This is a genomic window from Spirillospora sp. NPDC052242 (genome assembly GCF_040679555.1).
GTDB lineage: Bacteria > Actinomycetota > Actinomycetes > Streptosporangiales > Streptosporangiaceae > Spirillospora.
Map to the genome: position 1 here is coordinate 1 of NZ_JBFAUZ010000055.1, position 57,229 is coordinate 57,229.

General features: G+C 74.0%; 48 protein-coding genes and 1 tRNA gene (1 of these 49 cut by a window edge). 30 read left to right on the top strand and 19 right to left on the bottom strand.

The annotated features are described in order from the left end of the window. Positions 1 to 81: 81 nt before the first annotated feature. Positions 82 to 717: a TetR/AcrR family transcriptional regulator gene (locus AB0L25_RS33925; RefSeq protein WP_500176849.1), complete on the bottom strand. Its 636-nt coding sequence runs from the start codon at positions 715 to 717 to the stop codon at positions 82 to 84. An 82-nt stretch (positions 718 to 799) separates the two neighbouring features. Between AB0L25_RS33925 and AB0L25_RS33930 the strand changes: the two genes are divergently transcribed. Continuing rightward, a complete protein-coding gene (locus AB0L25_RS33930; RefSeq protein WP_500176850.1) occupies positions 800 to 1,705 on the top strand; it encodes an alpha/beta fold hydrolase in 906 nt (301 codons plus the stop codon). A gap of 1,120 nt (positions 1,706 to 2,825) precedes the next feature. On the opposite strand, the gene AB0L25_RS33935 is transcribed toward AB0L25_RS33930, so the two are convergent. Continuing rightward, entirely contained in the window at positions 2,826 to 3,434 is a 609-nt protein-coding gene (locus AB0L25_RS33935; RefSeq protein WP_500176851.1) for a TetR/AcrR family transcriptional regulator, read from the bottom strand. Between the two features lie 537 nt (positions 3,435 to 3,971). Here AB0L25_RS33935 and AB0L25_RS33940 point away from each other — a divergent pair. From AB0L25_RS33940 to AB0L25_RS33965, 6 genes are all read left to right on the top strand, one after another. Beyond that, a complete protein-coding gene (locus tag AB0L25_RS33940) occupies positions 3,972 to 4,775 on the top strand; it encodes a helix-turn-helix domain-containing protein (protein ID WP_500176852.1) in 804 nt (267 codons plus the stop codon). Between the two features lie 1,395 nt (positions 4,776 to 6,170). Beyond that, a complete protein-coding gene (locus tag AB0L25_RS33945) occupies positions 6,171 to 7,886 on the top strand; it encodes an acyclic terpene utilization AtuA family protein (RefSeq protein WP_500176853.1) in 1,716 nt (571 codons plus the stop codon). After that, positions 7,883 to 9,475 (top strand): acyl-CoA carboxylase subunit beta, encoded by a 1,593-nt coding sequence (locus AB0L25_RS33950; protein WP_500176854.1) that lies wholly within the window; start codon positions 7,883 to 7,885, stop codon positions 9,473 to 9,475. The genes AB0L25_RS33945 and AB0L25_RS33950 overlap by 4 nt, the downstream gene beginning before the upstream one ends. Positions 9,476 to 9,480: 5 nt before the next feature. After that, the gene (locus AB0L25_RS33955) at positions 9,481 to 11,442 is read left to right on the top strand and encodes an acetyl/propionyl/methylcrotonyl-CoA carboxylase subunit alpha (protein WP_500176855.1); all 1,962 of its coding nucleotides are present in this window, start codon (positions 9,481 to 9,483) and stop codon (positions 11,440 to 11,442) included. After that, complete coding sequence (locus AB0L25_RS33960) at positions 11,439 to 12,593, top strand: acyl-CoA dehydrogenase family protein (protein ID WP_500176856.1); 1,155 nt, start codon at positions 11,439 to 11,441, stop codon at positions 12,591 to 12,593. The genes AB0L25_RS33955 and AB0L25_RS33960 overlap by 4 nt, the downstream gene beginning before the upstream one ends. A gap of 177 nt (positions 12,594 to 12,770) precedes the next feature. Then, positions 12,771 to 12,932 (top strand): hypothetical protein, encoded by a 162-nt coding sequence (locus AB0L25_RS33965; protein WP_500176857.1) that lies wholly within the window; start codon positions 12,771 to 12,773, stop codon positions 12,930 to 12,932. Between the two features lie 76 nt (positions 12,933 to 13,008). Here AB0L25_RS33965 and AB0L25_RS33970 read toward each other — a convergent pair whose 3' ends face one another. The 5 genes from AB0L25_RS33970 to AB0L25_RS33990 all read right to left on the bottom strand — a co-directional run bounded on the left by AB0L25_RS33970 (position 13,009) and on the right by AB0L25_RS33990 (position 19,633). Next, complete coding sequence (locus AB0L25_RS33970) at positions 13,009 to 13,629, bottom strand: P-loop nucleotide/nucleoside kinase family protein (protein WP_500176858.1); 621 nt, start codon at positions 13,627 to 13,629, stop codon at positions 13,009 to 13,011. Then, positions 13,626 to 14,729, bottom strand: a complete 1,104-nt coding sequence (locus AB0L25_RS33975; RefSeq protein ID WP_500176859.1) for an enolase C-terminal domain-like protein — start codon at positions 14,727 to 14,729, stop codon at positions 13,626 to 13,628. The genes AB0L25_RS33970 and AB0L25_RS33975 overlap by 4 nt, the downstream gene beginning before the upstream one ends. A gap of 86 nt (positions 14,730 to 14,815) precedes the next feature. Continuing rightward, a complete protein-coding gene (locus tag AB0L25_RS33980; protein ID WP_500176860.1) occupies positions 14,816 to 16,330 on the bottom strand; it encodes an LCP family protein in 1,515 nt (504 codons plus the stop codon). A 231-nt stretch (positions 16,331 to 16,561) separates the two neighbouring features. Next, positions 16,562 to 18,061 carry an LCP family protein gene (locus tag AB0L25_RS33985; protein WP_500176861.1) on the bottom strand — a complete coding sequence of 500 codons (1,500 nt, stop codon included), beginning with the start codon at positions 18,059 to 18,061 and terminating at the stop codon, positions 16,562 to 16,564. Between the two features lie 135 nt (positions 18,062 to 18,196). Beyond that, complete coding sequence (locus tag AB0L25_RS33990) at positions 18,197 to 19,633, bottom strand: GuaB1 family IMP dehydrogenase-related protein (protein WP_500176862.1); 1,437 nt, start codon at positions 19,631 to 19,633, stop codon at positions 18,197 to 18,199. A 766-nt stretch (positions 19,634 to 20,399) separates the two neighbouring features. On the opposite strand from AB0L25_RS33990, the gene AB0L25_RS33995 reads away from it, so the two are divergent. After that, positions 20,400 to 21,314 carry an Lrp/AsnC family transcriptional regulator gene (locus AB0L25_RS33995; RefSeq protein ID WP_500176863.1) on the top strand — a complete coding sequence of 305 codons (915 nt, stop codon included), beginning with the start codon at positions 20,400 to 20,402 and terminating at the stop codon, positions 21,312 to 21,314. A 96-nt stretch (positions 21,315 to 21,410) separates the two neighbouring features. Here the strand turns inward: AB0L25_RS33995 and AB0L25_RS34000 are convergent, their stop codons facing one another. The 3 genes from AB0L25_RS34000 to AB0L25_RS34010 form a co-directional block, all read right to left on the bottom strand. After that, the gene (locus tag AB0L25_RS34000; protein WP_500176864.1) at positions 21,411 to 22,028 is read right to left on the bottom strand and encodes a LysR family transcriptional regulator; all 618 of its coding nucleotides are present in this window, start codon (positions 22,026 to 22,028) and stop codon (positions 21,411 to 21,413) included. A 65-nt stretch (positions 22,029 to 22,093) separates the two neighbouring features. After that, positions 22,094 to 23,719, bottom strand: a complete 1,626-nt coding sequence (locus AB0L25_RS34005) for an MFS transporter (protein ID WP_500176865.1) — start codon at positions 23,717 to 23,719, stop codon at positions 22,094 to 22,096. 107 nt (positions 23,720 to 23,826) lie between these two features. Further along, complete coding sequence (locus tag AB0L25_RS34010; RefSeq protein ID WP_500176900.1) at positions 23,827 to 24,861, bottom strand: GDP-mannose 4,6-dehydratase; 1,035 nt, start codon at positions 24,859 to 24,861, stop codon at positions 23,827 to 23,829. A gap of 257 nt (positions 24,862 to 25,118) precedes the next feature. On the opposite strand from AB0L25_RS34010, the gene folP reads away from it, so the two are divergent. Next, positions 25,119 to 25,976, top strand: coding sequence for a dihydropteroate synthase (gene folP / locus AB0L25_RS34015; protein ID WP_500176866.1), 858 nt, complete (start codon positions 25,119 to 25,121; stop codon positions 25,974 to 25,976). A 31-nt stretch (positions 25,977 to 26,007) separates the two neighbouring features. On the opposite strand, the gene AB0L25_RS34020 is transcribed toward folP, so the two are convergent. Beyond that, a complete protein-coding gene (locus AB0L25_RS34020; protein ID WP_500176867.1) occupies positions 26,008 to 26,565 on the bottom strand; it encodes a CGNR zinc finger domain-containing protein in 558 nt (185 codons plus the stop codon). Between the two features lie 269 nt (positions 26,566 to 26,834). Here AB0L25_RS34020 and AB0L25_RS34025 point away from each other — a divergent pair, with 269 nt between their 5' ends. Further along, positions 26,835 to 28,148, top strand: a complete 1,314-nt coding sequence (locus AB0L25_RS34025; protein WP_500176901.1) for a cation:proton antiporter — start codon at positions 26,835 to 26,837, stop codon at positions 28,146 to 28,148. Between the two features lie 63 nt (positions 28,149 to 28,211). On the opposite strand, the gene AB0L25_RS34030 is transcribed toward AB0L25_RS34025, so the two are convergent. After that, positions 28,212 to 28,784, bottom strand: a complete 573-nt coding sequence (locus AB0L25_RS34030) for a hypothetical protein (RefSeq protein ID WP_500176868.1) — start codon at positions 28,782 to 28,784, stop codon at positions 28,212 to 28,214. A 315-nt stretch (positions 28,785 to 29,099) separates the two neighbouring features. On the opposite strand from AB0L25_RS34030, the gene AB0L25_RS34035 reads away from it, so the two are divergent. Beyond that, positions 29,100 to 29,171 (top strand) — tRNA-Trp (locus tag AB0L25_RS34035). Positions 29,172 to 29,298: 127 nt separating this feature from the next. Here the strand turns inward: AB0L25_RS34035 and AB0L25_RS34040 are convergent. Further along, positions 29,299 to 30,831, bottom strand: coding sequence for a pyridoxal phosphate-dependent aminotransferase (locus AB0L25_RS34040; protein ID WP_500176869.1), 1,533 nt, complete (start codon positions 30,829 to 30,831; stop codon positions 29,299 to 29,301). A gap of 143 nt (positions 30,832 to 30,974) precedes the next feature. Here AB0L25_RS34040 and AB0L25_RS34045 point away from each other — a divergent pair, with 143 nt between their 5' ends. The 5 genes from AB0L25_RS34045 to AB0L25_RS34065 all read left to right on the top strand — a co-directional run bounded on the left by AB0L25_RS34045 (position 30,975) and on the right by AB0L25_RS34065 (position 37,242). Beyond that, positions 30,975 to 31,901, top strand: coding sequence for a LysR family transcriptional regulator (locus AB0L25_RS34045; RefSeq protein ID WP_500176870.1), 927 nt, complete (start codon positions 30,975 to 30,977; stop codon positions 31,899 to 31,901). Positions 31,902 to 32,119: 218 nt separating this feature from the next. Continuing rightward, the gene (locus AB0L25_RS34050) at positions 32,120 to 33,025 is read left to right on the top strand and encodes a VC0807 family protein (protein WP_500176871.1); all 906 of its coding nucleotides are present in this window, start codon (positions 32,120 to 32,122) and stop codon (positions 33,023 to 33,025) included. Positions 33,026 to 33,211: 186 nt separating this feature from the next. Then, complete coding sequence (locus AB0L25_RS34055; RefSeq protein WP_500176872.1) at positions 33,212 to 34,354, top strand: L,D-transpeptidase; 1,143 nt, start codon at positions 33,212 to 33,214, stop codon at positions 34,352 to 34,354. A gap of 266 nt (positions 34,355 to 34,620) precedes the next feature. Next, positions 34,621 to 35,817, top strand: a complete 1,197-nt coding sequence (locus tag AB0L25_RS34060) for a L,D-transpeptidase (RefSeq protein ID WP_500176873.1) — start codon at positions 34,621 to 34,623, stop codon at positions 35,815 to 35,817. Between the two features lie 60 nt (positions 35,818 to 35,877). Beyond that, the gene (locus AB0L25_RS34065; protein ID WP_500176874.1) at positions 35,878 to 37,242 is read left to right on the top strand and encodes a glycosyltransferase family 4 protein; all 1,365 of its coding nucleotides are present in this window, start codon (positions 35,878 to 35,880) and stop codon (positions 37,240 to 37,242) included. Between the two features lie 25 nt (positions 37,243 to 37,267). On the opposite strand, the gene AB0L25_RS34070 is transcribed toward AB0L25_RS34065, so the two are convergent. Continuing rightward, entirely contained in the window at positions 37,268 to 37,777 is a 510-nt protein-coding gene (locus AB0L25_RS34070) for a mycothiol transferase (protein ID WP_500176875.1), read from the bottom strand. 194 nt (positions 37,778 to 37,971) lie between these two features. Here AB0L25_RS34070 and AB0L25_RS34075 point away from each other — a divergent pair, with 194 nt between their 5' ends. Continuing rightward, complete coding sequence (locus tag AB0L25_RS34075) at positions 37,972 to 38,901, top strand: anti-sigma factor RsbA family regulatory protein (RefSeq protein ID WP_500176876.1); 930 nt, start codon at positions 37,972 to 37,974, stop codon at positions 38,899 to 38,901. Between the two features lie 29 nt (positions 38,902 to 38,930). After that, entirely contained in the window at positions 38,931 to 39,953 is a 1,023-nt protein-coding gene (locus tag AB0L25_RS34080) for an ABC-2 transporter permease (protein ID WP_500176877.1), read from the top strand. A 73-nt stretch (positions 39,954 to 40,026) separates the two neighbouring features. Here AB0L25_RS34080 and xylA read toward each other — a convergent pair whose 3' ends face one another. Next, positions 40,027 to 41,187 carry a xylose isomerase gene (gene xylA / locus AB0L25_RS34085; RefSeq protein ID WP_500176878.1) on the bottom strand — a complete coding sequence of 387 codons (1,161 nt, stop codon included), beginning with the start codon at positions 41,185 to 41,187 and terminating at the stop codon, positions 40,027 to 40,029. Positions 41,188 to 41,198: 11 nt separating this feature from the next. Next, positions 41,199 to 42,596, bottom strand: coding sequence for a xylulokinase (xylB, locus tag AB0L25_RS34090; protein WP_500176879.1), 1,398 nt, complete (start codon positions 42,594 to 42,596; stop codon positions 41,199 to 41,201). 92 nt (positions 42,597 to 42,688) lie between these two features. Between xylB and AB0L25_RS34095 the strand changes: the two genes are divergently transcribed. Next, positions 42,689 to 43,870 (top strand): ROK family transcriptional regulator, encoded by a 1,182-nt coding sequence (locus tag AB0L25_RS34095; protein ID WP_500176880.1) that lies wholly within the window; start codon positions 42,689 to 42,691, stop codon positions 43,868 to 43,870. A 24-nt stretch (positions 43,871 to 43,894) separates the two neighbouring features. On the opposite strand, the gene AB0L25_RS34100 is transcribed toward AB0L25_RS34095, so the two are convergent. Continuing rightward, on the bottom strand, positions 43,895 to 44,683 hold the full coding sequence (locus AB0L25_RS34100; protein WP_500176881.1) for an SDR family NAD(P)-dependent oxidoreductase: 789 nt from the start codon (positions 44,681 to 44,683) through the stop codon (positions 43,895 to 43,897). A gap of 88 nt (positions 44,684 to 44,771) precedes the next feature. On the opposite strand from AB0L25_RS34100, the gene AB0L25_RS34105 reads away from it, so the two are divergent. Next, positions 44,772 to 45,386, top strand: a complete 615-nt coding sequence (locus AB0L25_RS34105; RefSeq protein ID WP_500176882.1) for a TetR/AcrR family transcriptional regulator — start codon at positions 44,772 to 44,774, stop codon at positions 45,384 to 45,386. A 127-nt stretch (positions 45,387 to 45,513) separates the two neighbouring features. Next, positions 45,514 to 46,332, top strand: a complete 819-nt coding sequence (locus AB0L25_RS34110) for an SAM-dependent methyltransferase (RefSeq protein WP_500176883.1) — start codon at positions 45,514 to 45,516, stop codon at positions 46,330 to 46,332. Here the strand turns inward: AB0L25_RS34110 and AB0L25_RS34115 are convergent. Beyond that, on the bottom strand, positions 46,298 to 47,227 hold the full coding sequence (locus tag AB0L25_RS34115; RefSeq protein ID WP_500176884.1) for an EamA family transporter: 930 nt from the start codon (positions 47,225 to 47,227) through the stop codon (positions 46,298 to 46,300). The genes AB0L25_RS34110 and AB0L25_RS34115 overlap by 35 nt on opposite strands. Positions 47,228 to 47,300: 73 nt before the next feature. On the opposite strand from AB0L25_RS34115, the gene AB0L25_RS34120 reads away from it, so the two are divergent. Next, positions 47,301 to 48,203 carry a LysR family transcriptional regulator gene (locus tag AB0L25_RS34120; RefSeq protein WP_500176885.1) on the top strand — a complete coding sequence of 301 codons (903 nt, stop codon included), beginning with the start codon at positions 47,301 to 47,303 and terminating at the stop codon, positions 48,201 to 48,203. Here the strand turns inward: AB0L25_RS34120 and AB0L25_RS34125 are convergent. Continuing rightward, positions 48,200 to 49,123 carry a PaaX family transcriptional regulator gene (locus AB0L25_RS34125; RefSeq protein ID WP_500176886.1) on the bottom strand — a complete coding sequence of 308 codons (924 nt, stop codon included), beginning with the start codon at positions 49,121 to 49,123 and terminating at the stop codon, positions 48,200 to 48,202. The genes AB0L25_RS34120 and AB0L25_RS34125 overlap by 4 nt on opposite strands. Positions 49,124 to 49,310: 187 nt before the next feature. Here AB0L25_RS34125 and AB0L25_RS34130 point away from each other — a divergent pair, with 187 nt between their 5' ends. The 8 genes from AB0L25_RS34130 to AB0L25_RS34165 all read left to right on the top strand — a co-directional run. Then, entirely contained in the window at positions 49,311 to 50,486 is a 1,176-nt protein-coding gene (locus tag AB0L25_RS34130; protein ID WP_500176902.1) for an ABC transporter substrate-binding protein, read from the top strand. Next, on the top strand, positions 50,483 to 51,283 hold the full coding sequence (locus tag AB0L25_RS34135; RefSeq protein ID WP_500176887.1) for an ABC transporter ATP-binding protein: 801 nt from the start codon (positions 50,483 to 50,485) through the stop codon (positions 51,281 to 51,283). The genes AB0L25_RS34130 and AB0L25_RS34135 overlap by 4 nt, the downstream gene beginning before the upstream one ends. Next, entirely contained in the window at positions 51,280 to 51,984 is a 705-nt protein-coding gene (locus tag AB0L25_RS34140) for an ABC transporter ATP-binding protein (protein ID WP_500176888.1), read from the top strand. Before AB0L25_RS34135 ends, AB0L25_RS34140 begins: the two co-directional genes overlap by 4 nt. Then, positions 51,981 to 52,844, top strand: a complete 864-nt coding sequence (locus tag AB0L25_RS34145) for a branched-chain amino acid ABC transporter permease (RefSeq protein ID WP_500176889.1) — start codon at positions 51,981 to 51,983, stop codon at positions 52,842 to 52,844. Before AB0L25_RS34140 ends, AB0L25_RS34145 begins: the two co-directional genes overlap by 4 nt. Beyond that, entirely contained in the window at positions 52,841 to 53,899 is a 1,059-nt protein-coding gene (locus tag AB0L25_RS34150; RefSeq protein WP_500176890.1) for a branched-chain amino acid ABC transporter permease, read from the top strand. Before AB0L25_RS34145 ends, AB0L25_RS34150 begins: the two co-directional genes overlap by 4 nt. 33 nt (positions 53,900 to 53,932) lie before the next feature. Next, positions 53,933 to 55,462 carry an acyl-CoA synthetase gene (locus tag AB0L25_RS34155; protein WP_500176891.1) on the top strand — a complete coding sequence of 510 codons (1,530 nt, stop codon included), beginning with the start codon at positions 53,933 to 53,935 and terminating at the stop codon, positions 55,460 to 55,462. After that, complete coding sequence (locus AB0L25_RS34160; RefSeq protein WP_500176892.1) at positions 55,459 to 56,259, top strand: IclR family transcriptional regulator; 801 nt, start codon at positions 55,459 to 55,461, stop codon at positions 56,257 to 56,259. Before AB0L25_RS34155 ends, AB0L25_RS34160 begins: the two co-directional genes overlap by 4 nt. Positions 56,260 to 56,356: 97 nt before the next feature. After that, positions 56,357 to 57,229: the 5' portion of a Rieske 2Fe-2S domain-containing protein gene (locus AB0L25_RS34165; RefSeq protein WP_500176893.1), read on the top strand. The gene runs 147 nt beyond the window's last position; 873 of the gene's 1,020 nt are visible here — the first part of the coding sequence; it begins with the start codon at positions 56,357 to 56,359; its stop codon lies off the right edge, out of view.

The following is a 57,229-nucleotide window of genomic DNA, read 5'->3' on the forward strand; positions in this document are numbered from 1 at the left end:
CATGGGAGACTGTGTGGGAGAGTAGGACGCCGCCGGACCTTTTTTGCAGGGAGGCCCCGCCGATTTTCGGCGGGGCCTTTCTCATTTCTGGGCGGGTACCTGGCGGTGTAGGTATGCCGTGAGCAGGGCGATCAGTTCGTCGCGGAAGACGCTGACGTCGTCCGTGGGGCGGTCGGCGAAGTAGCGGTGGGTCAGGGATTCGGTCGTGCTCACGAGGAACCAGGCGGCGAGGCGGGCGTCTGGCAGATGGTCTTCGACGTCGGCGCGAAGCAGTTCCGCGATCGTCTCGACGAGGGCTTTCTGGAGCGAGTGGAGTTCGGCCAGCAGCGCGGGCGGGCGTGGTGACTCCTCGAACAGCACCTGGTGGAGACGAGGGTCGCCGCGATGGGCTTCGAGCGCCGTGTCCACGAAGAGGGCGACGCGCTCGTCCCAGTCGGCGGGGAGCCCGCGGTCGAGCGCGGCGGCGACGGCGCGCCTGCCCTCGTCGATGTGCCGCCGGGTGAGCTCCAGCAGAATCGCGTCCTTGTTCGGGAAGTACTGGTACAGCGAGCCGATCGACAGGCCCGCCTCGTCGGCGATGCGGTTGGTGGTGCCGGCTGCGTAGCCGTGCTCGATGAAAACGCGAGCAGCCGCCTGGACGATCCGCTCACGCGTCTCGGCAGAGCGCTGCTGACGTGGGGATTTGCGGGGTCGGAGGGGCTTGGGAGTGCCCGGCATCAGGGGCCCTAACGCGAGTAGAAAAGCGAGTTATTCCTCAGTATTTTTGCGGCTGCCGACCGATCGACGCAAGGAGCGGGGCATGGCCGTCGACTATCTCGATTTCTTCCCGGGATGGGTTCGCGAGGCGGAGGGGCCGCCTGCCGAGACGCAGTGGTGGAAGTGGAGGGGCATGCAGGTCCGGCTGGAGCGCACGGTCAATCCGGCCGCGCCTGTGAAGTACGTGGTCCTGCACGGAGCGGGCGGGCACGCACGGATGCTCTGGCCCTACCTCAGGCTGATGGGGCCGGTTGAAGGCGTCGCGCCCGACATGCCGGGATACGGGCTGACCCGATGCGCGGGGCGTCCGGTGACATACGGGTTGTGGGTGGAACTGGCGGCGGAGCTGATTCGGCTCGAGAGAGAACGCGACGACCGTCCGGTGGTGGTCCTGGGTGCCAGCATCGGCGGAATGCTCGCCTACAGTGCTGTCGCGCATGCCGGCGCGGCCGGACTGGTCGTGACGTGCCTGCTGGACGTGCGCGACCCGGAGGCGCGTGCGGCCGCTGCACGCTTCCGCTGGCTGGGACGTTACGCGCGGCCGCTGATGAACGGCCTGCGGGCCCTGGACGGCGTCAGGGTGCCGGTTCGGTGGCCCGCGCGGATGTCGGCGATGTCGAACCGGCCGGAGCTGAACGCCGCGGTGGCGGCCGATCCGCTCGGCGGCGGGGGACGGGTCTCCTTGCGGTTTCTGCGCACCTACATGAGCTCCGTGCCGGAGGTGGAGCCGGAGGAGTTCACCGCCTGTCCGGTGCTGATGGTCCACCCGGGCGCCGACCGGTGGACGCCCGTGGAACTGAGCAGGCCGTTCTTCGATCGGCTTCCGGGGAAGCGACGGCTGGTGATGCTGGACGGCTGTGGCCACATGCCCGTCGAAGATCCCGGACTTCGTCAGATGGCGGACGCCCTGCGCTCGTTCGCCGACGAGGTGACTTCCACCTGCGCCTGACCAATCACGAGCGATCCGCCTCTTGCGTGATCTGGCCTGACGCGCCGGAACGGGGCGAGCCGGGAGTGGGGGGTCTGCGACTGGTGGAGGCCGAAGCCGAACCGGTTCGGCGTGGTTTCCATGTCGACCTTCTGGGGAGCCGCCCAGAGACCCCGAGGCGGGACGACTCCAGTAAACGTGACACGGGCGCTTCAAAGGAGCCGTCCGGGGAGGAGACGAGAAGAACGGGCCGACCGCGTCGGCCTCCGGTGGGCGTCAGAACGAAGTTCCCGGCGGGTATTGCGCCGGCCGCGCGCAGGACGTAGGCGCTCGGTGCGGCCGCGCTGTAGATCATCCAGCGATCCGGCCTTGGCGGGCGAAGCGCCGTGCGAAGACCAAGCATGCGATGCCGAGCGCCCGGCCACTCCTGTCGGGGGCGACGTTGTGCAGCATCGGTGCCAGCTGACCTCTGTGGCCGGGCTATCCCTGCTCCAGTCCAGGCTCGCGCCGTAGACGGCGATGATGCGCGGTGCCGCTGTAGCGCAAGGGGAGGCGGGCGCGAGCATGCGCCGCAGCCCGGCGGTGGCGACAAGCACCAGCACCCTGCCGACAAGGGAGTTGGCCGTCTGGAACCAGCCGTGCTTGCCGAGGCGCGCATGCTGAGCGGGTGGCGCGGGGGGTCGTGGCCGATGGCCTGGGCCGCGATCGTCAGCGAGAACAGAGGCCCGGCGGCGACGCCGTAGGCAAGCAGGGGACGGACGCGGTGATCGACGGGGATCGCGCGTGCGCCGGTGGGGGAGACGACGGAGCCCGGGCCCTCCTCGGTCTCGTAGGTGAGGCGGGTGGCGGGCTCGTCGAAGTACAGGGCGCGGCAGGTCTGGGTGAGCCTGTGCGGCGGCTTAGCCTCGATCACCTCGCCGTCCAGGAGGACGCCTGGGCACCCTGCTCCTTGTCTCGTCGATGGCCAGCCCGCGAAAACGGCCACCGCGACGCAGGTCGTACTTGTGGTCCCGGTCGTCGTGCTCATCTCCAGTTCTCGGTTCAGGTCGGGTGGCGCCGCAGTGGGGCCCTCGGTGTACTTGTCGATCCACCGGTCGTGTACTCGGGAGGGATCACGGGCGCGCGGGGAAGCGGCGGCGGGTCAGCGGCCGAGGGCCGTGTCGAGGGTCGCGGCCCACTGCCGCAGCAGCCGGCCCCGGCGGGCCGAGTCGTCGGTGAGCAGGTCGGCGAGCCCGAGGCCACGGACGAGGTCGAGCGTCGCCTGCACGGTTTCGCGAACGCCCGGCACCGACTCGTCCGCGCCCAGGGCCTCGACCGTCAGCCGGTGCGCCTCCCGGCCGACCCGCGCCTCCAGCGGGACGACCTGCGCGCGCAGCTGTTCGTCGGAGCTGGCGGCGACCCACAGCTGCAACGCGGCCCTGAACAGCGGCGTCGTGTACATCTCGCCGAGCAGCGTCACGACGTCGAGGGTGCTCGGGCGCCGGCCGGCGAGTTCGTCCAGCCGCTCGCGCATCTGTGACATCCGGACCTCCGAGCCGTACTCGACCGCGGCGGTCACCAACTCCTCGCGGGTGCGGAAGTGGTGCTGCGCCGCACCTCGCGAGACCCCGGCGCGCTCGGCGACGACGGCCACGGTCGTCCCGGCCCATCCGGCGGAGGCCAGGCATTCGACGGCGGCCTCCAGGAGGCGTTGGCGCGTCGCGCGGCTGCGGTGCTGCTGGGGTTCGCGGGGAGCTGCCTGCGTGGTCATCTCTTCCTCGGCTCGACGGACCTCCAGTCAATCAAAGGCTCGGAAGGGAAAACAATCAAGCGCGCTTGATTCTTTCCGCCACGCCGCTCGCCGGGGTGCGCGCGGCATGCCCTGACGATTTCGCTCTGGCGTGGCGGGCTCGCGACCATGCGGCGTCCTGGGGGTGTGCCGTCTGGCCGATCGCGGTTGTCGGGCACGCCAGCCCACTGTGCCAGGTGCTTCCAGGTAGGGGAGTGGTGTAGGGGACAGGTGGCGCGATCGCCTTGCAGTAGGGCTGTCCTTGGGGCGTCCCTAACGGTTCGGGCGCGCGCGGGCGATTTGCTGTGGGGCGATGCAGGATAATTCTGTGTTCCCCCATATCTATTTCTCTGTGTGAAGCAGTGAAAGTGGATGTTGTTATTTCATGATCATCCGCTTTCTCGAAAAACTTTGAGTTCGGTGGTTCAATCGAGCGCTGCGGCGACTACTCTCGGCTATGAAGCAACCCCGGTGCGTCATCAGTCGAGGGCGCGACATCGTACAGATTGGAAGGTCGTCATGCCTACCCCGAACCCCACCGAGTCCCTTCGCGCGTTCTTCGCCTTCCACCTCAAGCGGAACCGCGAGCAGAAGGGTTGGTCGCAGCCCGAACTGGGCGCGCGGGTCAACCTCCCGAGCAGCCTGGTCGGTGGCATCGAAGTCTGTACCCGGCGCCCGACGCGCAAGCTCGCCCAGAGCCTGGACGAGGTCTTCGGGCTGGAACAGTTCTTCGAGGCCCTCTACCCTCGCGTCATCGAGGAGATCGGTATTCCGCCGGGCTTCTCCGAGTTCGTGGAGGCGGAGGCCGAGGCCGCGATCGTCAAGGTGTACGAGAACTTCGCGATCCACGGGCTGTTCCACACGGAGGAGTACGCGCGAGCGATACTGCGAAAGGGGAGGCATCCGGACAAGGTCGAGCAATTGCTGGCGGCACGGATGGAAAGAACAGAGATCCTGCAGCGCGAGGATCCGCCCGTCATCGTCGCGCTCATCGACGCTTCGGCGCTCCGCCGGTCGTTCGGCGGCCCCACGGTCATGCGAGGCCAGCTCGAACATCTGCTGAGTCTGGCGGAATCGCCCAACGTTCACGTCCACCTGGTGCCGGAGGACGCCGAAGTGCTCCCCGAGGGGGCGTTCACACTCCTTTCTTCCTCAAGCGAGCCCGACGCCGGCTACATCGAGACGGCGGGCGGACGCGGGCACCTGATCGACGACCACGGGTACATCGCCGAACTCGGCACGCTGTTCGAGAGCATCAGATCCAAGGCGCTGAACGCCGAGGATTCCCAGGTCGCCATCCTCAAAGAACTGGAGGACCTATGAAGGTGCGCGGCTCCTCCTCCGTCCGACGAGAGAGTCGCCACAGCCGAAGCCAGACCGGCCGATGCGTGGAGGTGGCGCGGATGGCCACGCTGATCGGCGACCTGTGACGGTGAACGCCTCGAAGCGGAACTCTGCTCGCCGCCGGCTGGCGCGTTCCCTGGGCCGCTGGCTCAACGAACGCGGGCGCTCTCGCTCATGACGCGCCAAGGGGCGCCGACTCGCTGAATCGCGGCATGCGCCGCGCCGTTCCCCTGGTGCCTGGTGCACCGCGCCAGGGGGAGCGGCGGGGCCTGCACACTCGGCAGCCGCGTCGGTCGCCGCGCCCTCCGTGATGGACGTTGCTTGCTTCGCGAACGCATGGAGGACGGGTGGAGAACACGTGTGCCGACTCCGCCGAGGATCGGCGGAACCAGGCTGCCGTGGTGGTGATGATCAGGAAATGGGCCCGGGAGACGATCGGTCCGGATATGTGGGAGACGTGCCGGTAGTCGAACCCGGCCGAAAGCGAGGTCGCCCGTCTGGTCGAGCGCCGACAGGGTTTCGCCGGGCTTCGGGACGCTCACCGGCTCCAACGTTCACAGGCTCGGCGTGGGCAACGGCGGCGGCGCCGGTTCCCGGCAGGGATGTTCGCCGACATGTGCCCGTCGACCAATGGTTCGCCGGCATGGGCTCCGGCCAACGGATCGTTGGTATGGGCCCCGGCCGACGGTTCGCCGCCATGTGCCCCCCGGCAACGGGTGGCCGCTATGTGCCGAGGCCCACCGGGCCCGAGAACCCGAGCGCGCGCCCAGGCTGGTCTCCGGCGGCTCGGCCGTGCACTTGGCCCACGGCCGGGGGCCCACAGCCGGGGGCCCCGCGGCCGGGGGTGCCGGCCCGGGCGTTGCCACAGGAGCCCTGCCGACCGTCCGGCCCGTGCCGCCGAGCGGGCCTGACCGGCGGGTGAGGCCGCGTCGGCCTCGGCGAGCGGCGGTCCCGTCTGGCCAACGGGTGGACGCCCATGTTGGCCCGGAGTCTGGCTGTGGCAATCCGGCTACGGCACGGAGGAGTGGCCTGTGGGGCGGGTCGGACGCATGTCCTTGGTTGTGAGCCAGGACGTCGAACCGGTTGACGGGGCCTACGGCCGTGACTTGTGGGAGTCGTGGCCGCGTGGTTTGCGGGCGTGGGAGGTCGGCTTCATCGGGGTCGGATGTCCACCGGAGGGTCGGGGCGTTTGGTGCGGCTTGTCAGGCGGGCGGCCGTGGAGGCTCGGGGGCGGTTGGTGCTGTCGGTGGGAGGGAGTGTTGGTGTGCTGGTCCTGTTGGAGGGCGTGTGGTCCTGGGGAGTGCTGGGGGAGCGTGTTGGGGAAACAATCATGCGTGATTGATTTTTTCTTGGTCGGGTGGCAGGGTGCTGGCCATGAGTCGACCGTTGCGGATCGGTAACGCCTCGGGGTTCTACGGGGATCGCTTCTCCGCCGTGCGGGAGATGCTGGAGGGAGGGCCGCTCGACGTCCTCACCGGCGACTATCTCGCCGAGCTGACGATGCTCATCTTGGGGCGCGGGAAGATGAAGGACCCGGACGCCGGATACGCGACGACGTTCCTGCGGCAGATGGAGGAGTGCCTCGGGCTCGCGGCCGAACGCGGGACGAAGATCGTCACCAATGCCGGCGGGCTGAACCCGCGGGGGCTGGCCGCGAAGCTGCGCGAGCTGGCCGACCGGCTCGGCGTGGCGGTCGAGGTCGCGTACGTCGAGGGCGACGATCTCCTCGCCCGCGTGGACGAACTCGGCCTGGCGTCCGTCCGGTATGGGCGGCCGCTCACCGCGAACGCCTACCTCGGGGCGTGGGGGATCGCCGAGTGCCTGCGGGGCGGCGCGGACGTGGTCGTGACCGGGCGGGTGACGGACGCGTCGCTCGTCGTCGGGCCCGCGGCGGCGCACTTCGGGTGGGCACGTGATGACTGGGACGCTCTTGCCGGTGCGACCGTCGCCGGGCATGTGCTCGAATGCGGAGCGCAGGCTACGGGCGGGAACTACGCCTTCTTTCAAGAAATCTACAACGTAAAGGCGCCGGGTTTTCCGCTGGCCGAGATTCACGCGGACGGCTCCAGCGTGATCACCAAGCACGACGGGACGGGCGGCGCCGTCACGGTCGAGACCGTCACCGCCCAACTGCTGTACGAGATCGGCGGCCCGCACTACGCCGGTCCGGACGTGACCACGCGGTTCGACACGATCGAACTGCACGGCGACGGTCGCGACCGGGTCTCGATCGGTGGGGTGCGGGGAGCGCCGCCGCCTCCGTCGACCAAGGTCTGCCTCAACCACCTCGGGGGGCACCGTAACGAGATGACGTTCGTGCTCACCGGGCTGGACATCGAGGCCAAGGCCGAACTCGTGAAGGCGCAGATGGACGCGGCCTTCGGTGAGGACCGTCCGGCGAAGGTCGAGTGGACGCTGCTCGGGAGTCCCTCGTCCGCCCCGGCCACGCAGGGCGAGGCGACGGTGCTGTTGCGCTGCGCGGTCCTCGACCCGGATCCGGAGAAGGTCGGGCGAGGGTTCAGCGGCGCGGCCGTGGAGATGGCGCTGGCCGGGTATCCCGGGTTCACGATGACGTCCCCGCCGGGGAAGGGGAGCCCGTACGGGGTGTACTCGCCCGCGTTCGTCCCCAACGACGAGATCGAACACGTGGCGGTGCTGCCGGACGGGACCCGTGTCGCCATCGAAGGGCCTTCCGTCACCCGGGCGTTGCCGGCCGACGGGACGTCGCGGCGTCTCGTCGAAGACCCTCCTGCGGGTGCGACCGTGCGGGTGCCGCTGGGGCGGATCGCCGGGGCGCGCAGCGGCGACAAGGGCGGTGACGCCAACATCGGGGTCTGGGCCCGCACGGACCTCCAATGGCGGTGGCTGGAGCCCTTCCTCACCGTCGAACGGCTTCACGAGCTCATGCCCGAGACGCGGGCGCACGCCGTCACGCGTCACGTCCTGCCGAACCTCCGCGCGGTCAACTTCGTCGTCGAAGGGCTGCTGCAGGAGGGCGTGTCCGCCTCGACCCGGTTCGACCCGCAGGGCAAGGCCCTCGGGGAGTGGCTGCGGTCCTGTCTCGTCGACGTCCCGGAGGCCGTCCTGTGAGATTGAAGAGTTCGCTCGATACCCGGGGTCCCGAATACCGGGAGCGGCGGGCGGCGATGCTGGAGAAGCTGGCCGCGCTGGACGCCGAGCACGCGAAGGCGCTCACGGGCGGTGGCGAGAAGTACGTCGAGCGGCATCGCAGGCGAGGGAAGCTGCTCGCGCGGGAACGGATCGAGCTGCTGCTCGACCGCGACTCGCCGTTCCTGGAGCTGAGCCCGCTCGCCGCGTGGGGGAGTGACTTCCCGGTCGGTGCCAGCGTGGTGACCGGCATCGGCGTGGTCGAGGGCGTCGAGTGCATGATCGTCGCGAACGACCCCACGGTGCGGGGCGGCGCCAGCAACCCGTGGACGGTGAAGAAGAGCTTCCGGGCGTCCGACATCGCGCTGGAGAACCGGCTGCCGGTGATCAACCTGGTGGAGTCGGGCGGCGCGGACCTGCCTTCGCAGAAGGAGATCTTCATCCCCGGCGGCAGGATGTTCCGGGACCTGACGCGGCTGTCCGCGGCCGGGATCCCGACGATCGCGCTGGTGTTCGGCAATTCCACCGCGGGCGGGGCGTACATCCCGGGGATGTGCGACCACGTCGTCATGGTGAAGGAACGCGCGAAGGTGTTCCTCGGCGGGCCGCCGCTGGTGAAGATGGCGACCGGCGAGGAGGCCGACGACGAGGAGCTCGGCGGCGCGGAGATGCACGCGCGGACGTCCGGGCTCGCCGACTACATGGCCGTGGACGAACCGGACGCGCTCCGGCTGGGCCGGCAGATCGTCAAGGGGCTGAACCACCGCAGGCTGGGGCCGGAGCCGGGGGCAGTCGAGGAGCCGCTGTACGACGCGGACGAACTGGCGGGGATCGTCCCCGAGGACCTGAAAACCCCGTTCGACCCGCGCGAGGTCGTCGCCCGCATCGCGGACGGCTCGCGGTTCGACGAGTTCAAGCCGCTGTACGGGACGAGCCTGGTCACCGGGTGGGCGCGGGTGCACGGCTACCCGGTCGGGGTGCTCGCGAACGCGCAGGGCGTCCTGTTCGGCGCCGAGGCGCAGAAGGCCGCCCAGTTCATCCAGCTCGCGAACCGGGCCGACACGCCGCTGATCTTCCTGCACAACACGACCGGCTACATGGTCGGCAAGGAGTACGAGCAGGCGGGGATCATCAAGCACGGCGCGCTGATGATCAACGCGGTGTCGAACAGCAAGGTCCCGCACATCTCGATCGTGATGGGCGCGTCCTACGGCGCCGGGAACTACGGCATGTGCGGCCGGGCGTACGACCCCCGGTTCCTGTTCGCGTGGCCGAGCGCGAAGTCGGCGGTGATGGGGCCGCAGCAGCTCGCCGGTGTCCTGTCGATCGTGGCGCGGCAGGCGGCGGAGGCGCGGGGCCAGGTCTACGACGAGGACCAGGACCGCGCGATGCGGGAGATGGTGGAGGCGCAGATCGAGGCGGAGTCGCTGCCGTTCTTCCTGTCCGGCCGGTTGTACGACGACGGGGTGATCGACCCGCGCGACACCCGGACCGTCCTCGGCCTGTGCCTGTCCGCCGTCCACAACGCGCCCGTGCGCGGAGCCGACGGCTTCGGCGTCTTCCGGATGTGAGCGTGATGATCAAGAGACTGCTGGTCGCCAACCGGGGCGAGATCGCGCGCCGCGTCATGCGCGCCTGCCGGGACCTGGGCGTCGGTACGGTCGCGGTGTTCTCGGACGCCGACGCGGACGCGCCCCACGTGCGGGACGCCGACGTCGCCGGGCGGCTGCCCGGCGCGGCGCCCGGCGACACGTACCTGTCCGCCGAGCGCGTCCTCGAGGTCGCCCGCGCCGCCGGGGCGGACGCCGTCCACCCCGGGTACGGGTTCCTGTCGGAGAACGCGGAGTTCGCGCGGGCCGTCGTCGCCGCGGGCCTGACCTGGGTGGGGCCGCCGCCGGCGGCGATCGACGCGATGGGCTCGAAGATCGAGGCGAAGAAGCTGATGGCGGCGGCGGGCGTGCCCGTGCTGCCGGAGCTCGACCCCGGCCGGGTGACCGAGGACGATCTGCCGCTGCTGGTGAAGGCGTCCGCGGGCGGCGGCGGGCGCGGGATGCGGGTCGTCCGCGCGCGGGCGGAACTGGACGACGCGGTCGCCGCGGCGCGCCGCGAGGCGAAGTCGGCGTTCGGTGACCCGGCGGTGTTCTGCGAGCCGCTGCTGGAGCACGCCCGCCACATCGAGGTGCAGATCCTGGCGGACGCGCACGGCACGGTGTGGGCGCTCGGGGAGCGCGAATGCTCGATCCAGCGCCGCCACCAGAAGATCGTCGAGGAGGCGCCCTCCCCGGCGGTCGGCCCCGGACTGCGGGACGAGCTGTGCCGTGCGGCGGTCGACGCGGCGCGGGCCATCGGCTACGTCGGGGCGGGGACGGTGGAGTTCATGCTCGCGCCGGACGGCCGGTTCCACTTCCTGGAGGTCAACACCCGGCTGCAGGTCGAGCACCCGGTGACCGAGTGCGTGTACGGGGTGGACCTCGTCCGGTGGCAGCTCGCCGTGGCCGAGGGCGCCCGGCTGCCGGAGGCGCCGCCGGAGCCGCGGGGCCACGCGATCGAGGTGCGGCTGTACGCGGAGGACCCGGCGCTGGACTGGCGTCCGGCCAGCGGCGTGCTGCGCACGTTCGAGGTGCCGGGGGTCGACGCCGAGTTCGCGGTGCCCGCGTCGCACGGGCTGCGGCTGGACGCGGGCGTGGAGAGCGGGTCGGTGGTCGGCGTCCACTACGACCCGATGCTGGCCAAGCTGATCGCGTGGGGGCCGACGCGGGACGCGGCGGCGCGGCGTCTGGCGGCGGGTCTGCGCGGCGCCCGGATCCACGGCCTGGCCACTAACCGTGACCTGCTCGTCCGGATCCTGGAGGAGCGGTCGTTCCTGGAGGGCGACACCGACACCGGCTACCTGGAGCGGGTCGGGCTGGACGTGCTGGCCGCGCCGATCGCGGACGAGGAGGCCGTCGGGATGTCCGCGCTGGCCGCGGCGCTCGCGGGCGCGGCGGGCGAGCGGGCGGCGGCGCGGGTGCAGGGCGGGTTGCCGTCCGGGTGGCGCAACGTGCGGTCGCAGCCGCAGCGCAGGTCGTTCGAGGGTCCCGGCGGGACGATCGACGTCGACTACCGCCTGGGCCGGGACGGCCTGGTCTGCGAGGCGTGCCCGGGGACGTCCGTGGTGTCGGCGGCCCCGCGCGAGGTCGTCCTCGAGCGCGGCGGGCTCCGCGAGACCTTCGCGGTGACGGCCGTGGACGGCGAGGTGTTCGTCGACTCGCGGTTCGGGCCGGTCGCGTTCCGGGAGGTGCCGCGGTTCGCCGACCCGAGCGACCAGATCGCCCCCGGGTCGCTGCTGGCTCCGATGCCGGGCACGGTGGTGCGCGTCGAGACCGAGCGGGGCGCGCGCGTCGCCGAGGGGCAGGCCCTCGTCGTCCTGGAGGCGATGAAGATGGAGCACCGCATCGCCGCCCCCGCCGCCGGGACCGTGGCGGAACTGAACGTCGGAGCCGGGCAGCAGGTCGAGGCCGGTGCCGTCCTCGCCGTGATCGAAGGGAACAGCGGGTGAGCTTCACCGAGACCGAGGAGCGGCGGGCGCTGCGCGCCGCCGTCGCCGAGCTGGGCGCGAAGTACGGCTCGTCGTACTACGTGGAGAAGGCGCGGGCGGGGGAGAAGACGGACGAGCTGTGGGCGGAGGCCGGGCGCCTCGGCTACCTCGGCGTCAACGTCCCCGAGGAGTACGGCGGCGGGGGTGGCGGCATCGGCGACCTCGCCGCGGTGTGCGAGGAGCTGGCCGCGGCCGGCTGCCCGCTGCTGCTCATGGTCGTGTCCCCGGCGATCTGCGCGACGATCATCGCGCGGTCCGGCACCGAGGAGCAGCGCAAACGGTGGCTGCCGCGGTTCGCGGACGGGTCGGTGAAGATGGCGTTCGCGATCACCGAGCCGGACGCGGGCTCCAACGCGCACCGCATCACCACCACCGCGCGCCGCGACGGGGACGGCTGGGTGCTGAACGGGCAGAAGACGTTCATCTCGGGCGTCGACGAGTCGGACGCCGTGCTGTTCGTCTGCCGCACCGAGGACCAGAAGGGCAACCTGCGGCCGTCGCTGTTCATCGTGCCGACGGACGCGCCGGGGTTCGCCTTCACGCCGATCGACATGGAGATCGTGTCGCCGGAGAAGCAGTTCGTCTGCCACCTCGACGACGTGCGGCTGCCCTACGACGCGCTCGTCGGCGACGAGGACGGCGGGCTGCTGCAGCTGTTCGCGGGCCTCAACCCCGAGCGGATCATGGCGTCGGCGATGGGCGCCGGGATCGGGCGGCTCGCCCTCGGCAAGGCGACCGCGTACGCGAAGGACCGGCAGGTGTTCCGGTCGCCGATCGGCGCGCACCAGGGCGTCGCGCATCCGCTGGCCGCCGCGAAGATCGAGCTCGAGCTGGCGCGGCTGATGGGGCAGAAGGCCGCCGCGCTGTACGACGAGGGCGACGACATGGGGGCGGGGGAGGCGGCGAACATGGCGAAGTACGCGACGGCCGAGGCCGCGATCCACTGCGTCGACCAGGCGATCCAGACGCACGGCGGCAACGGCCTGACGAGCGAGTACGGCGTCGGGATGCTCGCGGGGGTGGTGCGGCTGATGCGGATCGCGCCGGTCAGCCGGGAGATGATCCTCAACTTCGTCGCGCAGCACTCGCTGGGGCTGCCGAAGTCCTACTGATCCCGCCTCCACGGTCGGTTCCCGATCGCCGGTCCGCCGGCGGCGTCTCGCCCCGCAAAGATCGTCCTGCGTGGCGGCCACGACTTTGCTCACTCATAGTGATATCAAGGTGACATTGCGTGGTGCTCCGAGTGAGGATTGCGGAGCAAGCGCCAGACAACCGGCGAAAGGGAGATCATGAAGCGCATTGTCTCGGTTCTGGTTCTGACCGCGGCGACCACGATGGCGGGCTTCGGCCTGTCCTCGGCGGCGTCCGCCGAACCGGTCAAGGGCGACTGCGGCTGCCACTGCTGCGGGAGCGAGAACGAGAACGAGAACCTCAACATCAACATCTTCTGATCCGCGCACCGGCCGCCGCGCGTGCGGCCGGTGCTGGGAGACGTCCGGCGGGGTGCGTTCGCCCTCCGCCGGACGATCATTTAGGGCCGCGCCACCGGCGCACGAGCGCGTCCACCTGGGCGGCCGGCGGCACCGGCGCGGTCAGGCGGTTGTCGACCGCGTCGTGCGGGACGGGCGGCGGCTCCTCCGGCCGCATCCGCGCGACGAACGCGGCGAACGCGGCGAGCTTGCCGGTGTCGCGCGGCGAGCCCCGCCGCTCCAGGCGGTGCCGCAGCGTCGCCGCGTCCGTCCGGACCCACACCAGCCGCACCGGGTCGCCGCCGAGCGCCCGGACCCACTCCGCCCAGCGCTCCGGCGCACGGATCTGCCCGGTGAACGGGCCGCTCAGCAGCACGGGGCAGCCGTGCGCGCGGACCTCCCGGGCGGTCGCGGTCATCCCCGCGTACTCGTGCGGCTTGACGTGCGCGTCGTACCAGGGGCCCTCCCGCTCGCCCGGGTCGCGGCCGCCCGCCGCCAGCGTCGCCGCGACGAACTCCCCGTACATGGTGTCCTTGTCGAGCAGCGCCGGGACGGGACGCAGCCGCGCCAGCAGCAGTCCGGCCACCGTCGACTTCCCCGCGCCCGGCGGGCCCGCCACCACCCACACCGTCCCGGGGACGACCGGCGCCGCGTCCCCCGGATCCCGCCCGCCCGTCACACCGACAGCCGCATGCGGCGGGTCGCGAGCCGTTCGATCCGCTCCTCGTCGACCTCGTGCCCGAGACCCGGCTGGGTGAGCGGCACCCCCACGACGCCGCCGGACGAGCGCACCGGCGGCGTCACGTACACCGGGCCGTGCGCCGGGTCCGACACGTCGCTCGGCAGCGTGCAGCCGGGCAGCGCGGCCAGCGCCACGGCGGCGGCCTGCCCGATCCCGAACGCGCCGACGCCGCTGCACCACACGTCCCAGCCCGCCGCGTACGCGCGGTCGTGGGCGCTGCGGGCGGCGGTGAGCCCGCCGAACCGGTCCGGGCGCAGGTGCAGGGCCCGTCCCGCCTCCAGCAGCAGCGCGGCCTCGAGGGTGTCGAGGTCGCCGACGTCGGGTGCGACGGCCGCGCCGATCCGCTGCTGCAGCTTCGCGTGCGCCGCCAGGTCGTCGGAGGGGAACGGGCGCTCGACCGCCGCGAGCCCGTAGGCGTCCAGCCCCGCCAGCACCTCCAGGTGCTCGGGCGTGTCGCGGTAGGCGTGGCCGGCGTCGGCGACGAGCGCCAGCGCGGGGTACGCCTGCCGGATCAGCCGGATCGGCTCGATGTCCCACCCGGGGCGCACGTCCACGGTGACGCGGGTGTGGCCCGCGCCGACCGCCTGGTTGACGCGGGTGGGCAGGGTCTCCAGCACCTGCGCGGGGGCGATCCGCGCGCCGGTGACGATGGACGTGCGGGTGCCGCCCAGCGCGTGCGCGAGCGGCAGCCCGCGGACCCGGCACCACAGGTCCCAGCAGGCGGTGTCGATGGCGGCGGCCGCCTCGTGCGCGCCGAGGTCGGCGGCGGCGGACACGTCCTCGGGACGGTCCCATTCCAGCCCGATCAGCGCGGGCCCCATCCGGTTCTCGATGTCGGCCCACGGGTCGGCGCCCGTCCCGTCCCGGCCGGACCCGTCCCGCCCGGTCGCGCGGCCGCGGCCGCGCGCGTCCGGGACGGCGACCTCGCCCCAGCCGGTCGCGCCGTCGCCGTCGGCGAGCCGGACGAGGATGCTCTCGGCCCGCCGGCCGCGCGGCATCGCCACCCGGTAGGCGTCGCAACCCTGGATCCGAGGCACCTCGCACCCGCCCCTCTCACGCTCGGAAGACGTCTCCCCTCCATGATCCCCCCTTCGGGGAGCAGGGAGAACACGCCGGAGCGCGCTCAGGGGCAGCTCGCCTCCAGCGACACCGGGTCGGTCTCCGGGGCCTCGGACGTCGGCGTCGTCCCGAGGCTCGGCGTGCCCTGCGCCTGCACCGGCGGCTCGACGGTCACCGCGCCGGACGGCGTCCGCGACGGGGAGCCCGAGGACGACGGCGACGGGCTCTTCGACGCGACCTGGTCGGCGGTGCCGACGGCCTCGGCGGCGAGCCTGCGGATCTTCGCGAAGTCGGGGTTGCCGGTGTGGATCAGCGGCGGGACGAACTGGAGGCTGTCGATGCTCGCGTCCTCCTTGATCTCGCCGGACAGCTGGATCAGCGCGGGCAGCAGCTCCTGCGGGATGTCGGTGGACAGCGTCTGCTTGGCCGCCGAGGCCAGCGCGTCGAACTTGGTGAGGACGGTCCGCGGGTCGGCCTGCTCGGCGATCGCGGCCATCAGACACTTCTGCCGGCCCATCCGGACGTAGTCGCTGCTGTTGGTGCGCGACCGCCCGTACCAGAGGGCCTCCTTGCCGGTCAGCGTCCGGTGGCCCGGCTGGAGGACGTCGCCCCGCTGCCCGTAGGGGATCGGCTGCAGGATGTTGATCTTCACGCCGCCCATGGCGTCGATGATGTCGGCGAAACCGAACATGTCGACCAGGATGTAGTAGTCGACGGGCAGGCCGAGGATCCCCGAGATGGTCGCCTTCAGCAGCGTCGGGCCGCGCTCGCCTTTGGGCACGCCCGGAACCACGTCGGGGTGCTCCTCGGCGTACTGGTACACCTCGTTGAGCAGGCCGGGCGTCATCGGGCCCCCGCCGGTGAACCCGTACGGGAACCGGTCGCGCGCGGGCCCCGGCGGCATCGGGAAGCTCTCCAGATTGCGCGGGAGGCTCAGCAGGACGGTGTCGCCGGTCTCGGTGTCGACGCTGGCGAGCGTCATGCTGTCGGTGCGGACGCCGGGGCGGTTCTCGGCGGCGTCGCCGCCGAGCAGCAGGATGTTGACACGCTCCTCCCCGTCCCACGGGTCGTCCGCGTCGATCTTCTGGCCGTTGTGGCCGCCGGCCTGGAAGATGCTGGTCAGCGCGTCCCGGTAGACGTACGTGCCGCGCACCGCCCACGCCGTCGGGACCGCGACCCCGAAGCACATCAGCGCGACGGCGGCGGCGCCGAGCGACCGCGCGCTCAGCCGCATCCCGTCCGGGCGGAGCAACTGGTAGGAGCGGACCACGACCGCGACCCACAGCACGCCGAGCAGGATGAGGCCGCCGGTGATCTGCTGGAGGACGTCCGGGCGGACGACGAGGTCCAGCAGGTCGCCGCGGTAGATCGTGGCGGCGGCGGCGAGCGCGGCGGCGAGGACCGTGTACACCGCGAGCAGCAGGCCGCCGACGCGGCGGCGGCCGGTGACGATGTGGGCGACGCCCCAGACCAGGGCGGAGACGAGGGTCAGCGCGAGCGCGCGGGGCAGCCCGCCCGCCCCGCCGGGGGATCCGTCGCGGTCCGGCCGCCGGGCGCGACGACTCGCCCATCCACCCATGTGACTCCGATCCCCGCCCACGGTGATTTAATCCTCCGGCCTCACATTATGGACGCACGAAACCCGTCAAGGGTTTCTCGAGCGCACATTCGTGATCTTGTTGAGGACGGATCGAGACCCCGTGTTCGCGCGCGCGTCACCCGGCCGTCGCCTCCCGTACAGCGGGCCCGGAGCGCGGGACCGGCCCGGCGGGGCGGGGCGCCGGGGACCGGCCCCGGGCGGGACGGCCGGTCAGCCGCAGCCGTCGGTGAGGACGGGCAGCGGGCGCGCGCCGCCGTCCGGCCCGGTCCCGTCCCGGACCGCCCGCGCCGCCATCCGGCGGATCGCCGCGTAGTCCGGACGTCCCGGGGAGATCACCGGCGGGACGAACTGCAGGCTGCGGACGTCGGCGTCGCGGATCTTCGCCGACAGGTCGACCAGGGCGGGCAGCAGCCGCTGCGGGAGGTCGGTGCCGACCGACTCCTTGAACACCTCGGTGAGCCGCTGGAAGCTGCGCAGCACGGTCAGCGGGCCCGCCTGGCGCGCCAGCGCCCACATCAGGCACTTCTGCCGCCCCATCCGGACGTAGTCGCTGCTGCCGGTACGTGACCGCCCGTACCAGAGGGCCTCCCGCCCGGTCAGCGTGCGGCAGCCGGGCCGCAGCACGCCCGCCGGGACCTGCGACCGGGGCACCGGGACCGGCTCGGCCACGCAGACCCGGACGCCGCCCACCGCGTCGACGATCTGCCGGAAGCTGCGCATGTCGACCATCACGTAGTAGGGGACCGGCAGGCCCAGGATGTGCGACACCGTCCGCTTCAGCAGCTCCGCGCCGGGGTCGCGGACGGCGCTCCCGCCGCGCGCGAGCAGGTCCGGGCGGTCGGAGCCGAGGCCGTAGACGGCGTTCAGCAGCCCGTCCGCGGGATAGGGGACGCGTCCCTGGCCCGACCACACCGGCACGTGCTGCAGGTTGCGCGGGAGGCTCAGCAGGACGGTGTCGCCGGTCTCGGTGTCGACGCTGGCGAGCGTCATGCTGTCGGTGCGCACCCCCGGCCGGCCCACATCGGCGTCGCCGCCGAGCAGCAGGACGTTCAGGCGCGGCACGCCCGCCCACGAGTCCCCGCCGGGGCGCGCGCCGCCCGCGGCGGGCGCGGGGGCGCGGGTGCCGCCGGCCTGCGCGGCGGGCGTCGCGGGCCCGTCGGCGAAGACGCTGTCGACGAGGTCGCGCTGCAGGTGCCCGTAGTGCGCCACGGTCAGCGGAGGGACGATCACCAGCAGGCACAGCACCGAGACGGTCGTGCCGCCCGCGAGCCGCCACGGCGGCGACAGGTCCTCGGGCAGCAGCGCCAGGTAGGAGTGGACGATCAGCAGCGCCCACAGCGCCGCCAGCACCACCGAGCAGGCCGTCGCCGCCGTGAGCCAGCCGGGACGCACCGACAGCTGCAGGAACAGCGGACGCAGGTGCGCGAACGCCAGCGCCGCGGCCGTCAGCAGCACCGCCTGGGCGCCGAGCAGCGCCCCGCCGAGCCGGACCCGCCCGGCCCGCAGGTGCGCGAGGCCGGGCAGGGCGGGGGACACCGCCGCCATCAGCAGCGCCTCCGCCACCGCGAACGGCGCCGCGTTCCGCCCGCCGGGACGGCCGCGCCGGGCGGCACGGTGATGCCCGCCGCGCGCGCCGGGCCGCCGTCCGCGCGCGCCGCCGGGCCGTCCGCGCCCGTCCGCCGGTCCCCGCTCGGGCCTCTCGTCGCGCATGCTCCGCCCCTTCCGGGCGCGGTCCCCCTGCCGCGTCCTCAGGCGAGCGTGCAGCCGCGGACGCCGCGCGCGCGGCGAGCGCGCGCGGCGTGTCGCGGAAAAGCGCGGGCCGCTGACCGGCCCGAACGCGTCCGTTTACCAGCTGCTGGACAGCGGCATGCCCTCGGCGTAGCCGGACGAGCTCTGGATCCCGACGGCCGCGCGCTCGTGGAACTCCTCGAGCGTGCGGGCGCCCGCGTAGGTGCACGAGCTGCGCAGCCCGGCGACGATCGAGTCGATGAGGTCCTCCACGCCGGGACGCTGCGGGTCCAGGAACATGCGGGAGGTGGAGATCCCCTCCTCGAACAGCGCCTTGCGGGCGCGGTCGAACGGGGAGTCCTCGGCGGTGCGCAGCCGCACGGCGCGCGCCGACGCCATCCCGAAGCTCTCCTTGTAGAGCCGTCCGTCGGCGGCGCGCTGCAGGTCGCCCGGCGACTCGTAGGTCCCGGCGAACCAGGAGCCGATCATCACGTTGGCGGCCCCGGCGGCGAGCGCCAGCGCGACGTCGCGGGGGTGCCGGACACCGCCGTCCGCCCACACGTGCCGGCCCAGCCTGCGGGCCTCGGCGGCGCAGTCCAGGACGGCGGAGAACTGCGGGCGCCCCACGCCGGTCATCATCCGGGTGGTGCACATCGCGCCCGGCCCCACGCCGACCTTGACGATGTCGGCGCCCGCCTCGATCAGGTCGCGGGTGCCCTCGGCCGTCACCACGTTGCCGGCCACGACCGGCACCGCCGGGTCCAGGCCGCGGACGGCGGCGAGCGCGGCGATCATCTTGTCCTGGTGGCCGTGCGCGGTGTCGACCACGAGCAGGTCGGCGCCCGCCTCCAGCAGCGCCTTCGCCTTCCCGGCGACGTCGCCGTTCACGCCCACGGCGGCGGCGATGCGCAGCCGCCCGCGGCCGTCCACGGCGGGGTCGTACAGGGTGGCGCGCAGCGCCCCGGTGCGGGTCAGGACGCCGGTGAGGCGGCCCTCGTCGTCGACGACGGGCGCGAGCCGGTGGCCCCGCTCGTGCAGCCGGTTGAACGCCTCGCGCGGGTCCACCCCGGCGGGCAGCGTCACCAGGTCGCGGGACATGATGTCGCGCAGCTGGGAGAACCGGTCGACGCCCTGGCAGTCGGCCTCGGTGACCACGCCGACGGGACGGTCGTCGGCGACGACGATCACGGCGTTGTGCGCCCGCTTGGGCAGCAGCGCGAGCGCGTCCCCGGCGGTGCTCGACGGGTCCAGCGTGATCGGGGTGTCCACGACCAGGTCGCGCCCCTTGACCCAGCCGATGACCTCGGCGACGACCTCCACCGGGATGTCCTGCGGGAGCACCGCGACGCCGCCGCGGCGGGCGACGGTCTCGGCCATCCGGCGGCCGGACACCGCGGTCATGTTCGCGACGACGAGCGGGATCGTCGTCCCGCTGCCGTCCACGGTCGACAGGTCGACCTCCAGACGCGAGCCGACCGACGAGCGGCCGGGCACCATGAAGACGTCGTTGTAGGTGAGGTCGTGAGCGGAGTGCTCACCGTTCAGCAGGCGCACGGCTGTCTAACACACCAATCGATGATGAAAGTGGCTGGGCCACCGTACATTGTGTGCCATACCCCCCGATGCTCCGCACACGCACCCGTCTCTTCCGGGCGGCATGCCCGCACCCAGGGGTGATGACCCTGTGTCCCCGGGGCGCGTCCGACCCTTCCGCACCGGTTTTCCAGCCGCCTTGCAGGCATAACGGAACTGAACGCCCGCACATGAGGGAAAGTCGTGCAACGTGAGGCTTAGCTCTCTGTAAAGTTACCTCTTGACGTAATCGCGCCCCCGATGCACTTTTCTTACATGTGCCTCGCGCGGACGGCCGTCCTGCCGTAGGGGCGTCACATCAGAACACCGGGAGAGGCGCATGCAGGCCACGCACTTGGACCCGGTCCGCGTCATCGTCGGGGGCGCTCCCGCCGCACCCCCCGCCCCCGCGCAGCTCTTGCCCCGCGGGGGCTCCCGGTCCGCGCGCGGCGATCCCGGGCCCGCCCCGCCGGGCGCTTCCCGCGAAGCCCTGTGGAGTGCCGGCGTGCGTCCCGCCCGGCCGCCGCCGGGACCGCCGGACGGCTCATGCCTCCGGCGGCGTTCGCACGTTCGAAGGGGGTCGCGCGACGTCGGAAACGGCACCGCGCGCGACCGCTCATAGACGCTTCGACGGCCGCCGGGCGGGGCGAACACGAGCAAGATCAATATTTGACGTCATCCCGTCCCGAAATGGAATGATCTTGCAGTTGCTGGCAAAACGATTCATCGCATGTCGAGGAGGACAGCCGTGCTGGATGCGGTCGACGCCGTGCTCGTCCGCGAGCTCCAGCGGGATGGCAGGGCCACGTTCCAGGCGCTCGCCGATCGCGTCGGGCTATCCCGCACGGCCGTGCGGGCACGCGTGCAGAACCTTCTCGAAACGGAGGTCGTCCGCGTCGTCGGCATCGTGCACGCCGCCGTCGTCGGCGCCGAGGCGACCGGGCACGTCTCGGTCACCGTGGACGGCTCCGCGCGGGAGGTCGCGAAGGCCGTCGCCGAACGGCCGGCCGTCGGCTTCGCCGCGCTGACCGCGGGCCCGCACGACCTGGTCGTCCAGGTGCGCACCAGGGACGACGCCGCCCTCGCCGCCGAGGTGGACCACCTGCGGTCCGTCCCCGGCGTGCGGACCGCGGAGGTGTTCCGCTCCGTCGCCACGGTGCGGGACGCCCACACGGTGGTGCGGGAGCTCGGGGAGGTCACCCTCGACGACATCGACTGGCGGCTCCTGCGGGAGCTCCAGCGCGACGGTCGCGCCCCCTACACCCGGCTCGCGCACATCATCGGGCTGTCGCAGGCGGCCACCCGGGCCCGGGTGGTGCGGCTCATGCGCACCGGGGTCATCCAGGTGACCGGCCTCGCCGACCCGCGGGCGCTCGGCGCGGCCGAGCTCGGCGGGTTCGGCCTGCTGGTCGGCGGCGGCCTGCGCAAGACCGCCGAGGCGGTCGCCGCGCTGGACGGCGTCCGCTACGTGGCGACCGGGTTCGGCCGCTACGACATCGTCGGGCAGGCCGAGGCGGCCTCGCGCACCGAACTCGTCACCGTGCTCGACGCGGTGCGGTCGGTGCCCGGCGTGACGGTCCGGGAGTCCTGGCACCACCTCGACGTGGTGAAGGAGTCCTACGCCGCCGACCTCCCCGACGGCCCCGCCGGCGGCGCGTCCTGAGGACGCGCCCCACGCGGTGCCGGGGAGGCGCCTCGGCCACGGCGAGCTCGTGGCCGGGGCATCGGTCCACCGGCCCCCGCGTCCGGGAACCGGCGCTCAGGCGCCGCGACCGCCCGGCGCCTCGCGCACCGGCTCCCCGACGGACTCCTTCACGTGCTCCTTGGCGAAGGCCAGGAAGTCGCGGCCCGCGGGCGGCGTCCGGCGGTGCAGGTGCACCAGCCCGGCCCGCGGGGTCAGCGGGTGGACGGCCAGGCCGGCCGGGGCGGGCGGCTCGGCGAGCCCGAGGTCGGCGCGGCCCGCGCGCAGCGCCGCGGCCACCGCGGCGCGGTCCGCGCACCGCACCACCCGGATCCGGACGGCCGGCTGCGCGCGGGCGAAGAGCGGGACGAGCCGTCCGATCAGCTCCGGTTCCAGCGCGGCGGTCGTGGCGATGCGCAGGTCGGCGCCCTGCCCGCGGCCCCGCGCCGCCGACAGGGACTCGATCGCGTCCACGGCCTCCAGCGCCGCCCGCGCCCGCCGGACGACCTGCTCCCCGACCGGGGTGAGGACGACGCCGCGCCCCGAGCGCGCGAACAGTTCGAGGCCAAGCTCGCGCTCGAGCTCCCGCACGGCCCGCGACAGCGCGGGCTGGGCGACGTAGAGCGCCTGGGCCGCCGACGTCATCGTGCCGTGGTCGGCGGTCGCCACGACGTAGCGCAGCTGCCGCAGATTCATGTCCCGACGGTATGCCAACCGGCCGCCGCGGTCCGGACAACGGCGGAACCTGACCCGAAACGGCCTCAGCCGGCCTCGCCCGCGCGCCCGTCCCCGCGCCCCTCGTCCGGGCGGCCGCCGTCCCCGTACCCGGGACCGGCCGTGTCGGGGACGGTCTCGGGCTCCGGCTGCAGCTGCGGCGCGCCGACCGAGCAGTGGCTCCGGGCCTGCGGCTCGCAGTGCACGCCCTCCGTGACGACCAGCGCGCCGTCGGAGACGGTCAGCACCGTCAGCACCGCGCCCGCCGCCAGCAGCGCCGCGCACACCGCCATGGAAAGGCCGAACCCGTCGGCGAACGCCTCCGGATCACGCAGCGCGCCGCCCGTCAGGCCGGTCAGCGGCGGGATCGCCGCGACCGCGAGCAGCCCCGCCGCCCGCGCCACCGCGTTGTTGACGCCGCTGGCCACCCCCGCGTGCCGGGACCGCGCCGTCGCCAGCACCGTCGCCGTCAGCGGCGCCACCACCGCCGACAGCCCCAGCCCGAACACGGTCACCGCGGGCAGCACGTCACGGACATAGGACGCGCCCGTGCCGATCCGGCCGACCAGCAGCATCCCCGCGGCCGCCACCAGCAGCCCGCCCGCCATCGGCCACCGCGGCCCGGTCTTCTGCGCGACCGCGCCCGCCCGCGCCGACAGCAGCAGCATCAGCGCCGTCACCGGCAGCAGCGCCGCGCCCGCCGCGACCGGCGAGAACCCGCCCACGACCTGCAGGTGCAGCACGAGCAGGAAGAACATCACGCCCATCCCGCCGTAGACCAGGAACGTCACGGCGTTGACCGCCGAGAACTGCCGGGAGGCGAACACCTCCAGCGGCAGCATCGGCCGGGGGACGCCGTCGCCCGGCCGCCCGGACAGCCGCCTGCCGCCGCCGCGCCACCGCTCCACCGCGAGGAACCCCGCCGCGGCCGCCACCCCGAGGATCCCGGCCGCCGCGACCACGACCGGACGCGCGTGCCCGCTCGGCGCCTCCGTCAGCGCGTACGTCGTGCCCGCGAGGGCGAGGGCCGCGAGCACCGCGCCGAGCACGTCGAACCGCCCGCCCGCCTCCGGGTCGGCGCTCTCGGGGACGTGCCGCGCCGCCACCAGCACCACCAGGGCGGCGAGCGGCACGTTGAGCAGGAACACCCACCGCCAGCCCGCGGTCTCCACCAGCCACCCGCCCGCGAACGGCCCGACGGCCCCGGCGATGCCGCCGAGCCCCGACCAGGCCCCGACCGCGCGCGGCCGGTCGTCCGCGGTGAACGACGCCTGGATGATCGCCAGCGAGCCCGGGGTGAGGAGCGCCCCGCCCACCCCCTGCAGCGCCCGGGACACCACCAGCATCCCGACGTCCTGCGCGACGGCGCACAGCACCGAGGCGGCCGCGAACCACAGCACGCCGAGCAGGAAGATCCGCCGCCGCCCGTACCGGTCGCCGAGCGAGCCGCCCAGCAGGATGAACCCGGCCAGCGTCAGCGTGTACGCGTTCACGGTCCACTGCAGGCCCGTGATGTCCGCGCCGAGGTCGTCGGCGATGGCGGGCAGCGCGACGTTGACGACCGTGGAGTCGAGCAGCGCCAGTCCCGACCCGAGGACGGTCGCGAGGAGGATCCAGCGGCCCGGCCCGGTGCCCAGCCGGACGTTCCCCGGATCCGCGGCGACGTCAGCCATGGTCGCATCGTGTCACGCCGCCGCCACGCCGCGCCCGTCCGGGGGCTCGCCCGCGCGGCGGGTCCCCGCCGACGGGTGTCGTGCCGGACGTCAGCGCGGGGGAGGGGTCACCAGTGGTCGGGGCTGAACGGCTCGTCCTCGGGGCGCGCGGACTCCGACAGCAGCCGCAGGTCCGACTCCACCATCATCCGGACCAGGCCCTCGAAGGTGACCTCCGGCTCCCAGCCGAGCTGCTCGCGCGCCTTCTTCGGGTCGGCGCACAGCAGGTCCACCTCGGCGGGCCGGGTGTACTTGGCGTCCAGGACGACGTGGTCCTCCCAGTTCAGGCCCGCCGTGCCGAACGCGAACTCGACCAGTTCCCGCACCGACTGGGTCTGGCCCGTTCCGATGACGAAGTCCTCCGGGGACTCCTGGGCGAGCATCAGCCGCATCGCGCGGGCGTAGTCGCCCGCGTAGCCCCAGTCGCGGCGCGCGTCCAGGTTGCCCAGGCGCAGCTCGGAGGCCAGGCCCAGCTTGATGCGGGCCACGCCCAGCGACACCTTCCGGGTGACGAACTCGGCGCCCCGGCGAGGGGACTCGTGGTTGAACAGGATCCCGCTGACCGCGAACATGCCGTACGACTCGCGGTAGTTCTGGGTGATGTAGTGCCCGAAGCTCTTCGCGACCCCGTACGGGCTGCGCGGATGGAACGCCGTCCGCTCGTTCTGCGGCGTCTCCCGGACCATGCCGAACATCTCCGAGGACGACGCCTGGTAGAAGCGGATCTGGTCGGGGCCGGGCGTCCGCGACTGGCTGATGCCCGACACCACGCGGATCGCCTCGAGCATGCGCTGCACGCCGACGCCGGTCACCTCGGTGGTGAGCTCCGGCTGCTGCCACGACATCGGGACGTAGGAGATCGCGCCCAGGTTGTACACCTCGTCGGGCTGGACCTGTTCCACCGCGGAGATGAGGCTGCCCTGGTCCAGCAGGTCGCCCGTGGTGATCCGCACGTCGCCGATGTGCTTGCGCAGCCGCGAGACGTGCGGGTTCGCCTGTCCCCGCACCAGACCCCACACCTCGTACCCCTGTGCGAGCAGGTGCTCGGCCAGGTACGAGCCGTCCTGTCCGGTGATGCCGGTGATGAGTGCTCGCCTGGTCAGCGGATCCTCCATGCTGCTCGGTCGGGGCTGCTCGGTCCGGGCCGCGACCACCGGGTCGGCGGCCCACCGCGGGGACGCAATCCCGCAACGAGCATGACATATGAGGTTAGCGACCTCGTTGGGTTGCTGACGAGCGAGGGCGGCATTTGAACCGAATTCGCTTCTAGTGCCGGTCGAGTGCCGGATGCGGCCTCGCACGTCCCGCCCCGGGGACCGCTTGGCGCCCCGGCCCGGGGGTGTGCGAATCTGTGATCATCATGGGCTCTCCGGAAACGACGCCGCTGCGGCTGAACGGGCGCGAGCTCGGCCCGCACGCGATCATGGCCGTGGTCAACCGCACCCCCGACTCGTTCTTCGACAAGGGCGCCACCTACGGCTTCGACGCGGCGCTGGACGCGGTCGGTCGGGCCGTGGCGGCCGGCGCCGACATCGTCGACATCGGCGGGGTGAAGGCCGGGCCGGGCGAGGACGTGGGCGTCGCCGAGGAACTGCGCCGCGTGGTCGACCTCGTCGCGGCCGTCCGGGAACGCCACCCCGGCGTCGTGATCAGCGTCGACACCTGGCGCGCCGAGGTCGGCGAGGCGGTCGCCGCCGCGGGCGCCGACCTGCTCAACGACACCTGGGGCGGCCCCGACCCGCGGCTCGCCGAGGTCGCCGCCGCGCACGGCATCGGCCTGGTCTGCGCCCACGCGGGCGCGCTCGAGCCGCGCACCCGCCCGCACCGGACGGCCTACGCCGACGTGGTCGCCGACGTGATCGCGCACGTCACCGCGGAGGCCGAGCGCGCCGTGTCCCTCGGGGTGCGCCGGGACGCCGTCCTCATCGACCCCGCGCACGACTTCGGCAAGAACACCCGGCACTCGCTGGAGATCACCCGGCGGCTCGGCGAGCTGACCGCGACCGGCTGGCCGGTCCTGGTGGCGGTGTCGAACAAGGACTTCATCGGGGAGACCCTGGGCCGGCCCGTGAACGGGCGCGGCGCCGGGACGCTCGCCGTGCTCGGGGTCTCGGCCGTCCTCGGCGCCCGCGTGTTCCGCGTCCACGACGCGGCCGCCGCGCGCCGCGCCCTCGACGCCGTCGCCGCCCTCGGGCCGCCGCCCGCGGCGGGCGGTTAGCGGCGGCCCGGCCGGCGGGCGGACCGCCCGGTCAGAGCGCCGCCTCGCGGCGGCGGGCGCGGTACGCCGCGACGTGCATGCGGTTCCCGCACGTCCGGCTGTCGCAGTAGCGGCGGCACCGGTTGCGGGAGAGGTCCACCAGCACCCGGTCGCAGTCCGGCGCCTCGCAGGTGCGCAGCCGGTCCAGTTCCCCGGCCGCCACCACGTACGCCAGGGCCATGCCGCAGTCGGCCGCCAGGTGCTCGGGGAGCGGGGCGCCGGGCGCGAAGAAGTGGACGTGCCAGTCGTAGCCGTCGTGGTCGGTCAGGTGGGGGGTCGTACGGACCTCGCCGACGATGTCGTTGATGAGCCGGACGGCCGACGGCACCTCTCCGGCCAGGAACACCGCGTGGAAGCGGTCGCGCAGCCGCCGGACCGCGGCGACGTCCTCGCCGGTCACCTCGCCCAGGTCGCTGAAGGAGTTGCGCTCCACGAACGCCCGCAGCCCGGGCAGCCCGTCCAGTTCCTCGGCGCCGGACGCGGCGGCACCGGTGTTGATCAGGTCGACGACCACGGCGAGCGCGTGCTCGGTGTCATGAGTGAAGATCACGGTGAGTCCAGTCTTCAGGGAACCGGGGCGGTCGTTGCGCCGGACGCCGCCGCGGGGGCCGGAACGCGGCCCGGCCTCAAGCCTATGCCGCCGGGACGGCCCCGCGCCGCCCGCCCCGCGAGGACGCGCGGGCGCGGACGCGGCCGGGCGCGGGCCCCGCACCCTGCGGGAACGTTCCAGTATCGGGCCGGCCGGGGACGCGTACCGCGCCGCGCGAGGCCCGCGCCGACGCCGTCCCGATCATCGCGCTGGCGTTCGGGCTGACCACCCTGACCACCCTCACCACGCTCGCCGTCGCCGCGACCGTCACCGCGCTGCTGCCCGAGGTCGGCTGGACGGCGGCGCTGGCGTTCGGCGCGGCCGTCTCGCCCACCGACCCGGTGGCCGCCACGTCGGTGATGCAGCGCCTCGGCGCCCCGCCCCGGATGGTCACGATCCTGGAGGGCGAGTCGCTGATCAATGACGGCGCCGCGCTGACGATCTTCGTGCTGGCGGTCGAGGCGCTGAACACCGGGTTCACCCTGGCCGACGGCGTCGAGCGGACCGTGCAGTACGTCGCGGGCGGGCTGGCCTACGGGTTCGTCCTCGGCGCCGTGATCCGGCGGGTGCGGCGCAGGATCCGCGACCCGGTCAGCCAGGTGATCGTCTCCCTCGTGACGCCCTACCTGGCGTTCGTGCCCGCCGAGCACGTCGGCGCGTCCGGCGTGCTCGCCACCGTGGTGACCGGGTTCACCATCGGCACCCACGGCGAGGGCGTGCTGCAGCCCGCGTCCCGGCTGGTCGGCGCCACCTTCTGGCGGATCCTGACGTTCCTGCTGGAATCGACCCTGTTCGTGCTGCTCGGGCTGGAGATCCGGCCGATCGTCCGGGAACCCGGCGGGCAGACGTGGGCGATGGTCGCGGCGACGACGCTGGCGGTGTCGGCCGTCGTGATCGGCGTCCGGCTGCTGTGGGAGCTGGGGTACGGCCCGCTCGCCCGGATCGCGCCGAACCGGCGCGGCCGGGGCGGCCAGCGCGGCCTCGACCGGCGGCAGCGCATCGTCATCGGCTTCGGCGGCATGCGCGGCGCGATCACCCTGGCCATCGCGCTGTCGCTGCCCGCCGCCGTCGGCCCGCAGCGGGGCCTGCTCGTGCTGCTCGCCGCGCTCGTCGTCCTGGTCACGCTGATCGGCCAGGCGCCGCTCCTGCCGCCCCTGCTGCGGCGGCTCGGGCTGATCGAGTCCGACCGCCGCCGGACCGAGGCGATGCGCGCGCGCCAAGCGGGCCTCCAGGCCGCGCTCGCCCGCCTGGACGAACTCGCCGAGGACGACGCCGTGGACGTGCGGACCGCCGACGCGTACCGGCAGATGCTCGAACTGCGGCTCGACCGCGTCCGCTACTTCCTCGACGAGGAGGACGGCGGGCACGCGGCGGACGGGCCGCCGCCGAACAGCCGACGCGTCCGCGCGGAGCTCGTCCGGGCGCAGCGGGCCAAGCTGACGGGCCTGTACCGCCGGGGCAAGATCGGCGCGGAGACGCTGCGGGAGATCAGCCGCGAACTCGCTTTCGAGGACCCGATCGTGATCCGCAGGTCGCGCCCCTAGCGCGTCCGTCCGGCGGCCGGGGAGGGGCGAGGGGACGGGGCGGCGTGCTCGGCGCGCGGTGGATCAGCGGGCGTAGTGGGGGTCGGCGACGACGGGGTAGTACGCGTCGGCGTGCTGCACGCGCATGGTCACGACCGAGCCGTCCAGCGCGTAGTCGGCCTTGACTTGGCGGAACATCGAGTCGCTCGCCCACGGGTTGTAGAGCCGCCCCACGGTCGCGCCGTAGCGCAGGTGGACGACGTCGTAGCCGCCGGACGGCATCGACTCGAGCGCGAGCCCGTCGGCGAGGGACACCGGGAACCGGAACTCCGCCGGGGCGCCCGGACCGTGGATCACGGTCAGCAGCCGCACCCCGCCCGCGGTCGTCTGCGCCACGATGTCGGTGTCGACGTCCACGCCCACGAACACCCGCAGGGTGGGCCGCAGCAGCTGGGCGGGCGTGTCCGCCGCGGCGGTGTCGATGCCGAGGTGGATCCGCTGGCCGTCCTTGGTCGGCACCCACACCCCGTCGCGGGCGCGCTGACCCCAGGCGACGTCCGGGTTCTCGACCTCCTGGGGCTCGTTCTTGCCCCGGGCGACGAGAATCCGGGAGGCGGCGCTCATCGCCGCGGCAGCCCCGTCCTGTGCATGCCTCATGGCGGGCCCCCTCGCCTTCTTTCATCACTTATGTGACATCACGCTGTCATGGGTTTACCACGAGAATGCCGGGCGGCACGCCCCATGCCCGTTCCATGGCCCGTGATGGCCGCTTCACGGCGTTCGCCCGGTGTGCCGTAGGACCTTACACCACGCTTATCCGGGCCGGTCGGGGATGCTGCGGGTTCGCCGGGCGCCGCCGCCGCGGGCCCCGTGGAGCCGCGCCTTCCGGCGCCGCCGGGGTGGTCCGAAAATCCTTTGCCGCCCCCGGCGATCGAAGGGATCATTGAACCCATCGGGTGATGAATGCCACGAAGGGGTGAGCCACCGGTTAGGCGGCTGGTCTCCAAAACCAGCGGAAAGTGGGTTCGACTCCCTCCGCCCCTGCAAGTCGTCACGGAAAGCGCCGTGTTCCCTTACGCTCCGCAATTCCTTTCGGAGCGTCCCGGGACGGCGGGAGGGCCGCCGCGGCCCGGGCCGGCCGCGGCGGCCCTCCGTCGGGGCCGTCCTCCGCTCAGGCGAGCGCGGGCTCTCCCACCGTCTCCGCGAGGTCCGCGAGGACCTCGCCGAGCCGGTCCAGGGCGCCGGCGATCCACGGCAGCGCCGCCGGGTCCGGGGACGCCAGCGCCGCGAGCCGCTCCTCGTCGTCCCGCCCGTACAGCAGGCTCGGCGCCACCCGCATGCGCAGCGCGTCCGGGTCGTCGCCGAACGCGCAGCCCGGCAGGACGCCGACGCCGTACCGGTCGAGGAGCAGGCCGGTCAGGTCCGCCGCCGTCCGGACGCCGTGCCCCGCGCGCAGCGCCTCCCGCAGCGGGCCGAAGTCGGGGTACACGTAGAAGGCCGCCTCCGGGCGCCGCACCCGCGCACCCGCGGCGGCGAACCGGTCCGCGACGGCGCCGGTGATCGCGGCGTGCAGGCGGCGGCTGCGGTCGACGTGCTCGACCAGCTCGGGCGGCTCCGCGAGCGCGTACGCGGCGGCGTGCTGCATCGGGGCGGGCGCGCTCGACCACACCTCGCTCGCCACGCCGAGCAGGCTGTCGCGCAGCGCCCGGCCGAACGCGCCCTCCGGCAGGCGCGCCACCCCCAGCCGCCACCCGCCCGCGGCGAGGCTCTTGCTCAGCGCCGTCGTCACGACCGTCCGCTCCGGCGCGAACCGCGCGGGCGAGTGCACCGTCCGGGCGGGGTCGTGCACGAGGTCGCGGTAGATCTCGTCGGAGACGATCACGAGGTCGAGGTCCCGCGCGACCGCGCACAGCCGCCGGACCGTCTCCTCGGACGCGAGCGTGCCGGTGGGGTTGTCGGGCAGCGTGACGATCACCGACCGGACGCTGCGCCCCCGCGCCCGCGCCCGCACCACGGCGTCGGCGAGCAGCGCCGGACTCGGCACCCCGCCCTCGCCCGGCGCGGTCGCGACGTGCAGCGGCTCCCCGCCGAGCAGGGACGCCTGCGCCGCGTAGGACACCCAGCTCGGCGCGGGCACGACGACGTCGCCGCCGATGGACGCCAGCAGCGCGTACAGCAGCGGCTTGCTCCCCGGCCCGCACACCACCGCCTCCGGGACGGTCGGCACGCCGCGGCGCGTCCAGTACCCGGCGGCGGCCGCGCGGAGCTCCTCGGAACCGGCGACCGGGCCGTAGGCGCCCCGGTCCGCGGCGGCGGCCAGCTCGCGCGCCAGCGAAGGGTGGATGGGGACGCCCGCCTCGCCGAACCCGAGCGGCAGCACCCGCACCCCCTCGCTCCGCTTGCGGTCGAGGGCCTCGTTCACCGCGAGGGTCGGCGACAGCGGCACCGGGCGCGGCGCGAACGGGACGGGACGGACGTCCCCGTCGCGGCGGGCCCGGCGGGCGCCCGGACGGCCGAGGACGGACGCGTCCAGCGGGGGCGCGTCCAGGACCGGGACGGCGTCGAGTTCGGCGGCGTCGAGTTCGGAGGTGCGCAGGTCGGGGGCGCCGAGGGCGCTCGGATCGAGCGGGGTGTCGGACTCCGCCTCGGCGGCGGAGGCGTCCGGCACCGGCGCGTCGGCCGCGGACGGGTTATGGGCAGGCATGAAAGCCTCCAGAGGGCATGCTGAAATAACGGATGGTGAAGTAGTGGTCCCCGTGTGTGACCCTTGCGGGCTCGCAGTCATACTTCCCCGCCGACAGCATCACTACAAGCGAGTCTCATCGATGCTGACCGTAAGATGTAGTGATGCTCGAGCTGCGCCGCCTCCGCCTCCTCGCCGAGTTCGCCCGCCGCGGCAGCATCGCCGCGACCGCCGCCGCGCTCGGCTACACCCCCTCGGCGGTCTCCCAGCAGCTCGCCGCGCTCGAACGGCAGGCGCGCGTCCCGCTGCTGGACCGCACCGCCCGCAGTGCCGAGCTCACCGACGCCGGGCGCCGGCTGGCCGCGCGCGCCGAGGAGATCCTGGGGCTGGTCGAGACCGCCGAGGCGGAGCTGTCCGCCGCGTCCGACACCCCCACCGGACGGGTGGTGGTGACCGCGTTCCCGACCGCCGCCGTCGCGTTCGCGCCCGCCCTCGCGCACAGCCTCGGGGAGCACGAGGGGCTGACGTTCGTCCTGCGGCAGACCCGCCCCGTCGACGGCATCCGGCAGGTGCAGAACGGCGAGGTCGACATCGCGCTGATCGACGACTGGACGGGCACCGTCCCCCACCAGTCGCCCGCCGCGCTCGAGTTCTTCCACCTGCGCCGCGACCCGCTCGTCCTCGTCGTCCCCGCCTCCCACCCGCTGTCGGACCCGCGCCTGCCCGTCGACCTGCAGCGGCTGCGCGAGGAACCGTGGATGGCGGCGCCGAGCGGCGAACCGTCCCGGGACGCCGTCGAGCGGCTGCTCGACACCGTGGGCGGCCACCGGCCCGTCCCGTGGGAGTTCGAGGGGCTGCACACGATCCTCAGCCTCGTGGCCCGCGGCATCGGCGTCACCGCCGTGCCCGCCCTCGCCCTCGCCGCGGGCGACCGCGGCGTCGCCGTCCGCCGGATCCCCGAGTGCACGCTGGCGCGCGAGGTGTACGCCGTGACCCGCAGCGCCAGCGTGCGCCGCCCGTCCGTCGCGGTGACGCTCCGTGCCATCTACGCCGCCGCCCGTGACGTCCAGCCGGCGGCGCCCGAAGGGTGACCCGCGGCGCCGGCCCGATTTCCCCGACCGGAGCGCGGTTGCGGACGTCTCCCCAGGTCGTGCGGGTGTGCGCCGGTGCCTGCGGGGGACACGGTGCGGGACGGCACGCGCGAGTTTTGACCTCGAATCGGCCGGATTCGCGCGGATCATCACGTACGGTGGGGCGAATCGTGACGACATCCGAGACTTTGCACACCGATCGGGGAGCGCAGCGCTCGATGGAACGACCGGCGACCACGCACACGGAGCCGTCCGCGGTGACGGCGCCGTCCGCTCCGGCGGCACCGGCCGAGCTCGTACGGCCTCGGCACGCACACCTCCAGGACGCGTCCCTCGACGCGTCCCTCGACGCGGCGCGCGCCGAGGGGGCATGGGCGGACGACGGACGGCACGGGGCGATCGTCCCCGAGCCGGGCGGGCCCGCGCCCGCGGAGACGGCGCCCGCCGCGGGCGCCGGGGCCACGGCCGCGCAGGACGTCGAGGGCGAGGGACACCACGTCTTCGAACTGCCGCGGATCCGGGCCCTCCTCGTGCACGCGCTGCCGCGCTTCTTCGAGGGCGTCATCGCCCCGGTCCTGGTGTTCTACGCCGCGCTCACGCTGCTCGGCCTGAACGGCGCGCTCGTCGCCGCGGTCGCGTGGGTGTACGGCGGCATCGCGTACCGGTACCTGCGCGGGCATCCCGTCTCCGGGATGCTCATGCTGGCCGCGGTCGGCGTGACGGTCCGCGCGGGCCTGTCCGCCGCGACGGGCAGCGCGGTGGTCTACTTCCTCCAGCCGACCCTCGGCACGCTGATCGTCAGCATGTCGTTCCTGGCGTCGGTCCCGCTGGGCAAGCCCCTGGCGATGAAGCTCGCCAAGGACATGGCCCCGATCCCGGAGGCGTTCCTGAAGCACGGCAGGGTTCACCGCTTCTTCCTGCGGATCTCCCTGCTGTGGGCGATGGTCCTGTTCACGAACGTGCTCGTCAGCGTCTGGATGCTGTTCAACCAGTCGATCGGCACGTACCTGTGGCTGCGGACCAGCATCGTCGCCGCGCTCGGCGCGGTCGGCGTCGTCATCTCGGTGTGGGGGTTCAAGCGGCTCCTGCGCCACATCAACTGGAAGCCCGCGGGCAGCGCCTGAGCCCCGCCGGGCCTACCATGTCCCGCCGCCCCATGTGGGCGGCGGGGCGTCTTTTTTGCCATGTCGAGGACCTGAACCTTCCCGCGTGTACCCTCGTCTATCTGGCTTAGATAGGTTTGTAGAACACTGAGCCGATCTTGGTGAATGGGGGAGTTTGTGGCTGGCAAGAGGCGGTTGGGTCTTGCGGTGACCGGGGGCGCGGGCGCGGTGGTGATGCTCGCCGCCGGTTGCAGCGGCGACACCTCCGGTGCGGGTCTGGCGTCCGACGAGACGAAGACCACGGTGACGATCACGCCGGCCAACGGGACGACCCAGGTCAAGCCGGACGGGACGATCGAAGTGAAGGTCGTCGACGGCACGCTTGAGCAGGTCACCGTGCAGGGGCAGGGCGCCCAGATCACCGGGAAGCTGTCCGCGGACCGCACCGCGTGGCGCTCGGACCGGACGTTGAAGCCCGGCTCGAAGTACACCGTGACGGCCGTGGCCGCCAACGACGGCAAGTCCCAGACCACGACGAGTTCCTTCTCCACCCTCGACCCCGCGCAGACGCTCGAGATCGTCGACGTGACCCCGAACCTCAAGGGCGAGGAGGTCGGCGTCGGCGCGCCGATCATCGTGCGGTTCAACCGTCCGGTGGAGAACCGGGCCGCCGTCGAGAAGGTCCTCGAGGTGACCCCGCAGAAGCCGGTCGAGGGCGCGTGGCGCTGGATCGACGACAAGCAGGTCATCTACCGGACCAAGACGTACTGGGCGCCCCACCAGAAGGTCAAGTTCGACGCCGACCTGGCGGGCGTCAACGTGGGCGGCGGCGTCTACGGGGAGGCCGACGAAGAGGCCACCATCACGATCGGCGCCGAGCAGATCACCAAGGGCGACATCAGCGAACACCACATGACGGTGTACCGCGACGGGAAGAAGCTGCGCACCGTCCCGTTCAGCGCCGGCAACGGCACCACCCGGGAGTACACCACCACCAGCGGCGTCCACCTGCTGATGGGCAAGGAGAACCCGGTCACGATGATCTCGCCGGGCCGCAAGCCCGGAGACCCCGGCTACTACAAGACGGTCGTGAACCACGGGGTCCGGTTCTCCAACAGCGGCGAGTACACGCACGCCATGGCGTCCACCGTCGGCGTCCAGGGGAGCGCGAACGTCAGCCACGGCTGCCTCAACCTGAGCCCGAAGAACGCCAAGTGGTACTACGACATCATGCAGCGCGGCGACGTCCTCGAGCTGACGGGCAGCGACCGCGACCTCGAGTGGAACAACGGCTGGGGCTACTGGCAGCTGTCGTTCAACGAGTGGAAGGAAGGCAGCGCCCTGCAGTGAGGGTCCTCCGCTGACCCTCCTCCGCTGCCCCACCTGCACCGAGCAGTGACCGGACCCGGGCCCGGCCGTTCCGACGGCCGGGCCCGATCCGTACAGGCCCCCGCCGTGCAACGCTTTGATCTCGACGGGCGTCGAGCGGCCTGGGAGAAGGCATGGTCGGCGACTTTTGTCGCTAATGTCTCCCTGGTACGGCGGGGTATCTGGAGGTGGCGGTGCAGCACGTGTCCGCACGGCGAACGCGGCGACGGAGCGGGGCCGGTACGGCGGTGGCGGGGGTCGTGATCCTCCTCACCGCCGCCTGTTCGGGAGACGAGAAGGAGGCCGGCGTCGCCGGCGAGCAGGCCGAGGCGGCCGCGCCCCAGGTGACGATCGACCCGGGCGACGGGAACGCCAAGGCCCTCCCGGAGGCGGGCGTCGTCGTGAAGGCCACGGGCGGCACGCTCAAGAACGTCACGCTCTCCTGGCAGAACGGCCCGATCACCGACGCCGGCACCATGTCCGCCGACCGGACGAGCTGGAAGTCGCGGACGCTGAAGCCCGACACGAAGTTCCAGGTGTCGGCGGTCGCGGTCTCCCCCGAGGGGAAGACGACCACCGTCAACGCGAGCATCGCCACCCTGGAGGCGAAGCGCACGCTGGAGATCGCCGACATCGTCCCGCGCAAGGGCGAGAAGGTCGGCGTCGGCATGCCGATCACCGTCACGTTCAACCGTGACGTCGACGACAAGAAGGCCGTCGAGCAGGCGCTGGAGGTCAAGTCGTCCAAGCCCGCCACCGGCGCCTGGTACTGGGTGAGCGACAAGCAGGTCATCTTCCGCACCAAGAACGGCGACTACTGGAAGCCGAACCAGAAGGTGTCCTTCGAGGCCGACCTCGCCGGCGTGAAGTCGGGCAAGGGCACCTACGGCGCCAAGGACGTCGGCCGCGAGTTCCGCATCGGCGACTCCCACATCCTCAAGATCAGCACCAAGTCGAAGAAGGCCGTCGCCTACGAGAACGGCGAGAAGGTCCGCACCTGGCCGATCAGCGCGGGTAAGGGCGGCCGGGTGGTCAACGGCGTCGACACCTTCCTCACCACCAGCGGCGTCCACCTGACCATGGGCAAGGAGAACCCGGCGATCATGACGTCCGAGTGGATGGGCGTCGATCCGAAGGACAAGGCGAACGGCGGTTACCGCGAGGTCATCCCGCACGCCGTGCGGATCTCCAACAGCGGCGAGTACGTCCACTCGATGGCCTCCACCGTGTGGGCGCAGGGCGAGCAGAACGTCAGCCACGGCTGCGTCAACTCCCCGCCCAAGGACGCCCGCTGGTTCTACAACTGGTCCTACCGCGGCGACCCGGTGGTCATCACCGGGAGCAAGCGGGAACTGGAGTGGAACAACGGCTGGAGCTACTACCAGATGTCCTGGGAGAAGTGGGTGAAGGGCAGTGCCCTGAACCGCACCGTGACGACCGGATGATGTTCCGCTGACCCGAAGCGGGTAACAATGCCGGGAACGCCGTCTGCGAACGGGGACCCGGTGAACGACGACCCGGCGAACGGGCGCGCCCGCCCGCTGCCGCTGCGCCGCCGCGTCCGGCGGGGGGCCCACCGCGCGCTCCGCCGGACGGCGCTGGTGGCCGCGCGCCCCGTGCTGTGGCGGCGGCCCCCGCCCCGGGGCGAGCGGCTGCGCGTGCGCATCCTCCTGCAGAACGCCCACGGCACCGGCGGCACCATTCGCACCGTGCTCAATCTGAGCGGCAGGCTCGCCCGCGACCACGACGTCGAGATCGTCAGCGTGACGCGCAGCAGCGCCAAGCCGTTCTTCCCGCTGCCCGACGGCGTCACGATCACCTACGCCGACGACCGCGTCGGCCCGCGCGGGCGCCCCGCGCGGTTGCTGTCCCGGCTGCCGAGCGTCCTGATCCCCAAGGAAGAGGCGTCCTTCAAGTGGATGAACCTCTGGACCGACCTGCGGCTGCTCAGGGCGCTGCGGGCCGCGCCGCCGGACGTCCTCATCGCCACCCGGCCCTCGCTGAACCTGCTCATCGCGGCGCTCTCCCCGCGCGGCGTCACCCTCATCGGGCAGGACCACATGAGCCTCGGCTCCTACAAGCCCCCGCTGCGGCGCCAGATCCTGCGCGACTACCCGCGCCTGGACGTCCTGACGACGCTCACCGAGGCGGCCCGCACCGAGTACGCGGACGCCCTCGCCGGCTCACCGGTCCGGATCGTCCGGATCCCGAACGCCGTGCCGGACATGCCCGGCGGCCCCTCCCGCCGGACGGACAAGGTCGTCCTGGCCGCCGGGAGGCTCGTCCAGAACAAGCGCTTCGACCTGCTCATCGAGGCGTTCGCGCCGATCGCCGCCGAGCACCCCGACTGGACGCTGCGGATCTTCGGCGCCGGAGCCCGGCGCGCCGACCTGCACGACCTGGTCGCCGAGCGCGGCCTCACCGGCCGCGTCGAGGTGCGGCCCGCCAGCCGCCGGCTGCCCGCCGAGATGGAGCGCGCCGCGATCTACGCCCTCACCTCCCGCCGGGAGGGGATGCCGATGGTCGTCATCGAGGCCATGACCAAGGGGCTCGCCGTGGTGTCCACGGACTGCCCGCACGGCCCGCGGGAGATGATCGAATCCGGACGGGACGGCCTGCTCGTGCCCGTCGACGACGGCGCGGCGCTCACCGCGGCGCTCCGCCGCCTCATCGCCGATCCGGCGCTCCGCGACCGCCTGGGCGAGCGGGCCCGCGAGTCGGCGCGCGCCTACGAACCGGCCGGCATCGCCGCCCGGTGGACCGCGCTCCTCGCCGACCTCCACCCGCCGCTCCGCGCGCCCTCGCCGGCCGCCCGCGTCCCGCGGAAACGCCTGGACCGGCAGGAGGAGGAACGCGCCCCCGGCCCCTGACGCGGACGGCGCCCGGCGCCTTGCGTCACCCGCGTTCGGCGAGGCCGCGGACGAACGCGGCCTGGCCCGCGTGCTGCAGGCAGTCGGAGACGACGCTGACGAGACGGACGCCCAGGGTGACGGGCGGGTCCCAGGCGCGGTCGACGACGACGGGCAGGTCGGCGTCGGTGAGGTCCGCGACGTAAGCGGTCGTCATCGCGTGGACGCTGTCGTGGTAGCCGGTCAGCAGGTCCGGGGAGCCGACCCGGACGGACGCGACCTCGTCGGGGCCGTGGCCGAAGCCGGTGTCGGACGGGTCGAGCGGCAGCGCGAAGCGGTCGGCCCAGCCGTCGGACGTCCAGCGCTGGTCGGTGCCGGCGACGTCGGCGACGTGGTCGTCCTGGACGCGGGTCAGGTGCCACAGCAGCCAGGCGATCGAGTTCGCCTCCGGGTCGGCGCGGAACGCGAGCAGGTCGGGCGTGAGGCCGTCCGCGGCGGCGTGGACCTCGTCGCGGATCCGGTCGAAGGCGTCGGTGAGCAGTTCGGCACTGGTCATTGACCCGAGCCTAGTGCGGGGGAGCGCCGATTTCAGGCCCCCGGAGCCCCGGATGCCAGCGTTCCGCTTGATACTGAGCGTGACCGGGTGGATCCTTGGTGTGTCGATGGCCGTGCGAGGGGGAGGGTGTTCGGGCGTGCGGTGGGGTGGAGCGTGCCCGGGGCGCTGAATCCGGGCGTGCCGGAGGGCGCGCGGTGAGCCGCTCCGCGTTCGTCCACCGGGGGTGCGTGTACGGGGGCGACGACGAGTTCGTGCAGATGGCCGTGCCGTTCATCGTCGAAGGGCTGGAGCGGGACGAGCCGGTGCTCGTCGCGACGACGGCGGCCAACATCGGGCTGGTGCGGGCGGCCCTGGGGCGGCGGGCACGGCGGGTCGACTTCGGCGAGACGGGCGGGTTCGGCCGCCGCCCGCAGCAGCGGGTCTCGGCGTTCACCGGGTACCGGCACCGCCACCCGCGGGACGAGCGCGTCCGGATCCTCGCCGAGCCGGTGTGGGCGGGGCACACGCCGCGGCAGGTCGAGGCGTGGGAGTGCATGGAGTCCGCGCTGAACACCGTGCTCGGCGGCACCGGCATCCACATGGTGTGCCCGTACGACTCCCGGAACGTGCCGCCGGCGATCGTCGCGAACGTGCGGCGCACGCATCCGGAGATGCTCCGCGGCACCGACGTGCGCCCGAGCGCGGCGTACGTCCCGCCGCTCGCGTTCGTCCGGGGCCGGGCGGCGCCGCTGCCGTCCCCGCCGCGCGACGCGGTGACGCTGGCGTTCGGCGGCGACCTCGGGCGGATGCGGCACGCGATCGTGCTGGAGACGGCGGCGCTGGGGCTGCTCGGCGAACGCATGATGATCTTCTCGGCGGCGGTGGGGGAGATCGTCGGCGGGGCGGCCGGCGGGAACGGGCGGCCGACGGTGGCGCTGTGGGCGCAGCCGGGCGAGGTGGTGTGCGACGTGCGGCTGCCGATGGCGCTCGACCCGTTCATCGGCCTGCACCCGCCGACCCTCGCCCCCACGCCCGGCGACGGCCTCTGGCTCGCCCGGCAGATCTGCGACCATCTCGACGTCCGCCCGGGCCCGGACGGGACGACGGTGCGGCTGCACACCCCGGTCTGGCGTTCGCCCCGCTAGAACGCCCGGTGATCGGGTAGGCGCCGGTCATGAGCACTGCCGAGCGCGGATTCGCCGCCGAGGTGCGCGATGCGGTGACGCCGCGCGCGGTGGCGTTGGTCGTGGGCGTCTTCGTCCTGCAACTGGGGTTCATCCTGTCCTACATCGGGGCGTTCCACGCGCCGGCCCTGCACCGGCTCCCGGTGGCGGTCGCGGCGCCGCCGCAGGTCGCCGATCAGGTCGCCAGGCGGCTCGACGCGCTCCCGGGCGATCCCGTGGACGCCCGGACGGCGCGGAACGAGCAGGAGGCGCGGCGGCTGCTGCTGCACCGCGAGGTGAGCGCGGCCGTCGTCGTCGACCCGCGCGGCACCACGGACACGCTGCTGGTCGCGTCCGCCGCGGGACCGGCCGCCGCGGACGCCGCCGCGAGCCTGGCCGAGCGGGTGGAGGCGGCGCGGGGCCGGGACGTGCGGGTGGTCGATGTCCGGCCGCCCGGCCCGAAGGACGCCCGCGGGCTGTCGTCGTTCTACCTGACGATCGGGTGGATGGTCGGCGGGTACCTGGCCGCGTCGATCCTCGGGCTGTCCGCCGGGACCCGCGCGGCGAACGGCCGCCGGACCGTCATCCGGCTGTGCGCGCTCGCGCTGTACGCGGTGGCGTCCGGCGCGGGGGGCGCGTGGATCGCCGGGCCGCTGCTCGGCGCGCTGGACGGCCACTTCCTCGCGCTGTGGGGCATCGGGACGCTGACGGTGTTCGCCGCCGCGGCGTTCACCGTCGCGCTGCAGGCCCTCTTCGGGCTCGTCGGGATCGGCGTCGCGATCCTGCTGTTCGTCGTGCTCGGCAACCCCAGCGCCGGCGGCGCCTATCCGGCGTCGCTGCTGCCGGAGTTCTGGCGGGTCATCGGCGACTGGCTGCCGACCGGCGCGGCGGCGACGCTCATCCGCAACACCGTCTACTTCACCGGGCACGGCACGGCGCGCGCCTGGTGGGTCCTCGCGGGGTACGCCGCCGCCGGAGCGGTGATCGCCCTCGCCGCAGCGGCCGCGCGGCCGCGCCGCGAGCGCGCGGAGTGAAACGGGAGCCCGCCCCCTGGCGGGGTGGGGGCGGACTCCCGGGCCGGACGCGCCCGCCGGACGTGCCGCCGTCCTACGCGCGGACGCCGTAGAGGTGCTCGAGGGCGAGCTGGTCGAGACGCTCGTGCGCCGCGCCGCGGGCCGCGAGCGCCTCGATGTCGGGGGAGGCGTCGCGGACGGACCGCCAGTCCTCGCCCTCGGCGAGGGTCGGCCGGGCCAGCTCGTCCAGCCGCGCGTCCCGCAGCGCCTCCCGCACGTCCGGGTCGGCACGGAACGCGCGCACCTTCTCCCGGAGGATCAGCCAGTTGCGCATGCACGCCGCCGCCGACTCCCACACGCCCGCGTCGTCCTCGGTCCGCGGCGGCTTGAAGTCGAAGTGGATCGGGCCGTCGTAGTCGCTCTGCTCGATCAGGTCGACCACCCAGAACGCGCCGCGCACGTTCCCGGCGCCGAACCGCAGGTCCTGGTCGTAGCGGGGGCCGTGCTGCCCGTTCAGGTCGATGTGGAACAGCTTGCCCTGCCACAGCGCCTGCGCCAGGCCGTGCGCGTAGTTCAGGCCCGCCATCTCCTCGTGCCCGACCTCCGGGTTGAGGCCGACCATCTCCGGGCGCTCCAGCTCCTGGATGAACGCGAGCGCGTGCCCGATCGTCGGGAGCAGGATGTCGCCGCGCGGCTCGTTCGGCTTCGGCTCGATCGCGAACCGGATGTCGTACCCCTGGTCGGTCACGTAGGCGCCGAGGACGTCGAACGCCTCCTTGTACCGGTCCAGCGCGGCCCGCACGTCCTTCGCCGCGCCGGACTCGGCGCCCTCCCGGCCGCCCCAGCACACGTACGTGCGGGCGCCCAGCTCGGCGGCCAGGTCCAGGTTGTCCATCACCTTGCGCAGCGCGAACCGCCGGACGTCCCGGTCGTTGGAGGTGAACGCGCCGTCCTTGAACACCGGATGGCCGAACAGGTTGGTCGTCGCGGTGGTGACGACGAGCCCCGTCTCGTCCAGCGCCTTGCGGAACGCGTCGATCTTCCCCTGCCGCTCGGCGGGCGAGGCGTCGAAGTCGAACACGTCGTTGTCGTGGAAGTTCACGCCGTACGCGCCGATCTCGGCGAGCTTGCGGACGGCCCGGTCCGCGGCCATCGGCGCGCGGGTGCCCGGCCCGAACACGTCCACGCCCTGCCAGCCGACTGTCCAGATGCCGAACGAGAACCGGTCCTCGGGAACCGGGGTGTAGTCGCTCATGTCGTCCCTCCTTACTCGGCCGCCGTACCCAGCGCCGGGGCGGTGTCGCGCAGCGCGGCGTAGCGCGCGCGGACGGCCGTCTCGACGCGGTCGGCGGTGTACTCGGTGGCGGCCGGCGGCGGCCAGTCCGGCGGTTCTGGCGTCCCGGCCAGCGCCCAGGCGGCCTGCCGGGCCGCGCCCAGCGCCACGTACTCGGCGGGGTCGGGCACGGTGACGGGCGTGCCGAGAATCGCGGGGGCCAGCCGGCGGACGGCCTCGGCCCGCGCGCCGCCGCCGATCAGCAGGGTGCGGCGCGGCCGGACGCCCTGCGCGGCGAGGTGGTCGACGGCGTCGGCGAGCGAGCACAGCAGCGCCTCCACCGCCGCCCGCGCCATGTTCTCCCGGGTGGCGTTCGCCGTGGTCAGCCCGGTGAGGACGCCCGTCGCGTCCGGGCGGTCGGGGGTGCGCTCGCCGTCCAGGTAGGGCAGCAGCGTCAGCCCGCCCGCGCCCGGCTCGGCGGCGAGCGCCAGCGCCGACAGCTCGTCCAGCGTCGCGCCGGTCATCGCCGCCGCGGCCTCCGGGATCCGGGCGGCGTTCAGCGTGCAGACCAGCGGCAGGAACCGGCCGGTCGCGTCGGCGAACCCCGCGACCAGGCCGGACGGGTCGGCGGCGGGCGCGTCCGCGACCGCGAACGCCGTCCCGGACGTCCCGATCGACAGCACGACGTCGCCGGGCCGCAGCCCGAGGCCGAGGGCCGCGCCCATGTTGTCGCCCGTGCCGGCGCCGAGCGCCGCGCCCCAGGACGTCGTCCCGACCCGCTCGCCGGGGGCCGCCACCCGCGGCGGCTCGGCGTCGCGGCCGAGCGCGGCGCGCAGGACGTCCGGCAGGTAGGCGCCCTCGGCGGGCGACCAGTAGCCGGTGCCGGACGCGTCGCCGCGGTCGGTGACCGGGCCGTCCGAGCCGAGCCGCAGCGTCAGCCAGTCGTGGGGGAGCAGCACCCGCTCGGTGCGGCGCGCGTTCTCCGGTTCGTGCTCGGCCATCCAGCGCAGCTTGCTCACCGTGAACGACGCGACGGGCACGCTTCCCGTCCGCTCCGCCCACACCCGCGCGCCGCCCAGTTCGTCCACCAGCGCGCGCGCCTGCGGGGCGGAGCGCGTGTCGTTCCACAGCAGGGCGGGCCGGACGACCTCGCCGTCGGCGTCGAGCGCGACCATGCCGTGCTGCTGCGCGGCGACGGCCACCGCGTCCGCCCGCTCGAGGAGCCCGCGCACCCGCGACAGCGCGTCCCACCAGCGGTCCGGGTGGCACTCGGTGCCGTCGGGGTGCGGCGCCGACGCCGCGTCGACCACGGTGCCGTCGGACGCGCGGCACAGCACGACCTTCGTCGACTGCGTCGAGGAGTCGACGCCCGCGACCAGCCCCTCGGCCATCCGGACCCCCTTTTCGTCAACAACGTGGACTTATGTAACGTAGCAGTCGACCCGGCACCTGCCTATAGCCGCGACTGAATTAGGGTGCGTCCATGACGAACTCCGGGAACGTCCCCGTCCGGCACGCCACGATGCGCGTCCGGAACCTCGCCGTCGTCCTGGAGCACATCGCCCGGCACCAGCCCGTCACGCGGGCCCGCCTCGCCGAGCTGACCGGTTTCACCAAGACCACCGTGTCCAACCTCGTCCAGGTCCTGGACGGCGCCGGCCTCGTCGTCGACGGCGCGCCCGTCCACGAGGGCGAGCGCGGCCGCCCCGGCGTGGCCGTCTCGCTGCGCGGCGACGGCGCCGCCGGGCTCGGGCTGGAGGTGGGCGTCGACCACCTCTCCGCGTGCGTCCTGGACCTGGCCCGCCGGGTCCGCTACCGGCACGTCGTCACCGGCGACAACCGCGGCCGCGAACCCGCCGCCGTCCTCGCCGCGCTCGCCGGGCTCGCTGACGACGCCGTCGCCGCGGCCGCCGGGCAGGGCCTCACCGTGGCCGGCGCCGCCGTCGCGCTGCCCGGCCTGCTCGACCGCGAGAACGGCGTCGTCCGGCACGCCCCGAACCTCGGCTGGACGGACGTGCCGGTGACCGGCGCGCTCGCCGGCCTGCGGGCCGAGCACGACAACGAGGCCAACCTCGCGGCCCTCGGCGAGCTGTGGTTCGGCGGCGGCGCCCGGCTCGGCGACTTCGTCCACGTCTCCGGCGAGATCGGCATCGGCGCCGGCATCGTCGTGGACGGCCGCGTCTTCCGCGGCGCGCACGGCTTCGCGGGCGAACTCGGCCACCTCGTCGCCGAGCCGTCCGGCCCGCCCTGTTCCTGTGGCGGCCGCGGCTGCCTCGAGCAGGTCGCCGGGCGGGACGCGCTGCTGCGCGCCGCCGGGATCCCCGCGGGCGACGCGCCCCTCGACGTCCTCGCCGCCCGGCTGGCCGCCGGTGACGGGACGGCGCTCGCCGCCGCCGCCCGCGCGGGACGCGCCCTCGGCGGCGCGCTCGCCGCCGCCGTCAACCTCCTCGACCCGGACACGATCGTGCTCGGCGGCGTCTACCCGCCGCTCGCCCCCTGGATCGTCCCGCCGCTGCGCGACGCCCTCGCCGCCGGGCCCGGGTCCCTGCGCCGCGCCGTGCCGCCCGTCGAGGTGTCCGCGCTCGCCGACGGCGCCGCCGTCCTCGGCGCCGCCGGCCTGGTCATCGAGCGCCTCCTCGCCGACCCCGCCCCGCTCCTCCCCTGACCGCCCGGCCGCGCGGCGCCCCGGTCAGATGTCGACCCGCCGCGCGACGAACGACGCGATCAGCCGCCCCGCCGCCGGCACCTCCAGCGGCAGCAGCGACGTGGCGGGATGGGCGCGCCGCCGCGCGCCGCCCTCGATCGCCCGGACGATCGCCCGCGCGGCCGACTCGGGGCTCACCGGCGGCGGCGTCCGCACGGGCCGGTTCCGCCAGGGAAGGAGCCCGACGTCCCGGGCGGCGGTGTCGGTGCCGCCCGGGACGACCTCCAGCACGCGGACGCCCGTGCCGCGCAGTTCGTTGCGCAACGTCCGGGTGGCGTGTCCCAGTGCCGCCTTCGCCGCCCCGTAGTACCCGAGCGCGGGAACCGGGACGGACTGCAAGGTGGACGTGACGTTCACGACCAGCCCTCCGTGCCCGCCGTCGCGCATGCCGGGCACGACCGCGCGGGTCAGCGCGATCGGCGACCAGAAGTTCGTCTCGAACAGCGCGCGCGCCGCCGTGCCGTCGCCCAGGTCGGCCTGCGTTCCCACGAGGCCGGCGCCCGCGTTGTTCACGAGCACCCGGACGGATCCGAGCGCGGCGGCCGCGTCCCGTCCGAGCTCCGCGGCGGCGCCCGGCCGGGACAGATCGACCCCGAACACCAGCGGCCGCGTCCCGCCGCGGGCGGCGATCGCGTCCGCCGCCGATTCCAGCGCGTCCCGCCCGCGGGCCGCGATCGCCAGCCGGGCGCCCCGCCCGGCCAGCGCGAACGCCAGGGCGCGGCCGATGCCGCTGGAAGCGCCCGTGAGCAGGATCGGCGTCCCCGCCAGTTCCATGTCGCCTCCCTCGAGTTGACTGATTATCAGTCAACTGGGAACCTAGGCGCGTCCCCGACGCCGCGTCAACACCGGGAAGGAGCCGCCGATGGCCGGGCCCGACCGTCGCGCGCTGCTGGTCGACGCCGCCGCCGAACTGTTCACCGAGCGTGCGTTCGACGAGGTCACCACCAGCGAGATCGCGCGTCGCGCCGGAGTGGCGTACGGGCTCATCGCGCACCATTTCGGCAACAAGCGCGGCCTCTACCTGGCGACGATCCGCGCCGCCGCCGACCGCCTCCGCGTCGTGCACGAGTCCCTGCCGGCCGAGGGCGCGCCCGCCGAGCGGCTGCGCGACGCGCTCGACCGGCACATCGCCTTCATGGAGGACAACGCCGCCGGATTCCTGGCCCTCATGCGCGGCGGCAACGGGTCCGACCCCGAGGTGCGCGCGATCGTCGAGGACCTGCGCTGGCAGGGCGCGCGGCGGCTGCTCGACGCCCTCGGCGTCGCCGATCCCGCGCGGCCGGCGCTGCGGACCGCGATGCGCGGCTGGGTGGCGTTCCTGGACGAGATCGTCGTCGACCATCTGCGGCACCACGACGTGCCGCGCGGGACGCTCGTCGCCGCGGCGGCCGCGACGCTCGTCGCCGCGCTGCGCGCCGCCCGCGCCGCCGACCCGGACGGCGGCCCCGACCCGGAGCTCGTCGACCTGCTGGAGTGACCGCGCGCCGTCCGCCGCGTGAGCATGGGGCGGTCGCCGTGCGGATCGGTCCGTCGCCACGCGCTGAACCGGCCCGAGCACACTGCGTTCCGTGAGACGATCGGCTCCCGGGACGAGTGGAGACGACATGAGCGGCGAGGGGCGGACCCCCGCGGGCGTCGACCTGACGACACCGAACACGGCGCGGATCTACGACTATCTCCTCGGCGGCAAGGACAACTACGCCGCCGACCGTGACGTCGCCGAACAGTTGCTGGGCGTCATCCCCGAGGCGCGGACGGCGGCCCGGGAGAACCACGCGTTCATCGGCCGCGCCGTCCGCCACCTCGCCGGCGAGGGCGTCCGCCAGTTCGTCGACATCGGCACCAAGCTGCCGGCCGCCGGCAACGTCCACGAGGTCGCCGCCGAGGTCGCGCCGGACGCCGTCGTGGTGTTCGCCGACGCCGACCCCGTCGTCCTCGCGCACGCGCGCGCCCTCCTGGCGGGCCGTCCCGGCGCGGGGCGCACCTCCGTCGCCCGGTGCGATCCGCGACGGCCCGCGGCCGTCTTCGACGACCCGGCCGTTCGCGCCCTCATCGACTTCGACCGACCGGTCGCGTGCATCCTCGACCGCGTGCTGCACTTCATCGACGACGACGCCGAGGCCGCGAAGGCCGTCGGCGACGTGCACGACGCGCTCCCGCCGGGCGGGCACCTGGTGTTCACGCACATCACCCAGGATCCCGAGCCCGAGTCCGGCGGGGACGTCGGCAAGGTCTTCCGGCCCACCGACGGCCACTTCTGGGGACGCTCGCGCGCCCGCGTCCTCGACATCGTCGGCGCCTTCGAGCTCGTCGAGCCCGGCCTGACCTACACGCCGCAGTGGCGCCCCGACCCGGGCGCGTGGCTCGGCGACGCGCCCGAGCGGACGTTCACCCTGGCCGGTGTCGGCCGCCGCCGAGCCTGATCGCGGCGGACCGGGCAGGGCCGGTCTTCGTTCCCCGCGCGTGGTCGTCGGGGCGCGGCGCGCCGGGCGCGGGGCGGCGGTGCGTGAACGCGACGCCGGCGGAGGCCGCCGACACGCAGGCGACGGCGAGCCACGCCGCCGGGCCCAGGCGTTCGCCGAGGAGGACGAGCCCGGCCAGCGCGGCCGCGGCCGGTTCCAGGCTCACCATGACCGCGGCCGCCTGCTCGGGCACGCGCCGCAGCGCCGCCCGGTCCAGCGACCACGGGACGACCGCCGACAGCAGCGCGACGCCCAGCCCGGCCGCCAGCACGCCCGGCCGGAGCACGGCGCCCTCCGCGAGCGGGGCCAGCGGCAGGACGAGCAGCGCCGCGACCGCGACGCCCCAGGCCAGCGGCGCACCGGGGAGCGCGCCCGCGCGCCGGGTCAGCACGAGGTAGGCCGCCATGCAGGCGCCCGACCCCAGCGCGAACGCCGCCCCGGCCGCCGGGACCGGGTCGCCGAAAGGGCGGTAGATCAGCAGCACGCCCGTCCCGGCGAGCGCCGCCCACAGCAGGTCGAGGGGGCGCCGGGCCCGGACGAGCGCGAGCGTCAGCGGCCCGAGGAACTGCAGCGTGGACGCGACCCCGACCGGCAGCCGCTCCAGCGCCGGATAGATGAGGTGCATGCCCGCGATGGCGGCGCCGAGCGCCGCGACCGTCCCGCGCGACGCGCGGTCCGGCGGCCGCGGGCGGCGCAGGAGCAGCAGGACGAGCGCCGCGAACCCCAGCCGCAGGACGATCACGCCCGCCGTCCCCGCGATCGCGAACATCGCCTTGCCGCACGCCAGGCCCGCCTGGACGGTCACGACGCTGCCCAGCAGCAGGACCGGGCCCGGTATATCGGGTTTGCTCACCATGGGGCCAGTTTCGGGACGCACGACCGTGCGGGTCCATCGAAGGTTTCCGCACGGAATCGTGTTGAATGGCCGCATGATCGACCGCCGCCTCGAGACGCTGCGCGTCCTGCGGGAGCGCGGCACGGTGACGGCGACGGCGGAGGCGCTGCACCTGACGCCCTCGACGGTGTCGCAGCAGCTCCGGCAGCTCGCCCGCGACCTCGGCGTCGAGCTGCTGGAGGCGCAGGGCCGCCGGGTGCGGCTCACCGCGGCGGCGCACACCGCGCTGCGGCACGCCGACGTGCTGGCCGCGCAGTGGGAGCGGGCCCGCGCCGACCTCGCCGCCCACCGGACGGGCGACGCCGGCCGGGTGCGGTTCTGCAGCGTGTCGAGCGCCCTCGCGGCACTGGTCGCGCCCGCCGCCGCGCGGCTGCGGGAGGAGCGTCCCGGTCTCGAGGTCCGGATGAGCGAGAAGGAGAGCGAGGACGCGGCGCACCTGCTGCTGTCCCACCGGTACGACATCGCGGTGGTCGTGCCGAGCGTGGGCACCCCGGCTCCGGGCGACGCGCGGTTCGCCGTCCGCACGCTGCTCGACGAGCCGCAGGACCTGCTCGTCCGGGCCGGTCATCCGCTGGCCGGGCGCGGGACGGTCCGGCTGGACGAGGCGGCGGGGGAGCCGTGGATCGGCTCGCCGGAGCGCGCCGACCAGCACCGGCTGATGCTCGCGTCCTGCGCGTCCGCCGGGTTCGCGCCCCGCATCGTGCACGAGGCCAACGAGTGGTTCGCGGTGTCGGCGCTGGTCGCGCGCGGGTTCGGGGTCGGGCTGGTGCCGCGGCTGGCGCCGCTCCCGCCGGACGACGGGGTGGTGCGGGTGCCGCTGCGGGGCGAGGGCGTCCCGTTCCGCCGCATCATCGCGTGCGTGCGGCGGGGCAGCGAGCGGCAGCCCCCGATCGCGCACGGCCTGCGGGCGCTGCGGGCCGCGGCCCGGGACCGCTAGCCCGCCTCGGCCGTGTCGGGGGCGGCGGGCGGCGGCACGGGGATGGACTCGATGGCGGCGTCGGCGAGCCGCCGGGCGCCCGCCTCGTACCGGTCGCGCAGCTCCAGCAGGACCTGCTGGCCGCGGACGGCGGGCCAGTCGTCCGGCAGGTGCTCGACGGGCAGCCGGGGGTCGTCGCGGACGAGCCGCAGCCACTCGGTCGTCATCCACAGGTAGCGGGCGAGGTCGTCCGGGGCGTCCGGCAGCGGGTCGGGACGGTCCCAGCGGTCGAGGAACGCGCGGTAGCCGTTCGCGACGGCGTCCAGGTCGAACGCCTCCCGCAGCATCGCCGGGACGTCGGTGGGCTCCTCGGCCGGGCCGGAGAACACCTTCAGGCGCCCCTCCAGGCCGAGCTCGCCGACGATCGCGCGGACGTCCCGGCGCGATGGAGCGATCCAGGTGCCGTTGCCCAGCGAGCCGAAGCCCGCCCAGGTCAGCCGGGCGCGCAGGTCGTGGCGGGCGCGCTGCCACGACTCCGGCATCGAGAACGCGAGCACGGTCCAGGTGCCGTCCCAGTCGGCGTTGAGGACGCCGCGCCGCCAGACGCGCTCCTCCCCGTCGTGCAGGATCGCCGCGGAGCGCGCGGTCAGCCCGAAGTGCATGCGGCGGCCGTCCCGGTGCCGCGCCAGCAGGCCGCGGGCGACCATCCGGGTCAGCGTCGAGCGGACCGCGTGCTCGCCGACGCCGAGGCGGGCGAACGTCTCGATGAAACTGCCCGAGAAGACCGCGATGTCGCGCCCGAGCACGTAGTTGCCGAGGTAGGTCAGCATCAGCGACTGCGGCCGGAGCCGGAGCGAGGGACCGCCGTCCGGTTCCGGCCGCGTCCCGTCCGCGCCCCCGCCGCCGTCGCGCCCGTCCTGCACGGCGTCGGGGCCCTTCACTCTTCGCTCACCCGTTCGGCTCCCCTCATGGCGCCAGCGTAACGGCGGTCCAGCGGCTTCCGGCCGCCGAATCATTCATGTTCGGCAGATCCTTGACCGCTGTGAAATATACGCCTAACTTCGTGGCAGTCCCACCCCGGGCGCCCGCCGCAGCGATCCCCCACCTCGGGAGGCAGCAGTGCGCAAGATGGTCCCCCTGCTCGCCGCGGCCGTCCTCGCCGCCGCCACCGCCTGCGGCGGTTCCGGCGGCGGAGACGGCTCCGCCCTCAAGATCGGCTTCATCGAGTCCCTGACCGGCAACTACGCCACGCTCGGCGGTGAGGCGAAGAAGACGGTCGAGCTGGCCGTCGAGCAGATCAACGACGCCGGCGGCATCGGCGGCGAGCGGATCGAGCTCGTCACCCTCGACGACCGCACGTCGCCCGACCAGGGCGTCCTGCACTTCAACCGGCTCCGCTCGCAGGACGTCACCGCGATCATCGGCTCCACGTACGCCAACGTCGCGCTCGCCGTCCAGCCCCTCGCCGAGCGGGAGAAGATCCCCTACATCTCGCTGGCCCCCGCAGACGAGCAGGTCGACCCGATCCGCGAGTACACGTTCGTGATCCCGGCGCTGTCGTCCACGTACGCGCAGGCGATGCTCCAGTACTTCGAGGCCCACCGCATCTCCAAGGTCGCCGTCGCCTACGACACCAAGAGCGCCTACACGATGGCCGGGTTCGAGGGGATGAAGGCGCACGCGGCCGAGCACGGCGTCCAGATCGTCCGGGAGGAGCCCTTCGAGGCGACCGCCGGCAGCTTCAGCCCGCTGTTCACGCACGTCCGCGACTCCGGCGCGCAGGCCCTCGCCGTGTGGGCGAGCGGGCCGCCCGGCGTGACGCTGGCCAAGCAGTTCCCGTCGTCCGGGCTGGACGTCCCGCTGTTCATGACCGGCTCGCAGGCCAGCAAGCTGTGGCTCGACCCCGTCGGCGAGGCCGCCGAAGGCGTGTACGTGCAGAGCGCCATCGGGGTCGTCGGCGCGCACCTGCCCGACGGGAAGCTGAAGCGGTCGATCCAGGAGATGTCGGTCCCGTTCGAGCAGAAGCACGGCTACACGCCGCCGCAGTTCGCGATGGACGGCTACGCGGCCGTCAAGCTCCTGGCCGCGGCGATCGAGCAGGCGGGCGGCGACCGCGAGAAGATCCGCGACGCGCTGGAGGGCCTCAGCCTCGTCACCCCCAACGGCCAGTACGACTACTCGCCGACCGACCACTCCGGGCTGAAGCCGTCCGACATCTCGATGAACCAGGTGAAGGACGGCGAGCTGGTCCCGACCGGATGGTCGGGGACGCGGCTCGCCGCGACCGCGAAGGCGCTCGGATGACGCCGCTGCTCACGATCGACGGCGCGGGGCGGGCGTTCGGCGGCGTGTACGCCGTCCGGGACGTGTCGATGACGGTCGCGGAGGGCGAGACCCGCGCCGTCATCGGCCCCAACGGCGCCGGGAAGTCGACCCTGTTCAACCTGATCAGCGGCCATCTCGTCCCCGACCACGGGACGATCGCGTACGCGCCGGCCGGCGCGGATCCCGGGCCGTCCAGTGGCCCGCGCCGCATCGACCGGCTGCCCCCGCACGCGCGGGCGCGGCTCGGCATCGCCATCGTGTTCCAGGGCGCGCGGCTCTTCCGGGGCATGACCGCGCTGGAGAACGTGATGGTCGGCGCGCACGCCCGCACGCGGCACGGGATGCTGTCGGCGACGCTGCGGCTGCCCGCGCACCGCCGCGAGGAGGCCGCGATCCGGGCCGACGCCCTCGCCGCGCTCGACCGGGTCGGGCTGCGCGACTGGGCGGACCGCTCCGCCGACGTCCTCCCGCTCGGGCAGCAGCGCTCGCTGCAGGTGGCGCGCGCGCTCTGCGCCCGTCCCCGGCTCCTGCTGCTGGACGAGCCCGCGTCCGGCCTGCGCGGCGCCGAGCGGGAGGCGCTCGCCCAGCTGATCGAGGGGCTGCGCGGGGAGGGCATGACGATGATGCTCGTCGAGCACGACGTCGCGTTCGTCGCCCGCCTCGCCGACCGCGTCGGCGTCCTCGACCTCGGCCGCCTCATCGCCGAGGGCACCCCGGAGGAGATCCGCGACGACCCCGCCGTCGTCGCGGCCTACCTCGGCGGTGAGGCCGCATGACGGCCCCCGTCGTCGAGGTGTCCGGACTGGTCGTCCGGTACGGGACGGCCACCGCGCTGGACCGCGTCGCGCTGACGGTCGGGGCCGGCGAGCCGGTCGCGCTCATCGGCCCGAACGGCGCCGGGAAGACGTCCCTCGTCAACGCCGTCATGGGCGTGCTGCGGCCCGTCGCCGGGCGGGCCCGCGTCCGGGGCCGGGCGGCGCTGGTCCCCGAGGGGCGGCAGATGTTCGACGACCTGACCGTCGAGGACAACCTGGCCCTGGGCGCCTGGCGCCGCCGCCGCGAGCGCGGCGCCCGCGACACCGCCCGCGTGTACGAGGTGCTGCCGCGGCTCGCCGCGCTGCGGGACCGCCGCGCGGGCTCGCTGTCCGGCGGGGAGCAGCAGATGGTGGCGTTCGGGCGGGCGCTGATGGCCGACCCGGACGTGCTCGTGGTGGACGAGCTGTCGCTCGGGCTCGCCCCGCTCGTCACCGCGGACCTCGCCGAGCACCTGCGGGCGCTGAACACCGGGCGCGGCCTCGCGATCCTGCTGATCGAGCAGAACGCCCGGCTCGCCCTCGACCTCTGCACGCGCGGCTACGTGCTGGAGGCCGGCCGGATCCGCGCCGAGGGCACCGCGGCGGAACTGGCGGCGGGCAGCGCCGTCGCCGACGCCTACCTCGGCGGCGCGGCCTCCCCGGAGCGGGAGGAGGGGGCGTGAGCGCGTTCGTGCAGTACCTCGTCTCCGGCATCGCCGTCGGCTGCGGGTTCGCGCTGCTGGCGAGCGGCCTGGTGGCGATCCACCGGGTGACGCGCGTGGTGAACTTCGCGCAGGGGATGTTCGCCGTCGTCGGCGGGATGACGGCCGGGTCGCTGCTGTCGTCCGGCCTGCCGCACGGCGCCGCCGAGGCCGCGGCCGTGCTCGTCGCGGGGGCGGTGGGCCTCGCCGTCGGGTTCGCCGCGACCGGCAAGCGCGGGACGTCCCCGCAGTCGGCCCTCATCGTCACGCTCGGCCTCGGCTTCCTGGCGTACGCGGTCGAGATCATGATCTGGGGCGACAACCCGCGCTCCCACCCGGGGCTCGGCGGCTCCGTCGTCCTGTTCGGCGCCCACGTGCAGAAGCAGTCGTTCCTCGTCATCGGCGTCGCGGCCGCGGTGTTCGCGCTGCTCGGGCTGTTCTTCGGCCGCACGTACACCGGCAAGGCGCTCACCGCGTGCGCGTCGAACCCGTACGCCGCGCGGGCCGTCGGCATCGACGTCGTCCGGATGGGGCTGCTCGCGTTCGCGCTCGGCGGCATGCTCGGCGGGCTCGGCGGCGTCCTGCTCACGCCGCTGCAGCCGATCTCCTACAACGGCGACGTCCTGCTCATCACCAACGGGTTCGCGGCGGCGATCCTCGGCGGGCTGGACCGGCCGGGCGTCGCGCTCGCCGGGGCGCTCACCCTCGGCGTCGCCGAGTCGATGGTGGCCGGGTACGGCGCCGCGTCCTACCAGACCGTCGTGGCGCTGGTGCTGATGCTGACGATCATGATGGTGCGCGCGTCGCGGCGGACCGCGCTCCAGGAGGAGGCCGCCCGATGAGCGTGTCCGCCCGCCGGTCCGCGCGTCGCGGGCCGCTGCCCGGGTCGCCCGGGACGGCCGCCGCGATCGCCGTCGCCGGCGTCGCGCTCGCCCTGCCGCTCGTCCTGCCGGGCCCGCAGGTGTCGGTGTACGTGCTGCTGCTGATCTCGGCGACCGTCGTGACCGGGCTGTCCATGCTGATGGGCTTCGCGGGGCAGGTGTCGCTCGGCCAGGCCGCGTTCACCATGATCGGCGCCTACACCGCCGCGCTCACCGCGACCCACGGCGTGCCCACCTGGGCGGGGCTGCTGCTCGCGCCCGCCGTCGCCGGGACGGCCGCCGCGCTCGTCGGCGTCCCGCTGCTGCGGCTGCGCGGCCACCAGCTCGCGTTCGCGACCCTCGCCGTGCAGCTGATCCTGCTCAGTGTCGTGGGACGGCAGGAGTGGGCGGGCGGCGACATCGGGCTGCAGGGCGTCCCGCGCCTCACGATCGGCGGATACGAGTTCGCCGACGACGTCGCCTACGCCTACCTCGCGCTCGGCGTCCTCGGCGTCACCGTGCTCGTCACCCGCAACATCGTCCGTTCCCGGCCGGGCCGCGGGCTGCGCGCGCTCGCCACCAGCGAGGTCGCCGCCGCGTCCGCCGGGGTGCCGGTCGCGCTCTACAAGCAGGCGGTGTTCGCCCTGTCCGCCGCGTTCGCGGGCCTCGCCGGCGGCGTCTACGCGTACTACATCGGATACGTCGCGCCCGGCTCGTTCCCCGTCCTGCTCTCGTTCGAGTACGTCGTGATGGTCGTCGTCGGCGGCGCCGGGACGATCTGGGGCGCGCTCGCCGGCGCCACCGCCGTCACGCTGCTGCTGCAGGTGCTGAACGACGTCGGCACGCGGGAGGGGATGCCCGCGTCGGCGCCGGCCGTCCTGTCCTACGCCGTCTACGGGCTGCTGCTCGTCCTCGTGGTGCTGTTCATGCCGAAGGGCCTCGTCCCCACGGTCGCCGACCGGTGGCGGCGCCGCGCCCCGGCCGGGCGCGGCGCCGCCGGAGCGGAGCCCGAACCCGAACCCGCGCCCGTCAAGTGACCGTCCGGAACCGCCTGGAGAGGTGACGCCGCCATGCGCAACGAAGGACTCGGCTCCTGGCCCGCCCGCCGCGCCCGCAAGACGCCGGACGCCGCCGCGCTCGTCCACGACGGCCGGACGCTCACCTACGCCGGGCTGCTCGACCGCGTGTCCGGGCTCGCGCACGGGCTGCGCGCCCTCGGCGTCCGGCACGGCGACCGCGTCGGCTACCTGGGGCCGAACCATCCGGCGTTCCTCGAGGCGCTGTTCGCCGCCGGGACGCTCGGCGCCGTGTTCGTCCCGCTGAACACCCGGCTCGCCGGGCCCGAGATCGCGCACCAGCTCGCCGACGCCGGGGTGTCGGTGCTCGTGCACGCGCCGTCGCACGCCGCCCTGGTGGACGGCGTCCGCGATCGCGTCCCGGTCCGCGAGCACGTCGCGCTGGACGGGCCGGGCCCGTGGGCGCACGGGTACGAGGAGGTGCGGGCGCGGGCCGGGGAGGCGGGCGCCGCGCCGATCGACGTCCCGGTGTCCCTCGACGACCCGTGCATGATCATGTACACGTCCGGGACGACCGGCGCCGCGAAGGGCGCGACGCTCACCCACGGCAACATCACTTGGAACGCGATCAACGTCCTCATCGACCACGACCTGACGGCGGGCGAGGTCGCGCTCGTGTCCGCGCCGCTGTTCCACACCGCCGGGCTCAACATGCTCGCGCTGCCCGTGCTGCTCAAGGGCGGCGCGTGCGTCCTCGTCCCGGCGTTCGACCCCGCCGCCACCCTCGAGCTCATCGCCGAGCACCGCGTCACGTTCGTGTTCGGGGTGCCGACGATGTTCCAGCGCGTCGCCCGCGAACCCGGCTGGGACGCCGCCGACCTGTCGTCCCTGCGTATCCTGACCTGCGGCGGCGCGCCCGTGCCGCCGTCGCTCATCGAGACCTACCAGAAGAGGGGCCTGACGTTCCTGCAGGGATACGGGATGACCGAGGCCGCGCCGGGCACGCTCTTCCTCGACGCCGCGCACGCGACGGCGAAGGCCGGGTCGGCGGGCGTGCCGCACTTCTTCAGCGACGTCCGCGTCGTCGCCCCCGACATGACGGACGTGCCGCCGGGGGAGACCGGTGAGATCGTCGTGCGGGGCCCGCACGTGATGCGCGGGTACTGGGGCCGGCCCGATGCGACCGCCGCCGCCTTCACCGACGGCTGGTTCCGCAGCGGCGACGCCGCCCGGCTCGACGACGACGGCTACGCCTACATCGTCGACCGCATCAAGGACGTCATCATCTCGGGCGGGGAGAACGTCTACCCCGCCGAGGTCGAGCACGCGATCTTCGCCGACCCGGACGTCCTGGAGTGCGCCGTCATCGGCGTCCCGGACGAGACGTGGGGCGAGGTCGGCCGCGCCGTCTTCGTCCCGCGCCCCGGCTCCGGGCTGACCGGGGACGCGGTGCTGGCCCGGCTCGACGGCCGGCTCGCCCGCTACAAGATCCCCAAGTCGGCGGTGGCGGCCGCCGAGTTGCCCCGCAACGCCTCCGGCAAGATCCTCAAGGGACGACTGCGGGAGGAGTACGGCGAACCATGACCGAACGGGCGAGCGGAGGGGGACGGCCCCCCGTCACGCGGCGGGTGCTGGACATCCTGGGCGCATTCTCGGCGGAACGGCCCGCGCTGTCCATCACCCAGATCGCGCGGCGCGCCGGGCTGCCCCTGTCCACCGCCCACCGCCTGGTCGGCGAGCTGACCTGGTGGGGCGCCCTGGAACGCGACGCCGACGGGCTGTACCGGATCGGGCTGCGGCTGTTCGAGGTCGCCGCGCTCGCCCCGCGCGGACCGGCGCTGCGCGAGGCCGCGATGCCGTTCCTCGAGGACCTCTACGAGGCCACCCACGAGAACGTGCACCTCGCCGTCCTCGACGGGCTCGAGGTCGTCTACATCGAGCGGATCTCCGCCCGCGACGCCGTGCACGTCTTCTCCCGGGTCGGCGGGCGCTGGCCCGCGCACGCCACCGGCGTCGGCCTCGCCATGCTCGCGCACTCCGACCGCGCCCTGCAGGAACGCGCCATCGCCGCGCCGCTGCGCCGCTTCACCGACCGGACGATCACGTCCGGCCCGCAGCTGCGCCGCGCCCTGGCCGAGGTCCGCCGCACCGGCGTCGCGATCAGCGACGGGCAGGTCGAGTCGTTCGCGCTCTCCGTCGGCGCGCCCGTCTTCGGACCGGACGACACCGTCGTCGCGGCCGTCGCGATCGTCGTCCCGAACACCGGCTGGGACGCGCGGTCGCTCACCCCGGTCGTCCGGGCGAGCGCCCGCGGGATCTCCCGCGCGCTCGGCGCGCCCCGCGCCGTCCGTCCGCCGGAGACGGCCATGCACGGGGCCTGAGCGGGTTCTTCCGTCAAACGGAAGCGGCCTTGGCCCGGTGGGGACGGCGACGAGAGGCTCGTCACATTCTGCCGTCCACCCCGCCGAGGAGCCTCCGATGGTCTTCGCCCGCAACCAGTGGTACGTCGCCGCCTACGGGGAGGAGGTCGGCGACGGCCTGCTCGCCCGGACGATCTGCGGCGAGCCCCTCGTCATGTACCGGACGGGCGCCGGCGAGGCCGTCGCGCTCGCGGACCGGTGCGTGCACCGCCGCTTCCCGCTGTCGGAGAGCAACCGGGACGGCGACCGCATCGTCTGCGGCTACCACGGGTTCACCTACGACCCCGACGGGACGTGCGTGGCCGTGCCCGGCCAGACCCGCGTCCCGCGCACCGCGCGCGTCCCCGCCTACCAGCTCGTCGAGCAGGACTCGCTGATCTGGGTGTGGATCGGCGACGGCGAGGGCGACGCCGCCGCGATCCCGCGGGCGCCGTGGCTGGAGTCGGCGGACTACACGACCGTCCGCGGCATGGAGCCGCTCGCCGCCCGCTACGAGCTGCTCGTCGACAACCTCCTCGACCTGTCCCACGAGACGTACCTGCACGCCGGGTACATCGGCACGCCGGAGGTCGCGCAGACGCCGATCACGACGGAGACCGACGAGGAGGCGGGCATCGTCTACGTCAGCCGCCGGATGAAGGACGTCGAGTGCCCGCCGTTCTACTCCGAGTCGACCGGCATCGATGGCCGCATCGACCGCTGGCAGGACATCGAGTTCCACCCGCCGGGCTTCTACCTCCTGCACAGCCGGATCGCGCCGACGGGCGTGGAGCCGGGCCCGGACGGCGACGACTCGGGCGCCTTCCACGTCGAGGTCGGCTACGCGATCGTCCCGGAGACCGAGACGACCACGCACGACTTCTGGTGGGTCGCCCGCGACTTCGCGCTCGACGACGAGAAGGTGTCGACGTTCCTGCGCGACAGCAACCGG

Coding starts and splice junctions, on each gene's coding strand:
- AB0L25_RS33925 (WP_500176849.1), bottom strand. CDS start 717: ATGCCGGGCACTCCCAAGCCCCTCCGACCCCGCAAATCCCCACGTCAG.
- AB0L25_RS33930 (WP_500176850.1), top strand. CDS start 800: ATGGCCGTCGACTATCTCGATTTCTTCCCGGGATGGGTTCGCGAGGCG.
- AB0L25_RS33935 (WP_500176851.1), bottom strand. CDS start 3,434: ATGACCACGCAGGCAGCTCCCCGCGAACCCCAGCAGCACCGCAGCCGC.
- AB0L25_RS33940 (WP_500176852.1), top strand. CDS start 3,972: ATGCCTACCCCGAACCCCACCGAGTCCCTTCGCGCGTTCTTCGCCTTC.
- AB0L25_RS33945 (WP_500176853.1), top strand. CDS start 6,171: ATGAGTCGACCGTTGCGGATCGGTAACGCCTCGGGGTTCTACGGGGAT.
- AB0L25_RS33955 (WP_500176855.1), top strand. CDS start 9,481: ATGATCAAGAGACTGCTGGTCGCCAACCGGGGCGAGATCGCGCGCCGC.
- AB0L25_RS33965 (WP_500176857.1), top strand. CDS start 12,771: ATGAAGCGCATTGTCTCGGTTCTGGTTCTGACCGCGGCGACCACGATG.
- AB0L25_RS33980 (WP_500176860.1), bottom strand. CDS start 16,330: ATGGGTGGATGGGCGAGTCGTCGCGCCCGGCGGCCGGACCGCGACGGA.
- AB0L25_RS33985 (WP_500176861.1), bottom strand. CDS start 18,061: ATGCGCGACGAGAGGCCCGAGCGGGGACCGGCGGACGGGCGCGGACGG.
- AB0L25_RS34000 (WP_500176864.1), bottom strand. CDS start 22,028: ATGAATCTGCGGCAGCTGCGCTACGTCGTGGCGACCGCCGACCACGGC.
- AB0L25_RS34005 (WP_500176865.1), bottom strand. CDS start 23,719: ATGGCTGACGTCGCCGCGGATCCGGGGAACGTCCGGCTGGGCACCGGG.
- folP (WP_500176866.1), top strand. CDS start 25,119: ATGGGCTCTCCGGAAACGACGCCGCTGCGGCTGAACGGGCGCGAGCTC.
- AB0L25_RS34030 (WP_500176868.1), bottom strand. CDS start 28,784: ATGAGGCATGCACAGGACGGGGCTGCCGCGGCGATGAGCGCCGCCTCC.
- AB0L25_RS34040 (WP_500176869.1), bottom strand. CDS start 30,831: ATGCCTGCCCATAACCCGTCCGCGGCCGACGCGCCGGTGCCGGACGCC.
- AB0L25_RS34045 (WP_500176870.1), top strand. CDS start 30,975: ATGCTCGAGCTGCGCCGCCTCCGCCTCCTCGCCGAGTTCGCCCGCCGC.
- AB0L25_RS34050 (WP_500176871.1), top strand. CDS start 32,120: ATGGAACGACCGGCGACCACGCACACGGAGCCGTCCGCGGTGACGGCG.
- AB0L25_RS34070 (WP_500176875.1), bottom strand. CDS start 37,777: ATGACCAGTGCCGAACTGCTCACCGACGCCTTCGACCGGATCCGCGAC.
- AB0L25_RS34080 (WP_500176877.1), top strand. CDS start 38,931: ATGAGCACTGCCGAGCGCGGATTCGCCGCCGAGGTGCGCGATGCGGTG.
- xylA (WP_500176878.1), bottom strand. CDS start 41,187: ATGAGCGACTACACCCCGGTTCCCGAGGACCGGTTCTCGTTCGGCATC.
- xylB (WP_500176879.1), bottom strand. CDS start 42,596: ATGGCCGAGGGGCTGGTCGCGGGCGTCGACTCCTCGACGCAGTCGACG.
- AB0L25_RS34095 (WP_500176880.1), top strand. CDS start 42,689: ATGACGAACTCCGGGAACGTCCCCGTCCGGCACGCCACGATGCGCGTC.
- AB0L25_RS34100 (WP_500176881.1), bottom strand. CDS start 44,683: ATGGAACTGGCGGGGACGCCGATCCTGCTCACGGGCGCTTCCAGCGGC.
- AB0L25_RS34105 (WP_500176882.1), top strand. CDS start 44,772: ATGGCCGGGCCCGACCGTCGCGCGCTGCTGGTCGACGCCGCCGCCGAA.
- AB0L25_RS34110 (WP_500176883.1), top strand. CDS start 45,514: ATGAGCGGCGAGGGGCGGACCCCCGCGGGCGTCGACCTGACGACACCG.
- AB0L25_RS34115 (WP_500176884.1), bottom strand. CDS start 47,227: ATGGTGAGCAAACCCGATATACCGGGCCCGGTCCTGCTGCTGGGCAGC.
- AB0L25_RS34120 (WP_500176885.1), top strand. CDS start 47,301: ATGATCGACCGCCGCCTCGAGACGCTGCGCGTCCTGCGGGAGCGCGGC.
- AB0L25_RS34130 (WP_500176902.1), top strand. CDS start 49,311: ATGGTCCCCCTGCTCGCCGCGGCCGTCCTCGCCGCCGCCACCGCCTGC.
- AB0L25_RS34135 (WP_500176887.1), top strand. CDS start 50,483: ATGACGCCGCTGCTCACGATCGACGGCGCGGGGCGGGCGTTCGGCGGC.
- AB0L25_RS34140 (WP_500176888.1), top strand. CDS start 51,280: ATGACGGCCCCCGTCGTCGAGGTGTCCGGACTGGTCGTCCGGTACGGG.
- AB0L25_RS34150 (WP_500176890.1), top strand. CDS start 52,841: ATGAGCGTGTCCGCCCGCCGGTCCGCGCGTCGCGGGCCGCTGCCCGGG.
- AB0L25_RS34155 (WP_500176891.1), top strand. CDS start 53,933: ATGCGCAACGAAGGACTCGGCTCCTGGCCCGCCCGCCGCGCCCGCAAG.
- AB0L25_RS34160 (WP_500176892.1), top strand. CDS start 55,459: ATGACCGAACGGGCGAGCGGAGGGGGACGGCCCCCCGTCACGCGGCGG.